The sequence below is a fragment of the Alteromonas sp. ABH2_165 genome (assembly GCF_056159945.1).
In genome coordinates this window covers 1-57,671 of record NZ_JBSWWF010000007.1, presented here as the reverse complement: position 1 = coordinate 57,671, position 57,671 = coordinate 1, and the positions used below count along the sequence as shown (strand labels likewise).

The window sequence follows — 57,671 nt, the reverse complement described above, 5'->3', positions numbered from 1 at the left end:
TACCCGATACCATGTTTCTGGAAGCGAGTTCAGATAAGCCCATCGTAAGTGCAAGACCAGGCACCAGTACGATTACCGATGAGAGCACGATGAGTGGAATATTAATGCCAGGGTCGATATAGCGCCCAATCGCGCTGGCCGCAATACCCGCCATAAAGCTGGTCATGGGCTCCAGCATCATGTTCACCCGTTTTGAACGCAGTGCCCACAAATACCAAACATAAGACAGTAACCCTAAAAGACCGGACCAGCCAATTTCCGGCCAGCTTGCACCCATTAGCATGGCAAAAGCGCCGGTAGACAGTGTAAAGGAACAGCCTGTTATCCACTTCCCGTAGGGCGAGGGCATGGCATCTATTTCAGACAATAGCCGATCAGCTTCTGTTAAAGAAACATCACCTGCCAACAGTTCACTGGCAAGCCCATCTACATGAGAGAGTGAATTCAGATCAAGCTCGCCAGGCTGTAGGCGTGCCGCGTGAGTATATTCATCCTCGTGGCCATCAGACCAGATTACAAAGGTGAGTGACGTAGGGGTGGCAATAATGGATGCGCGTACACCGAGATAGGAAGCGACCTCCAGAAGATAAGCTTCAAGACGAAATGAAGGGGTTCCGTACTTGTGCAACATTTTTCCAAGACGGACGATAAATCGACGTTTCTGGATGAACTCGGCAGTGTGCAAAAGAATATTCCATGCGTTAAAAATAAAGCCTACTAAATTGTAGGCTACAGCATAGAAATCATAACTGCGTATCAACGAGATTGATACGCCCTGATAAAAAATCAGCTATAAAAACAAAGATAAGCTGTTGTCACACTCACCTTCACATCAAAAGATTCGTTCGCTGCAACATTGAATTCGGTGCCGGTTTTGAAAGACTGAAATTCGTCTGAACCAGGAAGTTTAACTACCAGCTCACCTTCAACCACTTTCATCAGCTCGTCTTTTGACGTACTAAATACGTACTCACCTGGCAGCATTACGCCAGAGGTACACGGGCCGTTTGCTGATTCGAAAGCGATGGATTTAACGTTATCGTCGAAGTAGCTGTTTACACTTAATGACATGTGAGTTCCTTGTAGTTCTATAAATCGTTAAGGGTCACAGTGTGCCTGAGTGCATCCTCTACATCTACCCAATAGCGACTTAAGTCGCTATCGAATTCTGCTTAATCAGATTTAAACGATATAAGGCGAATGAAAACGCCGATTAATCATTCGCACCGGTAAGTTGTGGCGTCCATCCATTCAGGATGTTGAACATAGAATGCAATTCTGCCTTGTCTGACGTGAGTTGCGGGCGTTTGTCATTGGTGAATGCACCTTCACCGCTGCTGTTGAACTCGGCAAAGCGCGCTTCAGTGTACGGGCTGAATTCTTTTCTACCGCCCTCTTTAGTCGAGCCGCCCATGGTGGCCCAGCCGTCCTGGGTGATGTGTGCGTCCATCCAAGTGTCGATAAACACGGCTTTACCTTTAGCAAACGGGTTTGCATAGCGTCCATCGGCAAACGTGGTGGTTGGATGCCAGGGACGACCTAAAGGCACAGAATTATCTGGTACGCCTTCTTCACGCAGCAGTTTGCAGTTTACAAAGGTTAATCCGAAGGTGTCTGAAATTAACGTGCTGGGGGCGGTAACGAAGCCTGTGATGTCCATGTCTTTGCCGCGAGGACGGGAATAAATATCAACACTATCGAAATACGCATTCCCGTTCCCAAAAATGAAGTCTACATTGCCGCGAATCTCGCCACCTTTGATATAGCTGCGTCCACCCTGTACGTAAAGCGTATCCTGATACCCGAGCAACGCGACATCTTCTACCACGGTTTGATCAGTATATTCGCCAATTCGCAGTGCCACGGCTTGCATGCCGCTTACTCTGGCAGGATCGTCTTTGGCTTTCGCGTCTTGATCGAGAAAATCAAAACTATTTTCAATGGTGAGATGGGCGATGTGTACCCGTGGGCGGTTTATTTCCACCGTTGCGCTACGGAAGGTACCCCAGGTCTCTTCACTGTCGCGGGAAACGGCTTTACCGGCGTAACGGTCAAATACAATTTTCGTGTTGGCTTTACCCGCACCAATGAGGGTGATGTCAGGTTTGTCTATTACCACCCGTTCGTAATATTCACCCGGTGTAATGGCAATGGTCCAGCCACCTGTTTCCGGGGCGGCGTCTACCGCCGCCTGAATAGAAGAAAAATGTGTGTCGTCAATGGCAGTGTTAGCGACGATGGCATTAGCCTCGACATTTTCTGGGAGAAAATGGGTGGACTTCTGCTCACTGCATCCGGCTACAGCCAGTAATAGCACCATTAACAAACTACACATTTTAGACATCGGGTAACTCCACGGTCTTGCCGTTAACTCTAATATTCTGTTGAGAGATATTGTCTATATTCTCAATTACAGATTTTTTATCAACCTTCTGGAAGATAAGATTTTTAAGAGATACGCCCGTGATAGGCGTATGATCATAACCGCGCAGCACAAAAGCCCGTTGAGCATGTTGTACATACAAGTTCTCGATGGTGATATCTTCCAGTTTCGGCGTGAAATTACCCACGTCGCCTTCTTCATAGTAGAAGTTAATCACCACGGCATCTTTAACCTGCCCAACCCGGAACTGACGATAGTTCAGGTTCTTCAGGTGCCCACCACGAATAGAGTTGGTTTTGATGCGGATAGCACGGTCGAGATCCGGGCTGCTCATTTCACAATTTTGCGCATAAAGGTTGCGCACGCCACCGGAAATCTCACTGCCAATCACCACGCCGCCGTGACCGGCCTCCATGGTGCAGTTGTTGATTAGAACGTTCTCACAGGCTTTGCCCACGCGGCGACCATCGGCGTTACGGCCTGATTTAATCGCAATGCAGTCATCGCCAGTGTCGAAGGTACAGTTTTCGATCAATACATCGGTACAAGCTTCAGGGTCGCAACCGTCTGAGTTGGGGCCGTAGCTGTGGCAGTAGATGTCACGCACGGTCACATTGGTACATAGCACCGGATTCACCAACCAGAACGGAGAATTACGAATGGTCACACCAGAAATTAATACGTTTTCACAGCGATAAGGCTGAATGAAGGGCGGACGCAGATAGTTTTCTTCGAACGTGCGCTCGCTTACAGGTACTTCATCTTCTGCCATCTGACGCAGCACATCTCGGGTGTATTTCTGGTTTGCCACTGGATGGTCGCCCCAGGTGGCATCTTTCCATTTGCCTTTCCACGGCCACCAGTTATCTACACTGCCGCCGCCTTCCAGGGTGCCTTCACCGGTAATCGCCACGTTAGTTTCTTCAAAGGCGTAAATAAGCGGAGAGTAGCCCATAAGCTCCGTGCCTTCCCAACGGGTAAACACGTAAGGCTTGTAGCGCTGCGGTTCAGGAATGAAATGCAGCACTGCGTCTTTGGCTATATGAAAATTGATGTTGGATTTAAGGTGTACCGGGCCGGTATAAAATTCACCTGCGGGTACTTCTACCGTACCGCCGCCTTTAGACGCCACGTCTTTGATTGCGCTGGCAATGGCTTGGGTTGAATCGTTGTCGCTGCCTGCTTGCGCGCCATAATCGGTAATGCGCACATGAAGGGATGGGAACGTTGGTGCAACAATACGTTTGCGGATAGCGCGCGCGTCTTCATTCCAGTCGAAATCTCCGCCAACGATGGGCTGGCTGACGGTACTGGCACAACCGCCGAGTCCGAGTATGCCTGCGCCTGCTGCGCTGCTGCCTGCAAGTTTAAGTAAAGCGCGTCGTGATGGTTGAAATCCCATTAGTTTACTCCCGGGGAATGTGTTGCATTGGTGTTCGCTATGTTACGCAAAAAATGGTCCATACGGGTTACCGATTCGCTAAGGTAGGGCTCGAACAGCCAAAATGTATGAATGTTATTGTCGTACTGAAAATATTCGCTGGCGATACCTGCCGCTTTGAGCTTTTGCAGTACCTCGTCTTTACCGGCAGTAAAGCGCATCTGGCCGCTACTGATGATCAGCATGGGCGGCGACTCTGCATCGATATGTTTTGCCGTAGAAGCCTCTTCCCATTTGGCTTGCGTATCTTCATACGCGCCGCCAAACCACATACCGGCCGCGGATTTGTCCTTGCGCTTATTTTCGTTGGCAAGGGCTAAGGGGTGGGTGAAATCCAGTACGCCGTCAAGGTCGACGACAGCGTGTACGCGGGTGTCCGCGTCTGGAGTTTCACCCTTAAACAGTGTTGTATTGGCCGTGTTGCCAATCAGTCCGGCCATGTGGCCACCAGAGGAGCCGCCACCAATAGCAAGCTTGGTCGGATTGAAGCCAAAGGCGGCAGCATGTGTTTTTACATAGATAATCGCATCGTTAATATCGTTGAGGCCCGCGGGATATTGGGCTTCCATTGATAGCCGATACTCCGGGGTAAACACCACATAACCACGCTGAGCCAGCAAATTGGCCATGGCGTAAAAGTGACTCTTATTACCTGAACGCCAACCACCGCCATGAATCAACATTATGGCCTGTTGATTCGCTTTATTTTCAGCGGGTTGAAACACATCGAGATGCAGCTCCCGATCATCGGCCACTTTATAACGGCGGTCGAACAGCACTTTCTGGCCTTCGGTGAAGGTAAGTACAGGCTCAACGAGCTCTGGGTGCTTATCGCGGTAGGCGTAAAAACGCTGGGATACGCTGTAGCTGTCGTCTACCGGGTAGTTTTTTGCCTGCACGGCTGTTGTAAACAGCCCACTGGTGCTGAGTAAGGCCACAAGCTTAGCTGTTCGCATTATTGATTTATGGTTAAACATAACGGGGAGCATGAACCTGTTATCTCCGTCTTGGTATAAACTGAAAGTCATCTACCACTAGCGATGCCCGCTTGCTTTGGGCCTTCATTTGCACACCGGCAGACGCGTTGTTGTCGGCATCTGCAGACACACTGAACAAACCGGTTTTTGCACCGACCCACCGGCCTCGACGCGCTTTAAACTGCTCGCCAACCACGGTAAATCGTTGTTTTTCATTGGTTCGGTAGCTAAAAATGGCAGTGGCATCGTCGGTCATTATGTAACGTAATTCCAGTGACGATGCATTAACAGGGCCATAGTCGTGAACCGATTCATCACAGCCAGTGCGGGCGTTTTTACACTGTACATATACCAGGTGCGTTTCCGTTTCCTGTTTATCATTCGTCATCGGCTTCACGCCAATCCAGGCGTAATCTTCACCGAACAGCAATAAGCCACCTTCGGCCTGCAGTTCGGGGTCCTGTAGAATAAAGCTGCTTCGCACCTCATAGGTTTGTGCTGGCAGTTTCTGTAGCAATAACGACGGTGTCATCCAAAGGTTGTCGCCGGTGTCCCTGACTTTTGGTTGTGCGGTAAGGGTAAGGCGGCTGGTATAGGTATCGATGTGATACCAGTCACTTTGCGGATTCGCATTCCACTGCCACTGAATGCCGAGCTCGCCGGAGAAATCATCACTGGTGGGTTGCGGCTTCACGTCACCGGGCTGGTCGGTTGCCGGCTTGGTGTAGGTGTAAACCGGTTCGCCCACGCCATCGCCGTCTGAATCGGTACCGATAACTGGCCAACCATTCTGCCACTGCATGGGTTGGAGATGGACAATGCGTCCATACGCTTTGCGAGACTGAAAATGAATAAACCAGTCTTCATTTTTATTGGTGTGCACCCAGCTTCCCTGGTGGGGGCCGTTGATCAGCGTGTTGCCCTGATCCATCACTGTGCGCACAGAATAAGGGCCGGCGATGTTGTCAGAACGGAAAACCGACTGCCAGCCAGTTTCCACACCGCCGGCCGGGGCGAAAATGTAATAGTAGCCGTTACGCTTATAGAATTTAGGGCCTTCTAGGGTGCGGTAGCCTTCAATGGCGTTACCGTCTACCACGTGGGTATAGTCTTCGCCTACCCAAGAAGTGTCTGGCGCCATTTCACGCAGACTGAGTACGTTATTAAACCCGGCACGACTCTTAGCCCAACCGTGGAGCAAATACGCTTTGTCGTCGTCATCCCAAAGTGGCGTAGGGTCGATAAGGCCTTTACCTGCCAGAATGCGTTTGGGTTCGCTCCATTCACCGGCCGGATCGTCGGCGGTAACCACATAAATCCCAAAATCGGGGTCAGGGTAAAATATCCAGAATTTCCCATCATGAAAACGAATGTTCGGTGCCCATACACCATTCCCATGTTGAGGTTTAGCAAATACATCAAGTGGTATTTGTTTAGGCAGGGCGTAGTTGATGAGTGTCCAGTTGACTAAATCGGTAGAGTGCAGCACCGGTAAGCCCGGTGCGGCATTAAAGCTGGATGCGGTCATGTAGTAGTTTCCATCTACCGCCACCACGTCTGGATCAGAGTAGTCGATGTGCAAAATGGGGTTCTTATAGTTCCCGTTCTGCAAATCGCTGATCCACAGGGGCTCGTCGGCAGCCGAGTGGCTTTCACTGGCTACTGTTGCAGCCAGTGCTACGGAGGATGTGGCAACCCCCACGAAACTACAAAGCAATAGGGGACGCACTACATGACGTAACCGCATAGCCGCTCCTTACTTATTCAGTTCAAGTGCAGCGAGGATAAACGGGCCCACACCTTTTGCATCGTTGGCGCGAACGGGTTCACTCATGTAATACTCGAACGAACCATCTCGGTAAGGGTTGCCTCCTAAACCGGCAACGGCACAAATTTGTTCGAAGCTGATCACGTTGTTGGTTGGGTCAACTGAAATCATTTGGTCTTCAATACCTGCAAAACCCTTCTTCGCGTAGGTGATATAGTCTTTCGGCAACACATTCATGTTAACTCCTTTAGCTATAGCGTAGGTGAGCATGGCGGTACCGGAACCTTCCAAATAATTTCCTTCTTTGTCGCCTAAATCAGTGACTTGATACCAAGCCCCGGTTTCATCCTGATACTTTACAGCGTGATCTACAAAGTTCTTGAAGCGCGAAACCAGCCACTCTCGTTTTTCGCTCTGACTCGGTACCACTTCCAATACGTCAACAACGGCCATGGCGTACCAGCCTAAAGCCCGTGACCAGTGATTCGGCGACAGGCCTGTATCGTTATCGGCCCATTTTTGATCGCGAGATTCATCCCAGCCGTGACGGGGCAGGCCGGTATTCTTTGCGTACAGGTGCTTTTCAATTAACTCAAATTGCTTATAAACATCATCCAGTTCTTTCGGATCGCCATAGCGCATGATGTATTCAGCGTAAAAAGGGGCGCCCATGTACAGGCCATCCAACCACATTTGTGACGGGTAGCGTTTCTTGTGCCAGAAGCCGCCTTCGCTAGTACGCGGATGGTCGTTTAACTGGTCGCGCAGGGTGTCGGCGGCCAGCTTGTATTTTTTGTCACCGGTTTGGTCGTATAAGAAGAACAACACTTTGCCCGGGTTGACCATGTCGATGTTGAATTTGCTGCGTACGTAGGTGTTGATGGTGCCGTCTTCGTTTACAAAGCGGTCGTAGTAGGCCTTGATGTAGTCGAGGTATTTTTGCTCGCCAGATTGTTCGTAGAGTTTGGAAAATGCCAGCAGGTTTAGACCGTGCACGTAGTCCCATTGAGGTTTTTCATCCCAATCAATCATCCATGCTTCGGGGAAGCGCACCATTTCCGATTCGGCCATGCGCACAGACCAGGGTTGAGTATTGTCCAGATAGGCTGCGCTATCGGTAGCGAGGGCTGAAACTGGCGCGCTTAGGGTGGCCGCCGCGAGCAATACGGAACTAAAGAACTTACGCATTGGAACTCTCCAAAATTAACAAATTAAATACTTTATGTGCTACCGGTAGCATAATGCTTCAGGGGTTAGATGTTGTCAAGTTGTTATATTTACGCGGAACAATATAACAAAAAAGCCTCAAGGCCTTTAGAAACGTACGCTGTAGCGAATTTTTCAGTAATAGAGAATAGCACCACAGTTGAATAAAATTAATTAAAATCAACGGATTTATCAGGCTTTAGTATAAATTGTGACAGTGTTTACAATTTTTCAATAAAAACTATTGCCACCGGTAGCAATTGGATCTAGCATGTAAAGCAATTGTAAAGCAGGCCTCTGTATCTAACGCGGCTTTGCAGGAAAAATAAAAGCCACCGGTGGCGATGTAAATGTCAACCAAAGTGGCTGAGAGGATTCGGGCTACACATCAAGGTGTAGTGAGATAGTAACGAAGAATTATCCGTGAGGAACACTCATGAACTTTGCCAAAGGTTTCAAAAAAGCGCCACTTAGCTTAGCAGTTACAGCAGCTTGTATTACATCTATGGCCGTACAAGCACAGGAAACTACATCTAACACTGCTACCGACGATATCGAAGTCATTTCAGTTCGCGCCAGCAGCTATGCAGATAGCTTATCGAAAGCTCTGTCGTTGAAACAGTCTTCTGCCGGCTCGGTTGATACTATTCTTGCTGAAGACATCGCCGACTTTCCTGACCAAAACCTCGCAGAAGCCCTGCAGCGCATTCCGGGCGTAGCGGTTACCCGTGAAGCGGGCGAGGGCCGGGAAATTACCGTTCGTGGTTTGAACTCTACTTTTACCCGAGTACAGTTGAATGGTATGCAGGCGCAATCGCTGGCTGCCGGTACCGGCGGTGTGCGTACCAGCCGTGGTTTCGACTTCAACGTATTTGCTTCTGAACTTTTTAACCAGCTTAGTGTTTATAAAACCACCTCAGCAGAGCTTGATGAGGGGTCGTTAGGTGCCACCGTCGCATTGCGCACCGGTCGTCCCTTTGATTTTCAGGATAATGTAGTGGCCGTGAATGCTCAGGGCGCTTATAACGATCAGTCACAAGAGCTTACGCCGCGTATGTCTGCCCTTGGTTCCTGGACAAACGAAGATGATAACTTCGGCGTACTGTTCTCTGCATCGTTCTCAAACCGTAATGTAAACAATGCAGGCTCTGATACCGGACGCTGGGAAGACGACACCTTTGGTGCCTGTTCAGCCTGTACCAGTGATGCAGATGTTGCCGCGGTGAGCAGCGCATGGCACCCGCGCTTCCCGCGCTTTGCCGATAAAACCCACGATCAGGACCGCTTAGGTTTAACCGCCGCTGTTCAGTTCGCCCCCTCTGAAAACACGATTATTTCTGTTGATGCCTTGTACGCCAATATCGACGCCCATCGCGATGAGCCTTTCATGGAAGCTATCTCGCTGGCCCGTACCGGTGCAACAGGCGTACAGCAGTCTGACGTAACGGCTTATCAAATTGACGGCAACAACACCATGTATGCCGCCACCATTGCTGATGTGGATGTACGTTCAGAGTTCTTCCAGGCAGACTGGGAATCGGAATTCACTCAGTTCAGTGTGAGCATTGATCACCACTTTACAGATGCGTTAAAAATGTCACTGCTGGCTGGTTCGTCTAAATCTGTATTGGATAACCGTGAAACTACGGTGATTTACGAGCATTTCAGTGACAACGACGAACGTAAAACGCTTGAGTATGCTGAAGCAAGCTCTGCGGTCACGTACGACTTCTCCGATATGCTGAACCCCACCATCGGCTATAGCTTTGACACAACGGATCCGGCTAACTGGGAAGTGTCTGAATTCCGTGACCGTATCTATGACGCGGAAACGTCAACCGATACAGTGCGCGGCGATTTGGAATATATCCTGACCGACGAACTGACGGTAAGCGGCGGTGTAACATGGCGTGAATATGGCTACGAAATCGAAGGTGTGCGTGCTGACGCTTCATTTGCTTCAGTGGATGGTTCTGACGGCACTGTAGACAATTCTGCTTGTGGTATCAGTAACGTGGTAACCGATGCAGACGGTGGTGTGGTGTCTTTTGGTGGCCAGAGCTTCTTCATGGCGGATGGCGCCAGCATCAGCGACTTCGTTAACAGCGGCTGCTGGCCTTACAATGTGCGTCCGGGCGATACCCGTTCGGTAACGGAACAGTCGCTGGGTTATTACGTGCAGGCCGACTTTAACACTGAAGTGGGCGGCAAAATTCTGCGCGGTAATGCCGGTGTTCGTCATGTAAAAACCGATCTTGAATCAACCGGTATTGTGAATGGTACCGAAGAAGTTACCGTTGAGCATGATTACTCTGACACCCTGCCATCGGTTAACCTGGCGCTGGAAATGACAGATGAGTTAATTCTGCGCGCAAGCTGGGCAAAAGTGATGTCACGTCCGAATCTGGGTACCCTGAGCCCGGGCGGCAGCGTGTCGATTTTTGGTGATTACCGCGTGTCTTACGGCAACCCTTACATCGAGCCTTTCCGTGCGGATGCAACAGACCTGGCGGTTGAATGGTACTTCGATGAGGGCGCGCTGTTCTCGGTAGCGTATTTCCAGAAAGATATTGAATCACTGCCTACCACTGAAACTGTGCAAGTGAGTTGGGCGGAAACAGGTCTGCCAGATTCACTGCTGGGTGCAGAACTGGACAACGTGATTGATGAAACGTTTGAGGTGCGCCGCACCGTGAATGGTGAAGGGGGGGATCTGAATGGTTTCGAAATTCAGTACCAGCAGCCACTTACATTCCTACCAGGTCCTGAATGGATGCAGAAGTTTGGTGTGCTGGCTAACCTCACGCTGGTGGATTCAGAGGTCACTTACGGTGAAGGTCGTGTAGGCCCGCTAACCGGCCAGTCTGATGAATCTGCAAACTTCACCTTGTACTGGGAAGATGAAGTGTTCAGCGCCCGCGTGTCAGCAGCCTACCGTGGTGAGTTTTATACTAACCTGAGCAGCACCGACGAGCGTAAATGGCGTGTTATGGATGCCACCACTTATATCGATTTCTCAACCAGTTATAAATACTCAGAGAACCTGAAATTCACTCTGGAAGGAATTAACTTAACGGATGAAACCATTGATGAGTACATCGATGCTAATGCAATGCGCATCATCAACAGTCAGGCCACAGGTCGCCAGTTCTTCCTGGGTGTGAGCTACAGAATGTAACAGAGTGTAGTGTGTCTTAGGCCATCAGCGATGATGGCCTTTTTTTATAAAAAAGGATTCGCAATGAAAAAACTAATGCTTTCCCTGCTAATCGCCGCTACGTCATTAGCGGCCAGTGCACAAGATCCTACCCGTACCACCTTGCACCTGATCGGCGATTCCACCATGTCGATCAAGCCAAACCTGTATTACCCTGAACGGGGCTGGGGAATGGCCTTACCAGGCTATATGTCACAGGAGTTGGAAATTCTGAATCATGCGGCTAACGGCCGCAGCACCAAACGTTTCATCGATGAAGGCCGCTGGGGCAAGGCGTTGTCCGAGATGAAAGAGGGCGACTATGTGCTTATTCAGTTTGGTCACAACGATCAGAAAAAAGAAGATCCTGCTCGCTATGCCTCGGCAGAAAAAGACTACCCTGCGTATCTGCAACGCTACATCAAGGATGTGCGTGATAAAGGCGCTACACCGATGATTGCCAGCTCTATCTGCCGTCGCTATTTTGAAGAAAATGGCGATGTGCGCTACACCATGACCGATTATGTGAATGCGGCGCGAGAAGTGGCCAAAGAAGAAAACGTAACCTTCTTTGATATGAACAAGTTTACCTGTGATTATCTGCAGGAAGCAGGCGATGAAGCAACGGTGAAATTTTTCTTACGTATCCCACCTGGCATTTACACCCGCTATCCGGATGGTAAAAGTGACGACACCCATTTAAATACCCTGGGGGCTGCATGGGTAGCGCAATTTTTCATTAAGGATTTAAAAGCGAAAGCGCATCCGCTGGCTAAATATGTATATCGGGAAACGCTGTAATCCGGAAGACCCGGACGCGTTCCCCGACGGCAGTGATTTGAATAGCAAAGAGGGCGACGTTATTGTGCAATCATATCCTGGTTCACAATGAAGTCGGCTTCACCTTTCTCTACATCATTCAGGCTCATCCACGACTGTGTCACCGGATTAATGGTGACCTCATTACCCTCAACCTTGATATCTAAATCAAGAACAGCCTCGAATCTGAATCCTTTTGGTAGGCGCACAAATTGATTGTCGCCTACTTTATATAACGCTGATTTGTCCATGTTCCGCTCGGGTGGTGATGTGTATATAGGAAAAAGTAGTAGACAGTGTGGGGAAGTCAAGGAAGGCGGGTGAAAATAGAGATAAAGCCACCTTAGTTAAATTAGTGGGTCCAGTTCTCAACTTGCAAACCACTGACACGATTAAATTCGCTAACATTGTTCGTAACTATGGTGCAGTTTATGGCTAAGGCATTCCCGGCTATAGCTGCGTCGTTTGAACCAATCGGCGTACCAGCTTCTGCAAGCTCCTTTTTAATTCGTGTTGTTGCAGCAACAGCATCTTTATCCCACGGGACCACCGCGTCAATTCTTTCCATGAATTCTGAAATGACAGCAGGAAGTTTAGGGGAGGCTTTTTTACCAATGCTGCCGAACATTAATTCAGAATATGTAATAGCAGAAATAACGATTCTGTCTTTGTTTTGTACGTGGGCCTGAAGCACTTGTAATACTTGTTCAGGCCTCTTCCTTATGATGTAAGAGCAAATATTTGTATCAAGCATGTAGGTGCGTTTCATAGCACTACGCGACCTTCAGTAATTACATCCGGTCTTTCAGACATAAAGTCTTCATCGACGCTATCAATGGCGGAGAAGCTCGTCCAAGATTTTCTTAACGGACGAAGTATAACGCTGTCACCTTCCTTAATAATTTCGACCTCTGAAATGCCATCGAACTCAAAGTCTTTAGGCAGACGCACAGCCTGGCTTCTTCCATTTTTAAATAAAGATGCAGTTTTCATGGTATACCCCAAGTGACATATGACAGACATATGCCAGTATGGAGATTGTTTGAAAATAAATCAATGTACGGAAGTACGGGTTTTTGAAGTAGCTTTGGGGGAATTAAACGCCCCCCAATCAGGAGAGCGCTGCAATATGCTTGTAGAAAGCTTCTTTTTCGACAATGGCGCCGGGATAGCTAATTACCGTTGCAGCCACTTTGGCACCGAAGCTGGCAGAGTCAGTAACATCTTTACCAGATAAGCGCGCTGACAAATACCCGCCATTAAAGGCATCACCGGCTGCGGTGGTATCTACAACCTGCTCAACCCGTTCTACCGGAACGATACAATGGGTTGCACCTTGGTAAATATGCACGCCTACTGCACCGTTTTTCACGATGATCTCTGCCACACCTAATGCAGCTACGTGGGCATGAATGGCGTCTACATCGGTGTGACCATAAAGCGCGAGATGATCATCGCCGCCAGGAAAGGCAATGTCTGCATGACCGTAGGCTTTGTCGATCCAGGTCTGTGCTTCTTGTTGGTCTTTCCATAGGCGAGGGCGGTAATTGGGGTCAAAGACTACTTTGCCGCCGGCCGCGCGCACGCTATCAACCAGGTCGAACAGTTTTAAGCGCTGGGCGTCATCCAGAATCGCCAGTGAAATACCGCTGAAGTAGAATACGTCGGCATTATTCAGGCTGCCATTGAACAGATTCATGGTTTGGGTTGCGGCAGAGTTCGCGCGCCAATAGGCAAAAGTACGCTCGCCATGCTTGTCGGTGCGCACCATATACAGGCCCAGGTTGCGGTCGTTACTTCGATAAACCTGGTCTGTATTGATTTCTTCCTCACCCATCTTGAACAGTAACTCGTCACTGAGAAAGTCTGCGCCGATGGCAGTGAGATAGCTCACCGAAATGTCGTGAGCGCAGCGTTTCAGATAAACGGCGGTGTTGTAAGTGTCGCCGGCATAACCTTTGGACAGCGTATCTGCTCCCCGGTTAACCAGTTCTACCATGCACTCGCCAAAAATGACGATTTTGCTCATGGGCGATACTCTTCAAATGCGGCGATAGCCTGTTTACATTTTTGAGTAATGCTCTCCCAGTTTCCGCTTTTCACATCGCTGGATGGGATCATCCATGAACCGCCAACAGCAAACACATTGTTCAGTTTCAGGTAATCACCTACGTTATCGCCAGACACCCCACCGGTAGGGCAGAATTTTATCTCTTTAAAAATGCTACTGAGTGCTTTCAGCATGGGAGCGCCGCCGCTCAGGTGAGCGGGAAAGAACTTGAGCTCTTTCAAGCCGTACTCACTGGCCATAAGGATATCGGCCGGATCGCTAGTGCCGGGAATGAACGGTACGCCACAACTCATTAATCCGTCGAGTAAGCGAGGGCTTAATGTTGGCGTAACTAAAAACTGGCTACCCGCATCGACAGCTTCTTTCGCGTGCTCTGGCGTAAGTACTGTACCCATACCTACTACCATATCGGGTAAAGACTCACGGATAGCCGCAACGCAGTCGGCAGCGGCATCAGTACGACGTACAACTTCCAGGTTTTTCAAGCCGCTGGCTTGAACGGCACGGGCGATATCCAGTGCTTCATCTACGGTGTCGGCTTGTAAGATAGGAAGAATGGGTGTGCCTTTAACGACTGACAGAATCCCTTTCATTACAATTCTCCTAATTGTTGCGCCATGTTTTCAACGCGGATGTTTTCTAATTTGCTCACTTGATCATGCACCGCTTGGCGGAAATCCTGATTGTCGGTTAACTCGGCAAATACATCGTTCAGGTTTAGCACGGCATCAGTAAGTGCTTCAACGTCACCCTTGTTGGCTTCGGCCAGGGATAACAGTTGCTCAGCTTTGGGATCGGTAATGGTTTCGCCGGCCAGCTGGCGCTTAGCAATAAACAAAATCCAGGCTGCAATTGGCACGCTTAGCAGTTTGATGCTGCCGCCGGCCTTTATTTGGTCGCGCACGGTATTAAGAATACGGAAAGGCAGTTTCTGTGAACCATCCCACGCAATCTGCGACAGCATGTGGCGAATATGGCGGTTGTGATAGCGATTCAGAATGTCATCGGCGTAGGCCGGTAAATCCATTTTGTCGCCCACTTCAATGGTTGGCAGAATTTCTTCTGTCAGTAAACGGCGGATAAACGCTTCGATTTCCGGCTTGCTAATGGCTTCGAATACGGTGTCGATGTCGAGCAGTGAACCCACGTAAGCTAACGAAGAGTGAGTACCGTTCAGCACACGCAACTTGGCTTTTTCAAACATGTGAACGTCGTCAGTGAACGTTACGCCCACCTTTTCCCATGCTGGGCGAGGGCCGCTGAATTTGTCTTCCACAACCCATTGAGTAAAAGCTTCGCGTTGTATTGGCCATTCATCGGTAACGCCTAGAGCCGCAGACGTTTGGCTAACCAGTGCTTCGTCAGTCGCCGGGGTAATACTGTCTACCATGGTGTTCGGGAAACAGATATTTGCTTTAATCCACGCAGCCAGCTCGCTGTCTTGCAGTTTGGCAAACGCGACTACCGCGGCGCCAAGCTTGCTGCCATTGTCCGACAAATTATCGCAGCTGATCACGGTAACTTCATCGGCACCGGTCGCTTTGCGTTTCGCCAGTGCTGCTACAATCAGCCCGATGGCTGAAACAGGCTCTTCGGGGAAATCTTTGTCATGAACGATGTCAGGGTGAGACGCATCCAAATTGCCCTGATTATCCAGGCAGTAGCCTTTCTCGGTAATCGTAGTGGAAATGATGTGCGTGGTCGGGGCAGTCAGCGATGCCATAATCGCATCGCGGTCGTCGGCAAGCACAAACACATGATTCACGGAGCCGATGATTTGAGTGTAAGGCTCGTTGTCCAGTACGACCAGCGCGTACAGGTTATCCTGTTCAGCCAGCTTTTCTTTCAGCGTTTTGCTGCGCATAGACACACCGTCGATGCGCCAGTTGCCGCCGTGGGCCATGGCTAAATCGGTGTACACCGCTTGGTGGGCGCGGTGAAACGCGCCCGGGCCAATATGTACAATGCCGCTGGTGGTGGCGTTCACATCGTACTGTGGTTGCTTAACGTCTGCCGGTAAATCGGCCAGCGTGGCAAAATTAAGACGAGCCATTCCGTTACCCCAGGTTGTAGGCGTTTTTCGCCAGATTGTAAGACAGTTGCTGTGCCAGTTCGGCGGCTTCCCAGTCGGCTACGCGGTGCTCAACCACCAGTTGCGCGAGGAATCGGCAGTCAATGCGGCGTGCCACATCGTGACGGGCCGGAATAGACAGGAACGCGCGGGTGTCGTCGTTAAAGCCAACGGTGTTGTAGAAACCAGCGGTTTCAGTCACGTTATGGCGGAAGCGCAGCATGCCTTCCGGGCTGTCGTGGAACCACCACGCCGGACCCAGCTTCAGGCACGGATAGTGGCCAGCAAGTGGCGCCAGTTCGCGGGCGTATACGGTTTCATCCAGCGTAAACAGAATAATATTGAGGTTCTTCTCGTTACCGTATTTGTTCAGCAGCGGTTTCAACGCGTTCACGTAGTCGGTCTGCATTGGGATATCGTGACCTTTATCGCGGCCGAATTTCTTAAACAGGCTTTCGTTGTGGTTGCGGAAAGAGCCCGGATGAATTTGCATTACCATACCGTCTTCCACACTCATGCCCGCCAGTTCGGTGAGCATTTGTGCGCGGAACAGTTCCTGTTCGGCGGCAGAGGAGTCGCCTGACAGCACTTTGCTGAACAGGCTTTCGCATTCCGCGGCAGATAAATCTGCGGTGGCGGCAGTCGGGTGACCGTGATCAGTAGCCGTTGCACCATGTTCGCGGAAGAACTGACGACGCTGACGCAATGCCGCCAGATAGCCGTTCCAGCTGGTGGTGTCTTCACCGGTGATTTCACCGAGTTTCGCTACGTTAGTCACGAAGTCTTCGCGGGAGGCATCGACCACATCGTCAGGGCGGAAAGTGGTAATAACGCGCTTGTCCCAACCGGTACCTTTAATGTGTCCGTGGTGAGTCAGAGAATCCAGTGCGCCTTCGGTGGTGGCGATGAGTTCAATGTTGAAACGGTCCATCAACGCGCGGGGTTTGTACTCCGGCTTCGCCAGTTCGGCAGTGATGAACTCGTAGTAATCCATGGCATTATCGGAGCACAGCATATCGCTCAGGCCGAACACGTTTTTAAATACGGTGTCGAGCCACATACGAGACGGCGTGCCAGGGAATAAATAGTAGTGATCAGCAAACAACTGCCAGATTTTGCGCGGGTCAGCTTCTGATTCACCGCCGTCCCAGCGACGAATGCCTAACTGCTCAAGGGTAATGCCCTGAGAATACAGCATACGAAACACGTAATGGTCGGGAAGAATAAACAATTCGGTGGCATTACCGAAGTTTTCATCGTAGGCAAACCAGCGTGGGTCAGTGTGTCCATGTGGGCTGATAATAGGCAAATCGCGGACCGACTGATAAAGCTCGCGGGCAATTCCCCGGGTCTTTTCATCTACGGGGAACAGCCTGTCTTCATGTAGTAAAATCGGTTTCATAACATTCTCTTTTATTAAAGGGTTACGCCTCGTTTCCAAATGGCAATCTCGTGACTGCCATTTTTCTCATTACAGGTCAGCTGGCCTGACGCCGTACTGAGACAAAGTTGGTACAGCTGTGCAGCGCAGTCGTCGATACTGACGCCTTGCAGCACTTGTCCCGCGTTGAAGTCAATCCAGTGTGGTTTTTGTTCTGCTATTCTGGAATTTGACGATATTTTTAGTGTGGGTACAGGGAACCCGAGCGGTGTACCGCGCCCGGTAGTGAATAAAACAATGTGTGCGCCACTGGCGGCCAGGGCGGTACTACTAACGGCGTCGTTACCCGGCGCCTGTAACAATGACAAACCTTTTTGATTTACCGGCTCGCCGTACTTAAGTACGCCACAAACCGTTGCCTGACCACCTTTTTGCACCGCACCTAAGGATTTTTCTTCCAGGGTGGTTAAGCCGCCCGCTTTATTACCCGGTGACGGATTTTCATAAACCGGCTGGTTGTGGTCGAGGAAGTATTGCTTGAATTCGTTTACCAGTGACACGATGTCTTCGAACACCGGTTCGCTGATGGCGCGATCCATGAGCAGTTGTTCGGCACCGAACATCTCCGGTGTTTCTGTTTGCAGTACGGTACCGCCTACATTGGTGAGAATATCGGTCATGCGGCCAACCAGCGGGTTTGCGGTGATACCGCTAAATGCATCGCTGCCACCACATTTCACGCCTAGTACTAATTCTGACGCTGGAACAGGTTCGCGTTTATCTCTGCCCACGGTATTGAGCATTTCGTAAACCAATTTAATGCCTTCCTCAATTTCATCTCCCACTTGTTGGGAATTAAAATAGCGAAGACGGTCTTGTGGTTTATCAACCAACTCGAGCATGGCAGAGAGCTGGTTGTTTTCGCAGCCTAAGCCCACAATCAATACTGCGCCTGCATTAGGATGGGAAGCCAGCGCCGCAAGAATCGCACGGGTATCGGTAAGATCATCGCCTAATTGTGAACAACCGAAGGGATGCGTGAATGCGCGGAAACCATCGCATTCATTGGTAAATCGGCGCTCACACTCAGAGGCAATACGTTCAGCGGTGCGATTGACACAGCCGACAGTATTGATGATCCAAATCTCATTACGAATACCTACTTTGCCATTCTCGCGGCGGTAGCCCATAAAGGTGGCATCTGATGGCTTGCTCCCGGTGGCATTTTTTGCCGGTGTTTTCCAGGTGTAAGCTTCCTGTCCACTGAGGTTTGTTTTTAGATTGTGGCTATGAATGTGGGCGCCGGCAGCGACATCTTGCAGAAGGTGGCCAATGGGGAAGCCATACTTCATGATATTGTCACCGGCATGCATAGCCTTTAGCGCAACCTTATGACCCGCCGGAACCGCATCCGTCAGAGTCAGTCCCAGATTTTCGTTATGGGTGCCCGCGTCTAAATCCATTGTCGCTACAGCAACGTTGTCTTGCGGGTGAACCTGAATCAGCTGGGTTTGGTCTTGCATACTATAAACTCCTCAATGTGAACGGCATCGGCAATGAGAAACGGGTTGGGAACGTTTTCTTAACATTGCTGCCACCGGTGGCATTGTAGGTCAGAAAAGTAGCGGAATCAATCTTCATCAGATAAATTCCGCTACTTTTCTGCTTTTCTGGTGGATTCGCGAATGATGAGGTGTGGTTTCACCAAATAGTCTTCCATCTCATTGGTGGGCACATGCTCAATCATGGCGATAATTTTCTTCGCTGCCAGCGATGCCATGGCAGTCACCGGGCGCTTTACCGTTGTAAGCGAAGGAATGACTCTTGAGGCCAGTAAGTTGTCATCGAATCCGGCGATAGACAGCTCTTCGGGAATGCGAATGCCCATCTCATGGGCGACTTTCAGCACACCCGCTGCCATTTCATCGTTATTCGCAAATATGACTGCAGGGCGAGACGTCTGGATCAACAAGTTGCGGGCACATTCGATGCCACTCTCGTAGGTATTTTTACCTTCGATAATCCGATTGGGCTGCAGTTCGATGCCTAACTCTTTTAGCGTGTCGCGGAAACCTTCTAAACGTTCTAATGAAGAGTAATAGGCCTGCGGACCACTAATGATGGCAATATCGCGATGGCCGAGAGACACCAGATAACGGGCGAGATCGCTGATAGCGGCACGATCATCAGAAACCACGATGTTGGCGTGGTCGTCTAAATCAACGGAAGCCATGCGGACATAATTGATATTGTTTTCACGTAATGCGGCAGCCAGTTCTTTCGATTCTGAAACAGGAGGTAAAATGGCGACGCCGTCGATATTCGAGCGCTTGACGAACTTTACGCAGTTCTCCACAAACGTAGACGAATTGTAATTGCAGGGGTGAACAACCAGTTCATAACCCTTTTCAGAGCAGACACTCAGCACACCGCGCTGAACCTGGTCGATGAACAGGGCATCGGGGTTGTCATAAATCAAACCCAGAAGATATGAGCGACTTGCGGCGAGCCCGCGAGCCTGTTTGTCTGGAGAAAAGCCTATCTCATCAATGACTTTCTGAATTTTTTCACGCGTATTTGCACCCACATTCGTGGCGCCATTTATTACCCGCGAAACGGTTCGTTTTGATACCCCTGAAAGGCGGGCGACATCATTGATAGTCGGACGTTTATCCATGCTTTTCACTTATTATTTTTAGTTCAGGCTAACTCGTTTTTCGTTCGACTGCATTCTAGCCTTTATTAGTTGTTGTTTATAGTCTTAAAACAGCAAGCCCTACCAGTGGCAGGACTTCGAATTTCCTTAAAAACCAAGGGCTGCAGGCAGAGCCTCGGAGAACCAGGCAACGTAGGTTACCAGCATTAACACCACAAACATGGCAGCGTAAAGTGGTAACAGTGGCTTAATAATGTTTTCCAACTTGGTTTTTGCAATTGCACAAGTAATGAACAGTACCGCGCCTACCGGTGGTGAACATAAACCGATAGATAAGTTAAGTACGATCATAATGCCAAACTGCAGCGGTGACATACCCAATTGCATGGCCACTGGCAGGAATATCGGCGTAAAAATAAGTACTGCTGGTGTCATGTCGAGGAACGCACCCACAACAATCAACAATAAGTTGATCAGTAGCAGAATAACAATTGGATTGTCGCTAAGTTCCAATAACGCCTGGCTTAGCGTTTGCGGAATATTCTCGAAAGACAGTAACCACGACATAGCGGTAGAAGCGGCAATAAGCAGCATGACGATGGCAGTGGTTTCTGCAGATTTAAGCAGAATATTTGGCAGTTCTTTTACTTTTACTTCCTTGTAGATCCCTACGGAAAGTAACAATGAATAGACCACTGCAATAGCGCCGGCTTCAGTTGCGGTGAACACCCCACCTACAATACCCCCGATAACCAATACAATCAGGAACAAGCTTGGCACGGCGGCGAAGAGTTTCTCGACGACAATTTTGAGCGGCAGACGATCTGACAGTGGGTAGCCTTTTATTTTTGCCCAGATGTAGCACACCAACATCAATGCGAGTCCTACCATAATACCCGGCACGTAACCCGCCATGAACAGGGCGGCGATAGAAACACCGCCGCTGGCAATGGCATAGACAATTAAAATATTACTGGGCGGAATGAGCATGCCTGTGGTAGCAGCAGCGGCAGTCACAGCGGCAGAGAAATTAGGGTCATAGCCCTTCTTTTTCATTTCTGGCAGCATAAAACTACCAATAGCCGAGCATGCCGCCACGGCTGAGCCGGAAATAGCGCCGAACAGCATACACGACACCACGTTAACCAATGCCAGACCACCGGGCAGGGCACCGATAAGCGCCATGGCGCATTCGATGAGTCGCTTGGCAATTCCACCCTGACCCATGATCAGACCGGATAAGACAAAGAATGGAATGGCCAGCAGGGCGAAACTGTCGAGACCACCCGCCATACGCTGTGCGATGGTAGTCACCGCTGGTTCAAACTCGATGCTGAACAGCATGGCAACCAGAGTGGCCAGACCGATACTCATGGATACCGGCACGTTAATCAGCAGAAAGAAGAAAAAACCGACGATAAGAATGATTGCAGTTAATTCCATTACAGCGGCTCCTGCGATGCGTCTATCCAGAGGTTATAAATATTGATGAGGGCGTAGAACACCATAATGGCGCCTGAAATAGGCAGCACGGTGTATATCCAGCCCATACGTACGCCAAGAGCGGCAGAGATTTGGTCCAGCTCTAGGGTCAAGCTCACTAGCGCGTTACCGCCAATGATCAATACCATTACGCAGAATGCGACCACGAGCAGTTCAACAAATGTCATGATTAAGCGGCGCACGGTCTCAGACTGTTTGTTGACGATGAGGTTGAAGCCTAAATGTACTTTTTGGCGATAGGCATAAGCGGAACCAAGAATACCGATCCAGATAAGCAGAAACCGGGATAATTCTTCGGTAACAGAGGCCGGATCTTGCAGTAGGTAGCGGGAAATTACCTGCCATACCACAACTAGCAGAATGGCGGCCATGGCCAGAATGAGCGCTGCGGCCAGCGTTTTGTCGATTAACTTCACTAACTGTCGCATGACTTACATTGCCTTAATTTGTTCAAGCAAGTTACCCACATCGGTACCTTTAAAGCTGTCATGGAACGGCTTTACGGCGTCGACGAAAGGTTGTTTATCTGGATAAATCACTTCAACGCCATCGGCCTTCACTTTCTCCAGTGATTCCAGCGTAGATTCCTGCCAAAGCTTGCGTTGGTATACCACCGAATCGAGCATGGCTTGTTGCACCCATTGCTGTTGCTGGGCGGTAAAATTGTTAAATGTACGAAGCGACATCAGCATAACGTCAGGTACCGAAGTGTGTTCGTCTAGCGAGTAGTAGCGCGCAATTTCGTAATGACGGGACAGGTAATAGCTTGGCGGATTATTCTCTGCGCCATCTACCACACCTTGTTGCAGTGCGGTGTATAGCTCGCCCCAAGACACTGGCGTGGCTGCACCACCCAACGCGCGCACTGTTTTTACGGCTGTAGGGCTGTTAAGCACGCGAATTTTCATGCCTTGAAGATCGGCAGGTGAGTGAATAGGGCGATCGGTCGTGTAAAAGCTACGACTTCCTGCGTCGTAGTACCCGAGTCCTTTCAATTTAAAAGCTTCCACACCGGTAAGCAGGCCTTTTCCTACGTCGCTGTTCAGTACTTTCCAGAAGTGGTCGCTGTCGCGGAACACGTAGGGCAAACTGAAAATCTGCATTTCAGGCGCAAAGCCTTCCAGTGGGCTGGCAGACACTTTCGTCATGTCTAACGAACCGATTTGCAGCAGCTCGATCATTTCACGTTCGGTACCAAGTTGGCTGCCAGGATAAATCGCAACCTGCATAGTGCCGCCAGAATATTCACTCAGGCGTTCACCAAAATACACCATGGCTTTGTGTACGGAGTGCTGGGTGTCCAGCGTATGACCTAAACGTAAAATGGACACATCGCTGGTTTGTTTACTACCGCATCCAAAAAGCAGGGTTACCAGAGTGGCAACCAGGAACAGCGGTGTAACCTTAAGGCGCAACATACTCACCTCGACTTCTTATCTGAGCTCGTTAGGGGGAAATTTATCCATATCGTCATAGTCCAGGTTTTCACCGGCCATGCCCCAAATGAACGCGTAGTTTGCTGTGCCACAGCCACAATGAATCGACCAAGGTGGAGACAGCACCGCTTGTTCGTTGGCTACGAAGATATGACGGGTTTCTTTGGGCTCGCCCATGAAGTGACTCACCGCCCGACCTTCAGCAATATCGAAGTAGAAATAGACTTCGTTACGACGGTCGTGCTGGTGGGCAGGCATGGTGTTCCACACGCTACCTGGTTCCAAACGGGTGAGGCCCATTTGCAATTGACAGGTATCAACCACGGTATTGATCAAAAGCTGGTTTATTTTGCGTTCGTTGCAGGTTTCCGGGCTGCCCAGTTCAAGCACGTTGGCGTCGCCTTTACCCACTTTCTTACATGGGTAAGCGTGGTGTGCAGGTGCGGAATTCAGATAAAACTTGGCAGGTTGGCTGGCATCGTTTGATGCAAATTCAACATGCTCATTACCCATACCGATGTACAGGGCTTCTTCGCGCGCTAATTCGTAGACGGTATCACCCACAGTGATGGTGCCGGTGCCGCCTACGTTAATAACACCCACTTCGCGGCGGGCGGTGAAGAAGTGCATTTTCAACTGGTCGTCGAGGGTTTCCAGCTTCAGTGGCGTATTGGTGGGTACAGCGCTACCCACCATGAAGCGCTCATAGTGGCTGTATATCCAATAGATTTTGCCTTCCTGCATCAGCTTGTCTGCCAGGAATGCATCACGCAATTCTTGCGTGTCGTAGCCTTTAACTTCTCGCTGTCCTACAGCGTAACGAATTTCGTGTTCGGTGCTCATGGTGCCTGTCTCTTTTCAGTTATCGGGCTAAAAAGCCGCCATCAACGGCAAGTACATGGCCGTTCACATAGTTGCTGGCTTCGCTGGCAAGAAATACCAGTGCGCCTTTAAGGTCTTCGGTTTCTCCCCAGCGGCCTGCCGGGATACGGGCAATAATTTCTTTGCTGCGACCTTCGTCGTCTTGCAGGGCCTGGGTGTTGTCGGTACGAATGTAGCCAGGTGCAATGGCATTCACCTGAATGTTGGATTTACCCCATTCGTTCGCTAGTGCTTTGGTGAGTCCGGCGATAGCGTGTTTGCTGGCGGTGTAGGCAGGAACGGTGATGCCGCCGCTATAGCTGAGCATCGATGCGGTGTTGATAATTTTTCCGCTACCTTGCTCAATCATTTGTTTGCCGATTTTCTGACTGAGCAGGAATGCTGAATCGGTGTTTACCCGCAAAACGTGCTGCCATTGCTCCAATGGAAAGTCTACCGCTGGGCTGCGGAAAATCGTGCCACCGTTGTTCACCAGAATGTCGATACCCCGCCACACGCTCAGTGCATCGTCTGCCAGTTTCTCTACCGCAGCGAGATCGGATAAATCCGCGTGGAGTTCGGCTACCATAACGTCAGTTTTCGTTTTGATGATGTTGATGGTTTTTTCACAACCACCTTCACGGGAACTGGCGCAGATCACATCTGCACCGGCTTCTGCCAGAGCGACCGCCATCGCTTGACCAATTCCTCGGCTTGCGCCGGTAACCAGTGCGCGTTTTCCCTTCAGACTGAAGTTGGGCATGACTTTTCCTTTCTAATTAAGCGTCGAATTTGGCCGGTGTTGTAAACGGCTGACGAGCACTTATGTCCGCTCAAACCATTATTAGCACACCGGGTTTACAATGTTAACAATATTTAAAATAATTGCCACCGGTGGCAATTGTCAATATATTAGTGCAAAGTATTTGCTGACTTACTGACCCCTACACGGAGCGCAAGATGAACAAAAAGACACTATCGCTGAGTATTTTACTGGCCCTTTCTGCTGCCGCCTGCAGCCCGGATAAAAGTGCGGAAACTGCTTCACAGAGCCCGCAAGTAAAGACTTCTGAGCAATCTGAGGTTGCATCTTTATCGGTATCGAATCCACAAGGGGGTGCTGCATTGCCACAGTTGCTTTCTTTTCCGGCTAGCGATTTTTCTGACGCCGACGCGGTGACAAAAAAAGTCGCTGATTTTCCTTCTGAGTGGGTAAAAAATGCACAGGGGGAGGATGTTCTTAACGTTTTAGTCACACTGGAACCCGGTCAGAAAGCCCCTATTGCACTGGTGGACAATGCACCCGAGGCACCGGATGTCGCTTATGCAGAACTATCTGTACGTAACGGTGGTGAATGGAACGGCAGTAAATATGAAGCGGAAGGATTTAGTTTCGAGAATGTGGAGTCTTTTACTGCGCCGCAGCAGCTCACCGACCATTCGTACTATTTACGTTACGAAGGACCGGGCTGGGAGAATGACCTAGTTGGCTACCGTTTGTATCTGGATTGGCGCAACGGTACCGATATCTTTGTGAAAACCGGTAATGAACCCGTATTACACCAGGTGGGTCAGGACGGTTACGACAATTACCATGAGCTGAGCGAGTGGGGCGCTGACGTTCTGAAAGTGGGTAAAGCGCTTGGGTTAGGTTCGTTCGGTCGTATGGACGGCGACAACGTTATGCACATGCAAAACGTGGCTGAAATGTCGTGGAAACTGGATAACGATGACAAGCTGTCTGCCGGTTTCACCGTAAATTACGATGGTTGGAAAGTCGCGGGTAAAACTGTTGATGCCACGGCACATTACGCGATTAACGCGGGCGATCCCTCAACGTTATTGACGGTGAACTTATCTGAGCCAGTAGATAACCTGGTGACGGGAGTCGTGAAGCACGCTGGCGTTAACTATGTAGAGCTTGAAATGAACGGCTACGGCGTGATTGCCACTTACGGTAAACAAAGCCTGCTAGGCGAGGACGACGAATTGGGCATGGCGCTGTTTTACAAAGTTGATGACATTAGCCGCAAGTTTGAAGCTGAGCACGATTATCTTATCGAGTTTAAACCTGCTACCGAATTGTCTTACCAATTCATGGCAGTATGGCCTTCGCATCCTGACAGCCCGAAAGATGAAGCTGGGTTCGTTGCGTTACTGAAAACGAAGCTGAAAGCGTTGGCAAGTCCAGTGACAGCCGGCTAATTTCGTTACCGTACGTGCTTTTCAATAAAACGGGTGCGACACTTCGCACCCGCTTTATTTTATCTTCCGAATTGTTGCAGCCAGTCGGTCCAGACTGGCTCAATGCCCTGAGCTAAAAGGTTGGCAGCTACATCGTTAGCCGAGCGCGTGTCCTCAGTAGAAAATTGCTCCAGCGCATCACTTTTTTCGCTGTAGCCTCCGGGTTGGGTTTGCGACGCGGCAGATAGCTGGTTAATTGCCAGCGGCACCACACTATCGCGAAACGTTGCACTCTCTCTGGTTGATAAACTTAATTCCACTTCAGGAAAGCAAATCCGGTAAGCGCAGATAAGTTGAACAAGTTGCTTATCGGTGATGTCGCTTACGGGTGAAAACTGATCACCGGCGCAGGGTTTAATGCGGGGAAAAGCGATTGAAAACCGGGTTTTCCAGAACGCTTTTTGCAACAGATGAAGGTGCATTGCTGTAAATGCACTGTCCGTTCGCCAGTCGGATAAACCCAGCAATGCGCCTAGCCCAATTTTATTTATTCCAGCTTCGCCGAGGCGGTCGGGCGTTTCAAGCCGCCAGTCAAAATCCTGCTTCTGACCGCGCAAATGGTACTGCCCGTATTGGAGCCGATGATAGGTTTCCTGATATACCAGCACGCTGTCTACGCCGAGCTTTATCAGCTTGCGATAATCATCGGTACTGAGGGGTTGTACTTCCATAGCAAGGTGAGAGAAATGTGGCCTGATTAGCGGGATCACTTCATTGAAATAGGCCATCCCCGCTTTGGTTTCATGTTCGCCGGTAACCAGTAGCAACGAGTCGAACCCCATAGTTTTTATGGCCCGGACCTCGTCATTAATCTGCTTTGGACTTAGCTTCACCCGGCGAATTTTATTACTCATGGTGAAACCACAGTAAGTACATTCATTTGCGCACAAATTAGAAAGGTAAAGGGGCACAAACATCGACACGGTATTACCAAACCGCTGGCGAGTGAGTGCATTGGCTTTTTCTGCCATGCTCGGCAAGCTGGCTTCGGCTGCAGGTGAAATGAGTGCTAGGAACTCTTGCCATCCAGGAGCCGGATGGCGCAGAGCAGAGTGCACATCGCGTTGCGTCTTAGCATAGAGTGTTAGCGAAACATCATCCCATTCATATTGCCTTAGTGCATCTGCCGACCTCATGACAAGGTCTCCAAAAACTGGGTGAACGGACTCGTTGCCGATGCGTTTCGTTGCGCTAAAGGGGCGCCGGCCAGAAAACTCTCTCTGCCTGCCTCTACGGCTTTAGCGAAAGCCGATGCAGTAGCGACAGGATCGTTGGATGTTGCGATTGCCGTGTTCACCAACACCGCATCTGCGCCCATTTCCATCGCCTCGCAAGCCTGACTGGGACGGCCAATACCGGCGTCAACAATAACCGGCACGTTTGATTGTTCAATGATGATTTGCAGGAAATCCCGTGTTTGCAAACCCTGATTGGTGCCAATAGGTGCTCCCAGCGGCATCACGGCGGCGCAGCCCACTTCTTCAAGGCGTTTGCACAGTACCGGATCGGCATGACAATACGGCAGCACGTGAAAGCCGGCTTCACACAGCTGTTCTGCGGCACGCAGCGTTTCTACCGGGTCGGGAAGCAAAAAGCGCTGGTCGGGGTGAATTTCCAGTTTTACCCAAGGTGTGCCAAGCAGCTCTCTAGCGAGTTTCGCGGCATAAACGGCTTCGTCTGCTGTAGCGGCGCCAGAAGTATTTGGCAGCAGGGTAACGGGAAGCGTTCTTAACACCTGCAATGTGCTGTCTTGCTGGTGATGTTGGTTCAATCTTTTCAAGGCCAGAGTAACCATACAGGTTCGGCTAGCAACTAGCGCCGCTTTGAGAATATCCGGGTGACCAAATTTACCGGTACCAGTAAGTAATCGTGATGAGAATGACTGTTCTGCAATGTTAAGCATGCTTTAACCCCCAGCAACTAATGTAAATATATCAACCACGTCACCTTCCTCTAATGTCTGCAGCTGCCAGCGAGATGTGGGAATAATCGTTTGGTTCACGGCCACAGCCAACGCGCCTTCCTGCTCGTTGAATCGTTGGATGATACTGACCAGTGAGCAATCCTCAGGTACCTCAAGCTGTTCATCGTTACAGTGAATGCGCATGGTCTTCACTCCTGTGGATTTTGGAACACGTTGGGCAATCCGGATTCTTCTGAATGTTGAACTGCCGCATTATCAAGTTCTGACCATTAAAGTGATGAAGCGAACCCCATTCGGGGACGCGAATACCGCTTAGGTAAGACAATGCCATCATGGCCTGAAGTTGACCGGCAATGGCCACTACCGGACTGAATATGCCCTGCTCGAAGCATGTAAGTGACTGCTCACTGTTATATTCTGGGCATGCATAGCAGGGGCCTGTAATCCTAGGGTTAAAAGCGGTTGCAGTGGCGATAAAGCCACTCGCTGCTGCGCTTATCAACGGTACGCTGTGGGTGACGGCGAGCGCATTGATTGCTAATCGGCTGGTAAACGAGTCGGTGCAGTCGATTAGCAATTGCGATGTTGTCAGGTGCGCATCGCGGGTGGCGACATCGTTGAAGTTGGTGATGCAATGTAAAGTGCAGGCAGATTGCATTGCCAACAGGCGGGTGCGGGCAACTTCTGCCTTTTTCTGCCCGATGTCTTTTTCCGTAAATAACCACTGCCGGGGCAGGTTGCTCAGCTCGATGGTATCGTCATCTATCAGTGCCATCTCCCCCACACCGGCAGCCGACAGTGCCGATGCTACCTGGCATCCCAGTCCGCCCACACCAAACAGGGTAACTTTGGCGTTGCTCAAACGACGCTGAGCGTGTTCATCGAAGTCATCAAGCAACAAATGACGACTGTATCGGGAGTATTCCGATGCGTTAAGCATGTGCAATTCTCCCTTTCAGTGCTTCTACCGCCCGGGGTACGTCAGCACTCTCGGTGATGGCGGTAACCACGGCAACGGAAGAAACGCCGGTAGCAATAACACTGTCGATATTGTGCAGCGCAATGCCACCAATGGCCACGGTTGGAATTTCTCCACAAAGTCTTTGATAGTCAGCCAGGCGTTGTGTGCCTTGGGGTTGTGAAGGCATAGCTTTGGTTCGGGTTGGAAAGATGTGTCCAAGTGCAATGTAAGAGGGTTTTAACGGTAACACCCGGCATAGCTCTGCATAGCCATGCGTGGAGATACCAAGTCGCAATCCTGCCTGAGAGATAGCGGCTAAGTCTGCCGCTTCGAGATCGTCCTGCCCTAAATGTACGCCATAGGCATTGTGCTTAATGGCAAGTTGCCAATGATCATTAATAAAAAGCTGGGTACTAAAGGTTTCCGCCAGTCGAACGGCCTCGCGAATTTGTTCACTTAGGCTATCAGACACGCGTTTAATGCGTAATTGAATAATATCAAAGCCCAAAGGCAGTAGTTGTCTCAACCATTCCACGCTGTCTACTACAGGATAGAGCCCAGGGTTTGCCATGTGCAGTGACGGAAATTTTAGTGCAAAGGGTTTGTGCCCCAGACCTTTAATCACTTGCGGAAAATGCAGTGACTGAGGAGGCGGAGGGCTTTTCATTAAGTGGCTAATTTCATCGTTCGCCGGCGTCGCGACGCTGAAACCGCTGGCTACCACAGCTTCGGCGTAGCAAATGGCATCTTCTGCATCATAGTGTAACGCCAACGCACTGGCGATAGCGGACGCAAGTAAGCAGCCTGAACCGCGCAAGGTACGGGCGGCTTTACTGTGAGGAAGAAACTGCCAGATGTTTTCCGGGTTGTAGAGTGTATCGCATAAGGGCGAAGGCTGGCTGCGATGGCCTCCGGTTACCAGAACATGGTTGCAGCCCAAGGTCAGTAATTGATGGGCAGCTTCAAGCTCATTACTGTTGGTTCGCAGCGCAAATCCGGTAAGGTATTCCAGTTCAGGCAGGTTAGGTGTGAGTACTGTCACGCGACTTATCAAGGTGGCAATCCCGTCGAATGAGAGTTGGCTCAGACTCCCGCCTGTGGAGGTTGTCAGCACCGGGTCCCACACCACAGGAATATCGGGGTGTTGGTTTAGTAAAGTGACTAGCTGATAGACCTGCGCATCGTTCGCCAGTGCACCCAATTTAATCGCATCGGGTGGTTCGGGGCAGAATGCCGCATCAAGTTGCGCGAGGAACATATCGTCAGATACCGCTTCGCAATGCAGTAGCTTGTTTTGGGTTTGCGCAGAAACAAGAGACACCACACTGCGGTGAACCACGTTGAAACATTGCACGCTGCGCATATCCTGATGTAGTCCGGCGCCACCACTGCTATCGGTGCCGCCAATAGTAAGCACTACAGGGTTCATATTTAGCGCTCCAGAGTGCTTGCGTTTACATAGAGTTCGCCGCCGGTGGAAGAAAACTGTTTTGCCATGGCGGCCATACCATGCTTTTTCTCTTCTGAAGACAGTTTTTCCTGCTGTGACTGGGCGTGATCGCGCACTTCCTGAGAAATCTTCATCGAGCAGAATTTGGGGCCGCACATAGAGCAAAAATGGGCGACCTTGCCCGATGCCTGTGGCAGCGTTTCATCGTGATAGCTTCTTGCGGTGAACGGGTCTAACGCCAGATTAAACTGATCTTCCCAGCGAAATTCGAAGCGGGCTTTCGACATCGCATTGTCGCGGATTTGCGCGCCGGGATGACCTTTTGCCAAATCGGCTGCATGAGCCGCAATTTTGTAGGTGATTAAGCCTTGCTTAACATCTTCTTTGTCAGGTAGTCCGAGGTGTTCTTTCGGTGTGACATAGCACAGCATGGCACAACCAAACCAGCCGATTAGCGCAGCGCCAATGCCCGAGGTAAAGTGGTCGTAGCCCGGAGCAATATCGGTAGTGAGTGGGCCAAGTGTGTAGAATGGCGCGCCGTGGCAGTGATTAAGTTGCTCATCCATATTTTCTTTGATCATGTGCATCGGCACGTGGCCAGGGCCTTCAATCATCACCTGCACATCATATTCCCAGGCGATTTTGGTTAATTCTCCCAAGGTACGCAGCTCAGCAAACTGGGCTTCGTCATTGGCATCGGCAACCGAACCGGGGCGCAGGCCATCACCTAGCGACAAGCTCACGTCATAGGCCGCGCAGATCTCACAAATCTCGCGGAAATGCGCATACAGGAAACTTTCCTGGTGATGATAAAGACACCATTTGGCCATAATGGCACCGCCACGGGAAACAATGCCGGTCACCCGTTCAGCGGTCATGGGTACAAACGCCAACAGAACGCCAGCATGAATAGTGAAGTAATCTACGCCTTGCTCAGCCTGTTCAATCAACGTATCGCGAAAGACTTCCCAGTTAAGCTGTTCCGCAACGCCATTGACCTTCTCCAGTGCCTGATAAATGGGCACCGTGCCTATCGGTACTGGGCTGTTGCGCAATAGCCATTCACGGGTTTCATGAATATTTCGTCCTGTTGATAAGTCCATTACCGTATCTGCGCCCCAACGGGTGGCCCACACCAGCTTTTCGACTTCTTCTTCAATAGACGATGTCACCGCAGAATTACCAATATTAGCGTTCACCTTCACCAGGAAATTACGCCCAATGATCATCGGCTCCGCTTCTGGATGATTAATATTGGCCGGAATGATGGCGCGACCTGCCGCTACTTCCTGGCGCACAAACTCGCCGGTGATTTGAGCAGGAATGGTAGCGCCAAACGGCTCGCCTTTATGCTGACGCAAGAGTTGCTCGTCATGAATGGTAGACCGAGCCATGTTTTCCCTGATTGCAATAAACTCCATCTCCGGCGTAACAATGCCGCGGCGGGCATAGTGTAATTGCGTCACGATTTTCTCAGGCAGTGCTTTGCGAATAACCGGGCGCGCTTTAAAGCGAATAGACTCTGTGGTGATGTCTTTGTCTCTGGCTTGGGTGTAATCGGATTCAGACTTGTCGACAACGCCAGTATCATTACGCTCGGTAATCCAGGGGCCGCGAGTATCCGCAATACCTGCTGTTACATCCACTTCGCATTCCGGGTCGCCGAAGGGACCTGACGCGTCATATACGGGAATGGGGGGATTAAGCTCTTCTGAATCGGCGTCGATGCGTGTAGGCGATTGCGCAATCATTCGCACCGGAACACGCATAGTGTGCGCTTCATCGGTGAGATAGTGACGATAAGAGTTAGGAAAATTCTCACCCTGAAGTGAGTGGATAAACGATTGTGCCTGTTGGCGGTTTAAGCGTCGTGTTGACATAGCATTTGTTCCTTGGTCGGTATTAAATGCTTGTCAGGAGTGAAGTCACAAAGCACAAAATCATAAAACCAGACGAACGCCGGGCTTGGTTTTGCCAACAGACGAATCTGTAGACAAACTACGTGATTTTGCATGCTTGTTCCCTTCGCAGGTATTAGCCTGATCAGGTTCAACGGATCCCGCAATGCGGTCTCAGCTTGTTTTCATCAGAAAACGAAGCACTCCGACAAGTTCTATTTTACTATAATCACGGATTGAAAAAGAACACAAGCTTTGTCTCAACGTTAGAGATGTGAACTTCGACGATATGATGAGTAATGTCTCTGGTTCATTTATCCACTTTCTTGTACCCTTCCTGAAATTTTTAAAATCCGATTTGTTGGATTTTGTGAACTTGTTTTTAAACAGGTAATCACTAATAACTACAGAGACATCCTATGACATTGTGGGAACTTAATACCAAACAGCAGGCGCTCATTATCTCAGTGAAATCTGAATTGGCTGAGAACGTAAAAGAGCGACTTTCTGAGATGGGCATTCAAGTTGGCAGAGACATACAGTGCGTCAGAAAAGGCCCATTGGGCGGCCCTATTGTCATGCAATTGGGTGGCAGCGTGTTTGCAATCGAAGAAAATCTCGCCGCTCAAATTGAAATCGAAGCACGTAACTAACGCTCGTTTTTCCGCTGTCACAAGTAACAGGGTACGTATTCCATGCAACGCATTCTTATGGTCGGAAAGCCAAATTCCGGCAAGAGTCTTTTATTCAATCAATTAACCGGCCTGCGACAAAAAGTAGCGAATTATCCTGGTGTTACGGTAGAAGTAAAACGGGGTCAGTGTGCAGGTTTTGAAGTGGTTGACCTTCCCGGTACCTACACTATGCGCGGCCTCAGCCGCGATGAAGAAATTGCGATCAGGGAAATTACTCAGTCCATTGAGCGGGATGACACCTCGCTGGTGGTGTGCGTGCTTGATGCTACCCGTCTAGAGCGCAGTTTGGTGCTTGGACTGCAGGTTCAGCAGTTGGCGCGTGAAAACAACAAGTCTGTAGTATTTGCCCTCAATTTTATCGACGAAGTACGCCGGATTGGCGAAGATATCGACACAAAAGCGTTAAGCAAAGACCTCGGTAGTCCGGTGATGGCGCTGTCTGCCCGTACCCTTGATGGCCTGCACGAATTTAAAACCAGCATGCTGGAAATTGCTGCCGAGTCGGAAGAGCACAAGCCGTTTAATTCTATTGGCAAAGGTGAATCTGCAGTTCACAGAAGTCAGGAGTTAGCCGGAAAATACGGCCTGAAACTGGACGTTGTATTACGTAACCAAAACAGTGTCGACCGCTTTTTGCTGAATAGCTGGACAGGTTCAGTGGTGTTCCTGGCTGTGATGTTTGTATTGTTCCAAAGTATCTTCACGCTGGCAGCACCTTTGATGGACGGGATGGAATCGCTCATTGGTAGTGTCGCTGAGGGCGTAAGCGCAGTCACCCCCGAGGGCATTGTCACTGATTTCTTTAACGATGCGATTTTTGGCGGGTTAGGTTCGTTTTTGGTATTCGTGCCACAAATTATGGTACTTACCTTGATTATCGGTCTGCTGGAAGACAGTGGTTATCTGGCCCGTGCAGCATTAATGTGTCATCGGCCACTCAGTGCGGTTGGCTTGTCTGGCCGTAGCTTTATTCCCTATCTTTCCGGGCACGCATGTGCCATTCCCGCCATTATGGCAGCCCGTACTATTGAATCACCGCATAAACGCATGATTACCATGCTAACTATTCCGCTGATGTCATGTTCGGCCCGCTTGCCGGTATATGCACTGCTGGTGGCGGTACTGGTGCCTGAAGACGGCACTTTCCTGGGCATTTTCGGAATGCAGGGCGCAGCGTTTTTTGGTCTTTATTTCTTCGGTATCGTGGTAGCGCTGATCGTGAGCCAGTTTCTTAATCGCTTCTTGCCCCGGGATCTTGAAGAATCGGATATGCCGTTTATTCTCGAACTGCCAACCTATCGCTTACCGCACTGGAAGCCACTGACATTTCGTGTCATCGACAGTGGTTTACAATTTGTCCGCCGGGCTGCACCGATTATCTTCATGGTATCAGTGGGGATCTGGATCCTGGGTTATTTTCCAATGGAGTCGAAACTACAAGACAGTTGGCTGGGGCAGATTGGCCACTTTATCGAGCCGGTGTTCGCGCCCATGGGGCTAGACTGGCGCTACGGTGTAGCCATTCTGATGTCATTTCTTGCCCGTGAAGTCTTCGTAGGTGCACTCGGTACGCTGTTTGGTATGGATGGCGCTGAAGACAATGTCGGTGGTTTGGCTGAGCGTATCCAGGCTGACGGCTTGACAACCGGCGCTGGACTGGGCCTAGTCTTGTTTTATGTAGTCGCACTGCAATGTGTAGCAACCGTCGCTATGTTGAAAGGTGAAACCGGCAGCAATAAACTCGCGTGGGGTTTATATGTGGGTTACGGCGTGCTGGCTTATTTAATTGCCGTAGGTGTTAACTTTTTCTTATAGTAATTTATTAAACTAGCACTTTTTTATGAATTATCCGATTTCAGTGATGAGGTCGGATTTTTTTATATTCGTAAATAAATATTGGGAAGTGTCAGATTTATTTACATATTTTTATTGTAGAGAGTTTAAATAAATAGTTAATTGTTGAAATCACGTGCCTTTTTTCTAATGGATCAATTTTTGCTAAAAAACTGCGGATTTATTCGGATTTTAAATCCGAATTCATTGTTTAACATGGAAAAAAAGGAATTAGTTGTGAAATTTAATAAATTATTATTAGCAGGCGCGACCGCTGCTGCTTTATTGGCGAGTAACGCACACGCCGTTCTGTTATTTCAAGGTTCTACCACGCCAACTGCCGACGTACCAATGACGCCGTCTGAAGCACGTGCAGCATGGGAAGCTGAACTGGCAAGCTTCGATATTGATACTCTTGCCGGTGCAAGTGGCTCGGGAACCTTTACTTCTGCATTGGGTAACACTTACTCAGAAACGGGTAATGGGAGTATGATCTCTTCGTCAGGTTACAATGTGAGTGGTAATCGTAACGGTGCAGCTCTGATCGAATTTAATGTTGAGTTCCCTACATGGGTGAATGCAGTCGGTTTCGATGTGTTTGACAACGACGGCGGTGGTATGACATTAACACTTACCGATGCAAATACCGGTGTTGAAACAGTATTTGATTTCGACTCCACGCCAGGTAGTGGTCGTACCGAATTCTTTGGTGTTGTATTCGACCCTAATACCTATATTTCTGCTCTGCGCGTAGGCGGAACTGATCCAGGTGGCATTACTTCGTGGGATGATTTCACCACAGGTGTAGGTATTAACGCGGTAACGCCACCACCACCAATCTCTAATGTTAATGCGCCTGCTACTTTCGGTTTGCTGGCGCTTAGCATGGCGGCTTTCGGCGCACGTTCACGCCGTAACAAAAAGTAATCGCATTTTCGGCAACATACCGAATTTGCAAAAAGAAGCCCGCATTTGCGGGCTTCTTTGTATTTGAAAGCGAGAGTAGTTCGTGGGTAGTTTAGTTACTCAACTTCCATACTGCGCTTGTACATGGCGAGTGCGCCAGAATCGTCATGGCGGTGTTCACTGATGGTAGCGAGTGCTTCAAAATCTCGCGGATTCTCACGCAATTTCACAGCTTTCAGTAACACCTTCTCGGCCAGGATATCGTCACCGGCATTCATTGCAAGGTGACCAAGTACCGAAAACAGCTGTGGATTGGTGCCGTCTTTCTTAATCCAGTCTTCCAGTAAGCGAATTGCAGCAGCCGGATTTGGAATGCTGAGTTCTGCCATATAAGGCAATAGAATCGGATTTGGTCCTTTCTTCTGCCATTCCACAAGACAGGCTTCGGCATCGTGATGCATGCCTTGCTCGAGCAATTGCTGCACATAAGCAGCCCGGTACGCATCGTCGTGGCGGAGTTTACGTGGCATGTTGTCCCAGTGCTGACGCAGCGCGTTCGCGCCTTGCTTACTGGCGATTTCGGCAAACTTGCCTTTGGCGACTTTTTGCGCCCATACAACATAATCGTCTTTTAATTGCTTACGCCATTCAGGTAACGCACTTTCGAGTTCTTGCCAGTGGCCTAACTCTGCCATGGCCCGGGCACGAAGACGAATAACTTGCGGATGCTGGCGCTTCTTCTCGTCTAATTCATTAAGTTTATCCAGCGCTGCCTGCGGCTTGCCTTGTTCTATTTCCAAACGAGCGGATGCCAGGTGGGCTGCGGTTTTCGCATTATCGTATTCGGCAGCTTGCTCTAGCAGATAGCGAACCCGCTCGGGCTCGTTCAGCGCCTGAGCTACCTGTGCCGCAGCCAGGTAATTCACGCCATCGAAGTCGCCATCGGTGGTGTCTTGCAGGTACTTTTTCGCAGCCGCGAAGTCACCTTCCACCATGGCTTGAATACCTTGATACAGGCGACGTTGGCGTTTACGACGTGATAAGCCACCAAACCATTGCTTTGACCCTTTAAATAACCCCAATGTTGCACCAACGAATCGCCATAGCACCCATAAGATAATTAAAGCAACGAAGACGGTAATGCACAGGCTAACTACCGACATTTCGATATGCCATTGACCCATGGAGATTAAAACATAACCTTTGTCGCCGATAACCTGCGGCGCAATCAGCATGGCGGCGAGTACGGCCACCACGAGTAAAATGCCGTAAATCAATCGTTTCATAGCGACGCCTCGCTGTTGCCATAAGCACTGTTTACACGAGATTCGAGCAAGCGTTGCAGTGGTGCCATTGACGCTAGGTCTTCCGGCATGTTTTCTTTCACATCCATTGATGCGAGTTCTGAAAGTGTTTGCTGTGCACCGACGACTTCTGCTGTGGCGGTATCGAATTTTTCGCTGAGTAATGTCTGTGCATTCGCCAGTGATTGGGTATAAAGATCATTGTCACCCGACATAGCGGCAGACTGCGCTTGCATCACCTGCAGTTTCAGCTGCTCTTTATACAACCAGATTTCTTCGGTGGTCATCAGTGGCGTGACGGGGGCTTCGGTGCGGCGTACCGAAATAAAGTCATCTACAATGGCGTGCCAGACTTTGGCTAAGTTATCTTTCCAGTCGCTGACTGACTCTGACAGCGCTTCATCGTTGGTGTTGTCTTCTGGTCGAGTAAAAGTTTTAACTGGCAGGCTATCGGCTTGCGCCAGGAAGCCTGAAAGTGACAAGGCCAGTTTAACTCGATCTACACCATTCACCTGGCGCAGGGTTTGAATATCCTGGGAAATGAGCCCACGAACCGGAATCACAGAAGGGTCAGATAACTCTTTCAAGCGTTGATCGGCATTCTCCAATAACATAATGGCCGTGTCGGTATCTTTCTCAAGCCACACTTTACGACCCGCCATACGTACTAAGTAATCTGCTTCGGCGAGTAGCCAGTCAGCAGGGCGACGACCTTCCATATCGTTTAACTGAGAGAGTAACTGTTCGGTTTGCAACTGCATCGCATCGGTTTGCTCAGACAGTTTACTTACCGTGCTAGCCAGTGCCTGCTTGCTCTTCTCCAGTTCGATAAGTTGGCGCTGAAGTTGTTCGTTTTCATTGTTCAGAGCGCCCAGAGTCTGTTTCTGTGATTTTTGCTCGCTGATAAGTTCGGCATTGCCGGTATCTTTCTGCCAGATAAACCAATAACCCGCTGCGCCCACACCTATCGCTACGCAAAGGGTAAACAAAATGGCAATCCACAAACCAGCATGGGAGGGATGCTTAGGTGGCTTGTTGTCTGCCGTCGTCGCTGCCTTTTTGTCTGATGCATGAGCAGACGCTTTCGGCGGCGACTTTTCCTTAGATTTCTCCGGCGGCACTACAAGTACTGAGTCAGTTTTCTGTTTATCGTTATCAGCCATGGTTTACTCCCAATTATCCTTTATCCAAGCAATCAGCGTGTTATCACTGGCATCATTGCACACTCCAACGTTACTCACGCCCAGGCTTTTTAAGTGTGTTGCAATCCGCTCGCTGACGGTGAGCCAGCGTTGTGCTTGTAAAGTCTTTCCATCATAAAAGCGAAACAACTGTTCCGCCATTTCTGCACTGGTAGCCACTATGCCTGTGATCTGCTGCCACTGCCAATTATCTGTTAGTACGGGGTTATCTAACTTTTCCCGATGATACACGTCGAATACTTCTACGTGATTGCCCTGTGCAAGGAGCGTATTACTTAAAGTGGTTCGACCACCTTGTCCTTTAATAATAATGATTTGCCGCGACTTTGCATCCCGAAGTTGCGAAAGTGCCAGTAATCCTTCTGAATTTTGCTGTTCTGGCACCCCGGCATTAAAGCCCGCTTCCCGCAAAGCTACCGCCGTGGCATTGCCTACGGCAAACCATAAAATGTTGGAACGGATTTTTGAAGCAGGGGGAAGGGCGGCTACAGCAAATGCACTGGTAACGATGACATAGTCTGGCGGGGTGTTTATCAAGGTGTGCTGGCAGGCAGTAACTGCTTGATCGCAAGGCCCAATGGTTACCGGTGCACAGCCGGTTGTGGCAATACCCGCCCGACGAAAACACGCGACACTTTTCGTCAGTTTCTGCGCGGGGCGGGTGATCAGTATCATTGCGTAACGATTCAGCCTTAGTCGTGAAGCGCTTTTAAAATTTCACCAGCACCTTGAGCCAGTAGAGATTCGGCAACTTCAACGCCGAGTACCGCGGCTTTCTCACGTGAGCCGGTGGCAGATGCATAAAGTAATGTTTTACCGTCTACGCTGCCCACCATACCTGTTAGCGTGAGGGTGTCGCTTGCGAGCGTGGCAAAACTGCCGATAGGCACCTGACAACCCCCTTCCAAACGCGCATTCATGGCACGCTCGGCAGTCACGCGGTCTTCAGTATCCGCATGGTTCAGCGCACCGAGCAGGGCGATGAGTTCGATGTCGTCGTTACGACATTCAATGCCTACTGCGCCTTGACCCACAGCAGGGAGTGATAATTCAGGCGACAGTTCATGGGCGATCCGGTCTTGCATGCCAAGGCGAATTAACCCAGCTGCAGCCAGAATAATCGCATCGTATTCGCCGTTATCTAACTTGGCCAAACGTGTGTTCACATTACCCCGGAGATCTTTGATAACTAAGTCTGGGCGATGTTTGCGGATCTGACACTGACGACGCAGGCTTGATGTACCCACTACTGCACCGTGCGGTAAATTATCAATGGTCGCGACAGTGTTAGATACAAATGCATCAAATGGATTTTCGCGAGGGCAAATCGTATGTAGTCCGAAGCCCTCCGGGAATTCAACAGGCACATCTTTCATGCTGTGAACGGCAATATCTGCACGCCCTTCCAGCATGGCGACTTCCAGTTCTTTAATGAACAGACCCTTGCCCCCGATTTTTGCTAATGGCGTGTCCAGAATTCGGTCACCTTGCGTGCTCATTGGCACCAGCTCCACGTGCAGATGCGGATGGGCCATCAGCAATTGTTCTTTCACATAGTCTGCCTGCCACAACGCCAGTGCGCTTTTGCGGGTGGCGATACGGATGGTGTTACGGGCAATAGGTTGTTGACTCATACGACGTCCTGAAACTGTTCACTAATTACTTTAAAAGCACAGGGAGATTGTAACTGAAAGCGAAAATCCTGCACCGGTTGTCTCCCATAACCGTTATCAGGACTATTTATTCTGTGTGGTCTGCTTGGCAAAAAATCAGGCAAGTACCTTTTGTAACCATGCACTAATATCTTCGACTTCCTGCAAACACACACTGTGCTGCATGGTGTAGGTTTGCCACGTAGCCGAGAAACCGTTCTGCTCCAGTGCATCAAATGCCATTTTTCCTAATGCCACAGGGACTACAGGGTCCTGAACGCCATGCGCCATCATAACTGGCGTGGCTTTATTTTCCTGCGCGGCTTCGTCAGCCAATAACTCCGGTTTACACATATAGGTCGATAGCGCCATGATACCGGCAATTTTATGCTTGATGCGGGTACCCAGATGCAACGCAATTACGCCGCCTTGTGAGAATCCGGCCAGCACGATTTTGTCATAGGCAAATCCTGCCTCGTGTTGTGCTTCTACCAATGCATTAACCTGCTCCATGGATTCCAGCACGCCGGTTAAATCTGCGCGGTTATCCAAATCGAAGCTTTTAATGTCGTACCAGGCACGCATTACCATGCCATTATTAATGGTAACCGCCCGCTCTGGCGCATGGGGAAACAGGAACCGCACCGGCATCGACTCTGGGAGATGTAGTTCTGGCACAATGGGCGAAAAGCCATTGCCCGAGTCGCCCAGACCGTGTAACCAGATCACGCAGGCCTGTGGATTTTCGCCAGTATTTACTTCAACGTACGGTAATAATTCTGCAGTCATAAATGTGCTTCAGTGTCGCTCTTGATAGCGTGAATGATTTCACGATTACTCAAATGATAGGGCTATGCTACCATTGCCGTCTGAAATCACCACATCATGATGACAAAAAGCACAGACTATGGCTTCTTTACTCGGTAATTTATTTATTCTGGCTGCCCCCTCTGGCGCAGGAAAATCCAGTTTAATAAAAGCATTGCTTGAAAAGCATGACGGAAATCAACGTTTTCCCATGCAGGTTTCGGTTTCTCACACCACACGGGCACCGCGTCCGGGTGAGGTTGATGGCGTGCATTACCACTTTGTGTCACATGAACAGTTCGAGCAACTCATCGAGCAGGGTGTATTTTTCGAATACGCCGAAGTGTTTGGTAATTACTACGGCACCTCTCGGGTTACCATTGAGCAAACCTTGCATCGCGGCATTGACGTGTTTCTGGATATCGACTGGCAGGGTGCCCGTCAGGTAAAAGCGCTGATGCCAGATACCTGCGGCATCTTTATTCTGCCGCCGTCCACCGAAGTACTGCGCCAGCGATTGAATAATCGGGGTCAGGATTCAGAAAGCGTGATTGATGGCCGTATGGAAGAAGCAGTGTCTGAAATGTCGCACTATAATGAATTTGACTATGTACTGGTGAACGACGATTTCTCCACCGCGCTGTCTGAATTGGAAGCCATTGTGTGCTCGCAGCGCATGCGTACCGTAAAGCAGCAGATCCGTCATGTGGATCTGATTGCTGATCTCATTGGTGAGAAAAGCTAGCTCAGGATTATAGGGATCTGACTAGGCGCGCGGAACGGTCAGCGTGGGAAGCCGAATCTTTAAAGATAGGAGGCGGAACGAAGCTGTACTGAGCGGGAAGTATGATTCGTAGTGAACCTTATGCAGCATGGATGCTGCATTAGAGCCCCCAAGGACGGGTTCACGGTGTGTTCGCTACGGATTATACTTCCGCTTTACAGCTTTGTGCCGCCACCCCAGATCGCAAAAGTACTATTACATCGTGGTTGTGTGTTGTATACTACGCGGCCATTTTTTAAGTTTTACGCCTAATTTCATTTTCGGAGAATTACATGGCCCGCGTAACAGTAGAAGACGCCGTAGATAAAGTTGGTAACCGCTTTGACCTCGTACTGGTTGCAGCACGTCGTGCGCGCCAGTTGGCTACCGAAGGTAAAGATGCACTGGTAGATGTGCAGAACGATAAACCTACGGTTACCGCATTGCGTGAAATCGAAGAAGGTTTGGTAAATGTTGATACGCTAGATCAAGATGATCTACGCGATCAGGAAAGACAGGAAAGTGCGGATTTCGCTTCTGTAGCGAATATCCTGTCTGAACAGTAATCGGCAATACCGACTGCATTACAGACTACTAACGCCAGTGAACTAAAATAAAAGTTCGCTGGCGTTTTTGTTAGTGGCATTCCCCACCATACTCCATTATTCTGTTTCTATTAGCTTTATTTGCAGGAAAGTGATCTACACGTGTATTTATTCGAGGGTTTAAAACAAAAAATTTCTGAGTATCTGCCTGCTGATCGCGTTCAGCTGGTGCAGGATAGCTTTGTTTTAGCTCATGAAGCCCATGACGGGCAGATGCGATCTAGTGGTGATCCCTACATCACCCATCCGGTTGCAGTGGCTGGCATTCTTGCCGACATGCACCTGGATCACGAAACATTAATGGCAGCGTTGCTGCACGATGTTATCGAAGATACGCATTACAGTCAGGAAGACCTCGCTGAAGCATTTGGCGATACTGTCGCCGAGCTGGTGGAAGGCGTAAGTAAGCTTGATAAAATCGCCTTCAGCAGCAAGCAGGAAGCCCAGGCAGAGAACTTCCGTAAAATGATGATGGCCATGGTGCAGGACATCCGGGTTATTCTCATCAAACTGGCTGACCGCACTCACAATATGCGTACGCTGGGCTCGTTACGCCCAGATAAACGCCGTCGTATTGCCCGGGAAACCCTGGAAATCTACGCGCCCATTGCCCACCGTTTGGGTATTCACGATGTGAAGAACGAGCTTGAGGATTTGGGCTTTCAGGCCATGTATCCCATGCGTCATCGTGCATTGAAATCCGCAGTAAAGCAGGCCCGTGGTAATCGAAAGGAAATCATCGATAATATTCGTCAGGAACTGACAACCCGTCTCAGTGAACACAAGATTGACGGTAAGGTTGTCGGCCGCGAAAAGCATCTTTATTCCATCTACCGCAAAATGAAAAATAAAGAGCTGATGTTCAATGAAGTGATGGACATCTATGCGTTCCGGATTGTGGTTGAAAGCGTGGACAACTGTTATCGCTCACTTGGCGCGATGCACAGTTTGTACAAGCCCATTGAAACCCGCTTTAAAGATTACATTGCCATTCCGCGCACTAACGGTTATCAGTCATTGCATACCTCGTTGGTGGGCCCTCATGGTATTCCTGTGGAAGTGCAGATTCGTACTCAGGCAATGGACCAAATGGCAGATAAAGGGGTGGCTGCGCACTGGCTTTATAAAGAGCCCGGCGATAGCGACACCACCGCCCAATTACGCGCGCGTAAGTGGATGCAGTCGCTGCTGGAACTGCAACAGAGCGCAAGCTCGAGCTTCGAGTTCATCGAATCCGTTAAAACGGATCTTTTCCCCGAAGAAATCTACGTATTTGCACCGGATGGTCGCATCATTGAGTTACCTATGGGCGCGACGGCTGTAGACTTCGCTTATGCGGTGCACTCTGATATCGGTAACACCTGTGTGGGTGTGCGGGTAGAACGCAGAAACTACAGCTTGAGCAAGCCGCTGGAAAATGGTCAGACTGTCGAAATCATCACCTCGCCAAAGGCGAAGCCGAATGCTAATTGGCTAAACTTTGTAGTGAGCGCACGCGCACGTACCAGAATTCGTCAATATCTGCGTAGGCAACATTCTCAGGAAGCGGTGAACATGGGTAACCGTTTGTTGCGTCATGCATTGGGGATGGTGAAATTAGATGACATCGCCCAGGAAGACATTGAACGTGTGGTGGCGGAAACAAAGCATCAAACCTTCGACGACCTGCTTACCGATATTGGATTGGGCAATGAGCTGAGTGCCATCGTTGCTCGCCGCCTACTTGGTGAATCGGCAGAAATTCCGGACAAAAAAGGGAATGTCGCTATTCGTGGTACCGAAGGCTTGTTAGTGCATTATGCCCGTTGCTGTCATCCTATTCCTGATGATGAGATTGTGGCCGTACTCAGCCCGGGTCGCGGTATGACCATTCACCAAACAGGGTGTAAGAACATTCGCAAGTTGGCAAAAGAAGAACCGCAGCGCGTACTGCCTATGCAGTGGGACGATACACCACAAGGTGAATTTAAAGCTTCTTTGCGTATTGAACTGTACAACCACCAAGGTACACTGGCTAATCTGACGAATATGATATCGGGTTGCGACTCCAATATTATCGGGCTCCAGACAGAAGAAAAAGAAAGTAATATCTACTTTATTGATATTGAATTGACGACATACAACCGCGTACATCTTGCGCGTGTGATGAAGAAGATCAGAACGATGTCAGAAGTACAAAAGGTCTCGCGTCACAGTCAGTCCCGACACTAATTTTTTGAACAGGATTCATCATGGCTAAATCAATTATTCATACCGACAATGCGCCTCAGGCAATCGGTACTTACAGTCAGGCAGTTAAAGCGGGTACCACTGTGTACCTTTCTGGTCAGATCCCTCTAGTACCTGAAACCATGGAAATCATTTCTGATGATTTCGCTGAGCAGGCCACACAGGTTTTTGAAAACGTAAAAGCGGTTTGTGAAGCGGCTGGCGGAACAATTAACGATATGGTTAAGGTAAACATCTTCCTGCCTGACCTGTCTCATTTTGCTACTGTTAACGAGATCATGGCGAAGTACTTTAACAAGCCTTATCCTGCTCGCGCAGCCATTGGCGTTAAAGAACTGCCTAAAGGTTCTCAAATCGAAATCGACGGCATTATGGAATTGCCGGAGTGATTTAAATTGCGTTGAGCCTGCGCATCACGCATTTTTAAGCCGCGTTTAACGCGGCTTTGTCTTTTAGCTTCCTCGATAAACGCAAGCTTTTTGATTATTTACTGATAAATTGAAATAAAAAAAGGCCCGAGAGGGTCTTTTTAACTTCAACTAATCAGGAGATTATCATGCGCTCTGTTTCTTTTATTGTACTACTGCTCTGTAGTAGTGTTTTTCACGTTTTTGCGGCGCCCGCGCCAAGCGCGTCGGAGGTACGACCGCTGCTTGAAGGGATGTCTGTGCCCGATGTAAAGGTGACCGATACCGACGGTTCGCCGTTCAGTTTAAAAGCACTATTGATGCAAAAGCCCTCCGTGGTGGTGTTTTATCGCGGCGGTTGGTGTCCCTACTGCAGCGCGCAATTGGCAGGTCTGAAAGACATTGAAAAGCCTTTGACCAAAGCGGGCTATCAAATTCTGGCGGTATCGCCTCAGTCGCTAGCGCAACTGAACGAGCAAAAGCTCGAGGAAACGTTTGCAGCACGGTTATTGTCTGACGCTTCGCTGTCGGCACTGAATGGATTTGGGATTAGCTATTACGTCGATGCCGAAACAGCTAAGAAGTACGATAGCTACAACATCGCGCTTACCAACGACAGTTCAGGTAAACCAGTACTTCCTGCGCCCGCAGTATTTATCGTCGATAAGCAGGGAGTCGTGCAGTTCAGCTATGTAAACCCCGACTACAAGGTGCGTCCTTCACCAAAGCTTATTCTGGCAGCCGCTGAAGCGCTGGTAGAGTAACTCGTCTCGTAGAATTTACTGGCCCTGAATACAGGTTTGACACTGTTGCAGGGCCAGCCTCTCGCAAACCGACTGTGAATGCCTTACACTGGGCCTATATACAGTTAATTTCTTTAAACATCATGCAGTCACTCGCTCATACACCGGTCACTGATCTGAAAAAGGTTGGCGCCAAGGTGGCTGAGAAATTGTCAAAAATTGGTCTCAATACGGTGCAAGACGTGCTGTTTCATTTGCCGTCCCGCTACGAAGATCGCACTCAGGTTTACGAAATCGAAGACTGTAAACCGTTCACGCATGTCAGCATTCAGGGTGAAGTGAAATCTGCCGACATCCAGTACGGCAAGAAACGTATGTTTGTGGTGAAAGTTTCAGACGGAACGGGCACAATCACTTTACGTTTTTTCCATTTCGGTGCTGTTCAGCGCACCATGATGACACCGGGGAATGAAGTTCGTTGCTTCGGTGAAATCCGCACGGGTAAGTGGGGGCTGGAAATGATGCACCCCGAATTCTCGTTAATTGGCGAAGACGACGATGACGTAGAAGAAACCCTGACGCCGGTGTATCCCACCACCGAAGGCGTTAAACAACTCACCTTAAGAAATCTTACCGAACAATCGTTGGCATTGCTGGAAAAGGGCGGCTTAACGGATTTGTTGCCAGACGGCATGTATGAAGGGCAGGTGACGCTGGCCGATGCCCTTCGTCTTGTGCATCGTCCACCACCGGATGTGTCATTGGAGATGATGGAAGAAGGTTTGCACCCGGCACAAAAGAGATTGATTCTAGAGGAGTTGTTGGCACACCACCTCAGCGTGTTGAAGGTTCGCCAGCAAGCCCAAGCCCAACCCGGCATACCTATCAACATAAATCATGACTTAATTGGGAAGTTGCTGGATAGTTTGCCATTTTCGCCCACAGGCGCGCAGCAACGGGTAGTGGCCGACATTCAAAAAGACATGAGTCAACCTTACCCAATGATGCGTTTGGTGCAGGGCGATGTGGGTTCAGGCAAAACATTGGTGGCGGCTTTGGCTGCGTTGTCAGCCATCGGTGCGGGTTACCAGGTTGCGCTAATGGCCCCTACTGAGCTCCTAGCAGAGCAGCACGCCAGTAATTTTCGTGGCTGGCTCGAACCGTTAGGTATCGAAGTCGGTTGGCTCGCAGGTAAACTTAAGGGCAAACCTCGTCAGGAAGTACTCACTCGCCTCGAAAGTGGCAATATTCAAATGCTGGTGGGCACCCATGCTATTTTTCAGGAGCAAGTGGAATACCAACAGCTCGCACTTGTCATTGTGGATGAACAACATCGGTTTGGTGTGCATCAGCGATTAGCGCTGCGTGAAAAAGGCGAGAAGCAGGGCCGTTTTCCTCATCAGTTAATTATGACTGCAACGCCGATTCCGCGAACACTGGCGATGACGGCTTACGCTGATTTGGATACCTCAGTCATTGATGAGCTGCCTCCCGGGCGTTCACCGGTTACCACCGTGGTATTACCCGATACCCGTCGTGGCGATGTGATTGCCCGGGTATACGACGCGTGTCATAACCAGGGGCGCCAGGCTTATTGGGTATGTACATTAATTGATGAATCGGAAGTGTTGCAATGTCAGGCCGCAGAAGATGCAGCCGTAACGCTTCGCACCGCGCTACCGGACTTACGGGTTGGGCTGGTGCATGGTCGTTTAAAGCCGGCCGAAAAGCAGTCTGTGATGGACGAATTTAAGCGCGGCGAACTCGACTTGCTGGTGGCCACTACGGTTATTGAAGTGGGCGTAGACGTGCCAAATGCCAGTATTATGATCATTGAAAACCCAGAACGACTCGGGCTCGCACAGCTTCACCAGTTACGTGGACGGGTGGGGCGAGGCGCGGTGGAAAGTCAGTGTGTATTGATGTATTCGGCACCCTTGTCGAAAACCGCCACTCAGCGACTTGGCGTACTGCGCGAGTCTAGTGATGGATTTTATATTGCCCAAAAAGACCTGGAAATCCGTGGCCCCGGAGAGCTTATGGGCACTAAGCAAACCGGGATTGCTGAAATGCGCATTGCTGATTTGGTGCGTGACGGGCAATTAGTCCCGCAAGTACAGAATATCGCCGAACGGTTATGGCAGGATTACCCGAGTCATGCACAAGCTATCATTAATCGTTGGATTGGATTTAAGGAACAATACGGGAATGCATAACATTTCTGTCTTTATTGCCCCAGCGCAAAGCGAAGATGAAAAAAACAAGCTACAACAGGTAGCAGAGAAATGGTCTTTTCCGGTGATAAGCGAACCGCCAGAAGGTCTTGCAGTAATCGTCGAAGATGGAAAGCTGTCGGTGAAAGATTTTGCTGAACCCAAACAACTTGGGGTTTTTGTAGACTTTCTTTCTGGCAGTAGTTTGTATCGCCAACAGCATGGCGGTGGTAAGAAAGAACCCATTGCCAAAGCGATTGGCGTAAAAGGCGCTGACACACCGACGGTCCTGGATGCCACACCAGGATTAGGCCGCGATGCGTTTGTTCTGGCGTCGTTGGGTTGCCGGGTGGTGATGATGGAGCGTTCACCTGTGGTCGCCGCACTGCTCGACGATGGTTTGTTGCGCTTGGCAGAGCAAGACCGTGAATTTGCCAAGCGATTCCGGTTAATTCACGGTAACAGCATTGAACAAATGGAAGTGTTAAATGAAGAGATTGATGCAGTTTATCTCGATCCAATGTTTCCACATCGGAAAAAATCTGCTTTAGTAAAGAAAGAAATGCGTGTTTTTCAGCAGTTACTCGGCAGCGATGACGATGCGGACGGATTACTGTTACCTGCCAGAACACTGGCAAAACAACGGGTTGTGGTGAAACGTCCTGACTATGCCGAGCCGCTGGCAGGCGTGGCGCCCACCATGGCGATCAAAAGTAAAAAACACCGTTTTGATGTTTATCTATCACCCAAGTAGGAGAGAAGTATGATTAGCGTTGGTAGTACCTTGCCGGAAGTCACCTTTGGCTTGTTAAAGGACGGAAAAACCACCAATCCTCACACCAATGACATCTTTGGTGGTAAGAAAGTCGTCGTGTTTGCGGTACCAGGTGCGTTTACGCCAACCTGTTCTGCGGCCCATTTGCCTGGTTATGTGGCATTGGCGGACAAAATTAAGGCAAAGGGCGTTGACGATATTGTCTGTATATCGGTTAACGATGCGTTTGTTATGGACGCGTGGAAGCAGGCCAGCAACGCCGAAGAAATTACCATGTTGGCAGACGGTAATGCGTACTTCACCAAAACCATTGGTATGGACATGAACACCGGTGATTTCGGCGGCGCACGCAGCGTTCGTTATTCTATGGTGGTGGAAGACGGTGAAGTGACACAGCTATTTGTTGAAGATCCGGGCCGTTTTGAAGTATCTGATGCGGAATCTATGCTTAAAGTCCTGTAATTAATTAATGCCTATCTTATGTAAATCGGTTGTCGACTAATACTTTAGTCGGCAGCTGTTCGCTTTCTTATTCGTAATATACTGAAAATCAAACATTAATAATGCTTTTGAACAATGTTTGTAAGCACTATCTTCGTCATTATTTTTTCTTACTTATTGTGCACTAATCCATTCGTTCTGCTATGCTCGTACTAAGCGTAGTTTGCCTATATATGGTGGGGGTAAGGAAGTACTCCACGGTTTTTCAACCGTTATTCTGCAGCGTATGATCTCGCAGGATGATCAGAAACGCTCGAACGGTCCCAAGGAGGGAATACATGATGAATAAAGGCCAAAAATACGGCGTCTACCTGATATCAAAGTCGTTATCTTCTGATGAAGCCAGCGACGAACAGGTAATGCTGTTTAAACAATTACTACAAACCTGCGGCTACGAGGTTACCGAACTTACTGCAATCGAACAGCTCGAGCAGACATCTAATCAAGATCTGATTTTTTATGACGCCGCCTTGGCGGATGAAAAATTAGGGGCATTTTATCGCTATCAAGGTTATGCCCGTTGGATTCTTTTTAATCTTCAACCTGGTGACATTGACGAGTGCGAAGCAATTATCGCTGGCGTTGAAGGCACGTTCTATACGTCTGATACCCCAGAACTATTGCTTAAAGGGGTCCGTCGCCTGGCGAAAATGGATGTGTGGTTTAAGCGTAATTCAATTAACGAAGCTTTACGTCGTTTGCGTCAGCAAACCCGTAAAGCAAGCGCTGCAATAAATCGCCCTCAGGAATTGTCTAAATCGATGGTGCATCCGAAGCTGACCAAGCGTGAAGTGACCATTATTGAGCTGGTTGCACAGGGTTCGCAAAATCAGGAGATCGCCGACCAACTGCATATCAGCGTCAATACGGTAAAAACGCACATTTACAGTATCTTTCGAAAAACGCACTCAAGAAACCGAATCGAACTACTGTCGTGGTCGCAACAATTCGTAAGTGATTACAGTAGAGTTTAATATGAACAAATGCAAAATCCGGTAGAGAAATCGCCGGATTTTGTTTGTCATAATCTATATTGTGGTACACGTAATAACACGATAGCCTGTATTTATTCGAAACAAGCACAACTCCAATTCAAATCACCTCATTAGCTCATAAGTCACGTTGTAGACCTAGAACTCGATGCTATAACTGCTCGAAGGTATCTTTGCGGAACACGCACTAATACGTGTAACTCATCTGGTAACCATTAGACAAGTGTAGTCAAACAGAGCAAATAAAATCTGCTCTTTTTTAACGAATCAATAATTGTCGGAAAAGCTTTATAGAGAAGAATCCAGTGAAGTCGTTACCCCTGCTAAAAGGTTGACTGTGGAGACTTATTAGCTATTGAAGTGGACAACTGCGAAAATAATGAAAGGTAGAAGGAAAATAAGAGTCCATGTAGGCGTTTTCCTCATCCCAACTATTCCCTGTCAGGTCAAAACTAACCCATTAAATGTATCGCTCATCGTTTTGTGCTTCCATAATCATTTTGTTGTAATTTTAACTGCGTTTGAAAAACGAGCGAATGCGGCTTGCACGTATATGCGAAAAATATGTTTCATAAAAAAGTCGTAATTTGGAAATGTTGCTATGGATCTGTAAAAAACTTTGTGGCAACAATAACCTGCTGTTACCCCTGCTAATACTTGATATGTGGCGATCCTAAAGTGTGCTTACACACACCTAACTATAAAATACATATGGATCAACACTATGAAAAAGAAACTTTCTGCATTGACGTTAGCGATGCTGCCAGCACTTGGAATGGCGGCTCCTACTGAAACAGTAAGCTATGAAGACGATTCTATTATTGTTGTGTATAAAGCTTCAGCGACAGAAGCCGATCGCAATGCTGCAATGGCCCTAATCAATCCAGGTAAAGGAAAGCTTCAGGCCGGTGCTGCGCAAATCAAATCGCTTATGAAGGGCCGTGCTGCCAGCTTAAATATTGGCAACATGGGTGTTAAGAAAGCGATTGAAACTCTCAAAGGCCATCCTGCAATCCTGATTGCAGAGCCTAACTACCGCCTGAAAGCTGATTACGTTCCTAACGACGAAGACTTCGATTTGCTGTGGGGCCTGAACAACGATGGCTCCAACGGTGGCGTTGCTGGTGCAGATATCAGTGCTGTGGAAGCATGGGATATTACTACTGGTTCATCTGACGTTGTTATCGGTGTAATCGACACAGGTGTTGACTACATGCACGAAGATCTTGCAGCCAATGCATGGACCAACCCAGGAGAAATTCCAGGAAACGGTATTGATGATGATGGCAACGGTTACATCGACGACGTTTACGGTATCGACGCAGTAAATGACGATTCGGACCCAATGGACGATCACTACCACGGTACACATGTAGCGGGTACGATTGGTGCTGTTGGTGACAACTCTATCGGTGTTGTAGGTGTAAACCACACTGTTTCTATTGCGGCATGTAAATTCCTCGACGCGAGCGGCAGCGGATATACAGATGATGCTATTGAATGTATTGATTACTTTACTGCGCTGAAGGAAGCCGGTGTAAACATCAAGGCGACAAATAACAGCTGGGGTGGTGGTGCTTACAGTGAAGCCCTGGAAATGTCTATCGAAGCTGGTGTAGCCTCTGACATTCTGTTTGTTGCCGCAGCCGGTAACTCCGGTAGCAACAACGATACTAGTCCGCATTATCCTTCCAGTTATGAATCAGAAGGCGTATTTGCAATAGCAGCAACAGATCGTACTGACGGTGATTCGTTCTACTCGTATGGCCCTACTACCGTAGACTTAGCTGCACCAGGTGTTTCAGTCTACTCAACAATCCCACCTGCATATGGCTATGGCGAGTATGAAACATTGTCTGGTACTTCCATGGCAACGCCTCATGTATCTGGCGCACTGGCGCTGGTATTGGCGGCGAATCCTTCACTGACAACACTGGAAGTGAAAGAGATCCTGATGGAATCAGGTGATGATAACGCTGCCATGGCTGAGAAGATCCTCAGCGGTAAGCGCTTGAACGTTGCTCAGGCTCTGGCAGATGCCGATCCAACACCTCGCTTCGGCTTTGAACCTGTTGTTTCAGACATCGAACTGACAGCAGGTGAAATGGCAGAATTTACCTTCATGGTAACGGCTGTTTCAGACTGGGAAGGCACAGTTGATCTGTCAGTTGCAGATTCATTAGGTACGGCCTACCTGTCTACCACGACTGCGATGCCTGGCGACATGGTAACGCTGTATGTACCAACCACAGAAGAAACGCCTTGGGGCACTTATGCCTTTAGCGTAACAGGTACTTCGGGTGAACTTACTGACTCTGAAAGCTTTAGCTTGTCTGTACTGCCAGTTGGCCTTTACGATGAAACCTTCAGTAATACAACACCAGTAGATATCCCAGACTCAGATCCAGCGGGTATCACGTCGGTAATCACTGTTGATGATGCATCTGTAATCTTCGGTGCTGAAGTGTTCGTCGATATCACCCATACCTGGATTGGCGACCTTATCGTTACACTGACATCGCCTTCTGGTACTGAATACGTGCTGCACAACCGCGAAGGCGGCAGTGCTGACGACATCTACGAAACTTATGAAGTAGAAGGTTTCAACGGCGAAATGGCCATGGGTGACTGGACACTGTTCGTGAGCGACAACGTGGGTTACGACACAGGTACCCTGAACCAGTGGGCGGTTACGCTGACCATGCTTGGCGAAGGTGACACTGAGACTCCGCCTTCTGCAGGCTTTGACTACGCTGTTAGTGATCTGACGGTTTCTTTCACTGATACCTCTACTGACCCTGATGACGATATTACCACTTGGGAATGGAGCTTCGGCGACGGTAGCACTTCTATGGAGCAAAGTCCTGTTTATACTTATGCAGAGGCCGGTTCTTATGAAGTGACACTGATGGTGACTGATTCAGAAGGTCAAACAGACTCAATGATGCAGGTCGTGACTGTTGAAGCAGCACCGGGTGAAAGCGATATCGAAACAATGCTGCGTCGTACTGTAATTCGCGGAAACCGCTATGTTGTTGCTTTCGGCTACAAAGGTGCGGTAGACAGCGAAGTATCTATCTACAAAGACGGCGTGATGATTGGTACTAAACCTGCCTATCGTGGTCGTGGTAGTTATGAAGACCGTGGTCGTGTAGACGGTGCTGAAGGCGCAACCTACAAAGTTTGTGACTCTTCAGGCTGTTCTGCAGAGTTCTATGTTCCATACGAGTAAGCACAAACGTTGATCCCATTGACGTAAATTAAGGCCTCCCTTGTGGAGGCCTTCATCGTTTTAGCCGTTTAACTTCAATATCTGCCACCAGCCCTCTATAATTCGCCCTTTCAATCGGGCGGAATTTATCAGTGATCCAAAAAGACGTAATTATCATCGGCGCAGGGGCGGCGGGCTTATTCTGTGCCGCTGAAGCGGGCAAGCGCGGACGTTCCGTAGAAGTATTGGATCACGGGAAGAAAGTTGGGCGTAAAATTCTTATGTCAGGTGGTGGCCGCTGTAATTTCACCAACATGTATGCAGAGCCGGCTAACTTTTTGTCTGACAACCCGCATTTTTGTAAATCTGCACTTAGCCGCTATACCCAATGGGATTTTATCGCTTTGGTAAGCGAGTACGGTATTCCTTATCACGAGAAAACCTTAGGGCAGCTGTTCTGTGACAATAGCGCCTCCGACATCGTAGATATATTGGTAAGTGAATGTGAGAAAGCCGGTGCAAAGATTACCACACGCTGCGAAATCCTTAGCGTTGAAAAAAGCGATTCCGGATTTGCAGTAAAAACATCGCAGGGCGATTATGCATGCGAGTCGCTGATCATTGCCACTGGCGGGCTGAGTATGCCTAAAATTGGCGCGACGCCCTTCGGCTACAAAATTGCTGAACAGTTCGGCCTTAAAGTGCTACCAACCCGCGCCGGACTCGTGCCGTTCACGCTTCACGATAGTGATAAACAGGCACTGGAGGCATTGAGCGGTATTGCAGTTGATACTTCAGCAACCTGTAATGATAAATCCTTCCGTGAGGCGATGCTGTTTACTCACCGTGGTCTCAGCGGCCCTTCCATGCTGCAGGTGTCGTCGTACTGGCATCCAGGAGATACATTACATATCGATTTACAACCTACCGAAAGTGCGGCGGAGTATCTCACGCAGGCACAAAAAGACAATCCCGATGCCCAGCTTTCAACAGTGCTTGGCCGTTACTATCCTAAGCGTATGGTGCAGACCTTCATCGAGATGAATGACTGGCAAAATGAGCCGGTAAAACGCCTTACTCATAGCCAGATTGAGCAAATTGATTCCACACTTTCCGACTGGCAAGTGGCCCCTAATGGAACAGAAGGGTACCGCACAGCAGAGGTTACCTTGGGCGGCGTGGATACCGACGAGCTATCATCAAAAACCATGATGAGTAAGAAAGTCGACGGCTTATTCTTCATTGGGGAAGTGGTAGACGTAACCGGCTGGTTAGGGGGCTATAATTTTCAGTGGGCCTGGAGCAGTGCCTGGGCAGCAGGGCAGTTTGCTTAAATGAGAAGTCAAAAAAAGTCTGCATTTATTCGAAAGGGTTTGCATTCAACCAAAAAAGAATGAATAAAGATTGCATTTTATTGCTCAGAAAGTAATCTGACACTATGCAGCAAGTTGCGAAGGATCGCAAATGGGAAGAGCAAGAAGGCTTGAAAGTCATGCTGACTTTAGGCGAGCACTAAAGAATGGTCGAGGTATCGGCCAATCATCAAGTTACAAACCTTGGATTCGCACTCAAGATGTCCCTAACATTACTTTTAGTGACAAAATTCAGGGCTTAACAGTAGACCGTGTATTTCACTCTCTTTCTCCGATAGAAGAAGAACTGTTTTATCAGCTCGATTTTCAGAATTCTGTTATTGATATCAGAGAGCAGTTTCCGATCCTTCCAATAGATTTATCGCTCTTGGTATCTCATTTACTCGAGATTGATCACCCTATAATTCCTAAAGTCGTTGGTCGCCCAACAACTGTCATGACGACGGATTTTCTGGTTACGAGAAAAAGTAACAACAAACTTCGATTAGAAGCTTATTGCGTCAAGCCCCTAGATGCGCTCGAAAAAATTCGAACACTTGAAAAGGTGGAAGTTGAACGAGTAATTTGGCAATTGTTAGGCGTCCATTTTCACATTTAATGTTGGTTCGTTTAGCGATGTGATTTCCTACTTCTGAATTTGGTCTAAAGTTGGCAGCCTTACCAGAGGCAATTTGCCAACACAGCTAAACCACTACAAATTAGCCAGTCATTTAAAATAATCCATTAGAGAAGTATAAGCTGTACTAGCTCATCCATGAGCTTTCATCGGTTAACCATCTGTTGACCGCGATAACTCGCTATAAGACTTAATACTATGGCTAAGCGACTCTAATTGCTCTTTTACTAAAGACAGCGCATCGCTGCCCAACAATAGATGGGCTGGCGGCGAAGTCTCCTCCATCAGCTTGAGCATGACTTGTGCCGCTTTGATTGGATCCCCCAATTGTTGACCGCTTTTTTCCACCCGGGCTTTTCGAATCGGATCAAACACCTCATCATAGTCTGGAATGGCTCGAGGCGTGCGAACCATGGAGCGCCCAGCCCAATCGGTACGAAATGAACCTGGCGCAACAGACGTAACAAAAATATTAAACGGGCCGACTTCTTTACCCAAGGCTTCCGAGATTCCCACCAAGGCGAACTTACTGCCACAATAATCGGTAATACCGGCCATGGTGATATAGCCACCCATGGAAGTAATGTTAAGAATACGGCCTTGGCGACGCTGCCTCATATATGGTAAAACAGCTTTCATCATTGCCACAGCACCAAAGACATTCACATCGAATTGACGACGAATTACTGCCATGGTCGATTCTTCCATAATGCCTTCATGACCATAACCTGCGTTATTGACCAAGACATCAATCGCCCCCACTTGAGTTTCAATATCGGCAATAACCCCATCAATCTCATCATATTCAGTGACATCAAGAAGATATCCAATAGCGTTGTCCGAGTCTAAAGCTCGGAATGTTTCCAAATCGACTTGTTTACGCACCGTACCAACGACCCTGTGTCCTGCCAGCAAAGCCTGCTCAGCTAAAGCACGACCAAAACCACTACTCACTCCGGTAATCAAGATAGTTTTACATAATGACATAATATTCTCCTTTGAAAGTAAGGAGTACATATTATTCTCATTAATAACTATAAATTAGACATAAAAATATGGAATGATTGCCTATTCTTATGGAGTGGGATTTTACGACTACGAATGAATAACTCAGCAGGAAATATCATCAACTTAATGCTACAGCTGGCCCCTTTAGAGGGCTATAATCTGACGAACCTGCCTGATGTGCGATTATTAAGGTCAAACAGACCTCTTTCTCGAGCCCCTGTGCTCTATGACCCAGGCATAGTAATTGTCTGCCAAGGAAGCAAGCGCGGTTACTTTGGCGGACAATGTTATGTTTACGATGCAGAGCAATATCTGGCCGTCTCAGTTCCGGTTCCCTTTGCAATGGAAACAGATGCTTCTGCTGAACACCCTTTGCTTGCGATATACATTCATCTGAATTTTAAGCTTGCGGCAGAACTTATGCTGCAGCTTGAACAAAAAGGTTTTGAACCGCCAGATCACTCTCCTAAAAGTATGATTTCAAGTCGAATAGAACCCGCCTTGGTATCTTCAATCACGCGCTTTTTACAGGTATTAAGCAAACCACTCGAAGCTGACATTCTCGGGCCATCATTGTTAAGAGAATTATATTTTCATTTTCTGACTGGAAAACAAGGCAATGAAATACGTTCAGCCTTAGCCATGCAAGGTCAATTCGGTAAGATAAGTCAAGTCCTAAAACACATTCATCTTGAGTACGCGAAGCCAATCAATCTGGCGCAATTGGCAGGAAAAGTTCGTATGAGCATTCCGACTTTTCATACCCATTTTAAAAGCATTACGCAGATGCCTCCCATGCAATATGTAAAATCCGTGCGGCTACATCAAGCAAGAATGCTAATGGCTAGACAATCCATGACAGCCGCATCGGCAAGCTATGCGGTTGGGTATGAAAGCCCTTCTCAATTCAACAGAGAATTTAAACGCCTTTTTGGTTTGCCGCCTGCAGAGGAGGTCAAACGAATGAAAGAGCACTTTACGGTTCCACCGTCTCATATTGATGCTGTGTACGTGTCTTCTCATTAAAGGCGATAAGGTTTTCTTATAGCACCTTTAGAAATCATCTCTCCAGCAGACTTCATGAAGAAGTGCCGAAAGGTAGCAAGCGGCTAGCTGATACAACAGAATTCACTCAGGAAGATGTGGATGACAAGTAAACTGTCCTCCCATAGTGATCGGTAAAATACTGTTGAGTCGCTGCCTGTGTTTCCGTGAACAACAAACTGTGACCCTTGGCTTCGGTAACGCTGCAAATACCGTTCAACAGTACGTCTGGATTTATTGAGGAGCTTAGTGGCATTGGCTATCGTAATTTTACGCTCAGCCACTTTCGCGATGACATCAACTGTCAATTGAGCTTTGGAATTCAACACAATCATCCTTAGCGTTCCTCAAATGCACAAACAAAACATTCAAAGAACACGGTTAAAGACAACCGTCAATTTCCCTTGGTAATTAGCGACTACGACAGAATCGCGTGGTAATTAAAGTACGACAAAATCGCTTGGTGTTAACAAATCCACTTGAATTAGTCGCCACTTAATCTGACCCTGGCATAGGTAGAGCTAAATCAAATCTGACAGTCTCTTG

52 protein-coding genes, 1 pseudogene and 1 riboswitch (1 of these 54 running past the window's edge) are annotated in these 57,671 nt (G+C 49.0%); of the genes and pseudogenes, 19 read left to right on the top strand and 34 right to left on the bottom strand.

Annotated elements, in window-relative coordinates; all coding sequences use genetic code 11:
* The 7 genes from ACXAFQ_RS14355 to ACXAFQ_RS14325 all read right to left on the bottom strand — a co-directional run.
* A protein-coding gene (locus ACXAFQ_RS14355; RefSeq protein WP_474823781.1) for a threonine/serine exporter family protein crosses the window boundary here: on the bottom strand, positions 1–685 show its 5' portion. 542 nt of this gene lie to the left of the window's left edge; the window shows 685 of its 1,227 coding nt (coding positions 1–685); it begins with the start codon at positions 683–685; its stop codon lies beyond the left edge, outside the window.
* A 101-nt stretch (positions 686–786) separates the two neighbouring features.
* Complete coding sequence (gene ppnP, locus ACXAFQ_RS14350) at positions 787–1,071, bottom strand: pyrimidine/purine nucleoside phosphorylase (RefSeq protein WP_474823779.1); 285 nt, start codon at positions 1,069–1,071, stop codon at positions 787–789.
* 142 nt (positions 1,072–1,213) lie between these two features.
* A complete protein-coding gene (locus tag ACXAFQ_RS14345) occupies positions 1,214–2,344 on the bottom strand; it encodes a pectinesterase family protein (RefSeq protein ID WP_474823777.1) in 1,131 nt (376 codons plus the stop codon).
* On the bottom strand, positions 2,337–3,785 hold the full coding sequence (locus ACXAFQ_RS14340) for a glycoside hydrolase family 28 protein (RefSeq protein WP_474823775.1): 1,449 nt from the start codon (positions 3,783–3,785) through the stop codon (positions 2,337–2,339). Before ACXAFQ_RS14340 ends, ACXAFQ_RS14345 begins: the two co-directional genes overlap by 8 nt.
* Complete coding sequence (locus ACXAFQ_RS14335; protein WP_474823773.1) at positions 3,785–4,780, bottom strand: alpha/beta hydrolase fold domain-containing protein; 996 nt, start codon at positions 4,778–4,780, stop codon at positions 3,785–3,787. Before ACXAFQ_RS14335 ends, ACXAFQ_RS14340 begins: the two co-directional genes overlap by 1 nt.
* Before the next feature lie 40 nt (positions 4,781–4,820).
* Entirely contained in the window at positions 4,821–6,548 is a 1,728-nt protein-coding gene (locus ACXAFQ_RS14330) for a glycoside hydrolase family 43 protein (protein WP_474823770.1), read from the bottom strand.
* A gap of 9 nt (positions 6,549–6,557) precedes the next feature.
* Positions 6,558–7,757, bottom strand: a complete 1,200-nt coding sequence (locus ACXAFQ_RS14325) for a glycoside hydrolase family 88/105 protein (RefSeq protein ID WP_474823768.1) — start codon at positions 7,755–7,757, stop codon at positions 6,558–6,560.
* Between the two features lie 454 nt (positions 7,758–8,211).
* Here ACXAFQ_RS14325 and ACXAFQ_RS14320 point away from each other — a divergent pair, with 454 nt between their 5' ends.
* Positions 8,212–10,953, top strand: a complete 2,742-nt coding sequence (locus ACXAFQ_RS14320; protein WP_474823766.1) for a TonB-dependent receptor — start codon at positions 8,212–8,214, stop codon at positions 10,951–10,953.
* A gap of 63 nt (positions 10,954–11,016) precedes the next feature.
* Positions 11,017–11,772 carry a rhamnogalacturonan acetylesterase gene (locus ACXAFQ_RS14315; protein WP_474823764.1) on the top strand — a complete coding sequence of 252 codons (756 nt, stop codon included), beginning with the start codon at positions 11,017–11,019 and terminating at the stop codon, positions 11,770–11,772.
* Between the two features lie 59 nt (positions 11,773–11,831).
* Here the strand turns inward: ACXAFQ_RS14315 and ACXAFQ_RS14310 are convergent, their stop codons facing one another.
* From ACXAFQ_RS14310 to kduD, 14 genes are all read right to left on the bottom strand, one after another.
* Entirely contained in the window at positions 11,832–12,041 is a 210-nt protein-coding gene (locus tag ACXAFQ_RS14310) for an AbrB/MazE/SpoVT family DNA-binding domain-containing protein (RefSeq protein ID WP_474823761.1), read from the bottom strand.
* Positions 12,042–12,142: 101 nt separating this feature from the next.
* Positions 12,143–12,559 (bottom strand): type II toxin-antitoxin system VapC family toxin, encoded by a 417-nt coding sequence (locus ACXAFQ_RS14305; protein ID WP_474823759.1) that lies wholly within the window; start codon positions 12,557–12,559, stop codon positions 12,143–12,145.
* On the bottom strand, positions 12,556–12,783 hold the full coding sequence (gene vapB, locus ACXAFQ_RS14300) for a type II toxin-antitoxin system VapB family antitoxin (protein WP_474823757.1): 228 nt from the start codon (positions 12,781–12,783) through the stop codon (positions 12,556–12,558). Before vapB ends, ACXAFQ_RS14305 begins: the two co-directional genes overlap by 4 nt.
* A gap of 118 nt (positions 12,784–12,901) precedes the next feature.
* Positions 12,902–13,819 carry a sugar kinase gene (locus tag ACXAFQ_RS14295; RefSeq protein WP_474823754.1) on the bottom strand — a complete coding sequence of 306 codons (918 nt, stop codon included), beginning with the start codon at positions 13,817–13,819 and terminating at the stop codon, positions 12,902–12,904.
* Positions 13,816–14,454: a bifunctional 4-hydroxy-2-oxoglutarate aldolase/2-dehydro-3-deoxy-phosphogluconate aldolase gene (gene eda / locus ACXAFQ_RS14290; protein ID WP_474823752.1), complete on the bottom strand. Its 639-nt coding sequence runs from the start codon at positions 14,452–14,454 to the stop codon at positions 13,816–13,818. Before eda ends, ACXAFQ_RS14295 begins: the two co-directional genes overlap by 4 nt.
* The gene (locus ACXAFQ_RS14285; RefSeq protein ID WP_474823750.1) at positions 14,454–15,914 is read right to left on the bottom strand and encodes a mannitol dehydrogenase family protein; all 1,461 of its coding nucleotides are present in this window, start codon (positions 15,912–15,914) and stop codon (positions 14,454–14,456) included. The genes eda and ACXAFQ_RS14285 overlap by 1 nt, the downstream gene beginning before the upstream one ends.
* Positions 15,915–15,918: 4 nt before the next feature.
* Positions 15,919–17,334, bottom strand: a complete 1,416-nt coding sequence (gene uxaC, locus ACXAFQ_RS14280; protein WP_474823748.1) for a glucuronate isomerase — start codon at positions 17,332–17,334, stop codon at positions 15,919–15,921.
* A gap of 14 nt (positions 17,335–17,348) precedes the next feature.
* Positions 17,349–18,836: a UxaA family hydrolase gene (locus ACXAFQ_RS14275; protein WP_474823746.1), complete on the bottom strand. Its 1,488-nt coding sequence runs from the start codon at positions 18,834–18,836 to the stop codon at positions 17,349–17,351.
* 131 nt (positions 18,837–18,967) lie between these two features.
* A complete protein-coding gene (locus ACXAFQ_RS14270) occupies positions 18,968–19,990 on the bottom strand; it encodes a LacI family DNA-binding transcriptional regulator (protein ID WP_474823744.1) in 1,023 nt (340 codons plus the stop codon).
* A 126-nt stretch (positions 19,991–20,116) separates the two neighbouring features.
* Positions 20,117–21,412, bottom strand: coding sequence for a TRAP transporter large permease (locus tag ACXAFQ_RS14265; protein WP_474823742.1), 1,296 nt, complete (start codon positions 21,410–21,412; stop codon positions 20,117–20,119).
* Positions 21,412–21,900 carry a TRAP transporter small permease gene (locus ACXAFQ_RS14260; RefSeq protein ID WP_070125908.1) on the bottom strand — a complete coding sequence of 163 codons (489 nt, stop codon included), beginning with the start codon at positions 21,898–21,900 and terminating at the stop codon, positions 21,412–21,414. The genes ACXAFQ_RS14265 and ACXAFQ_RS14260 overlap by 1 nt, the downstream gene beginning before the upstream one ends.
* 3 nt (positions 21,901–21,903) lie before the next feature.
* Positions 21,904–22,890, bottom strand: coding sequence for a TRAP transporter substrate-binding protein (locus ACXAFQ_RS14255; protein ID WP_474823739.1), 987 nt, complete (start codon positions 22,888–22,890; stop codon positions 21,904–21,906).
* A 15-nt stretch (positions 22,891–22,905) separates the two neighbouring features.
* Positions 22,906–23,751, bottom strand: coding sequence for a 5-dehydro-4-deoxy-D-glucuronate isomerase (kduI, locus tag ACXAFQ_RS14250; RefSeq protein ID WP_474823737.1), 846 nt, complete (start codon positions 23,749–23,751; stop codon positions 22,906–22,908).
* 19 nt (positions 23,752–23,770) lie between these two features.
* Positions 23,771–24,532, bottom strand: a complete 762-nt coding sequence (gene kduD / locus ACXAFQ_RS14245; protein WP_474823735.1) for a 2-dehydro-3-deoxy-D-gluconate 5-dehydrogenase KduD — start codon at positions 24,530–24,532, stop codon at positions 23,771–23,773.
* A gap of 197 nt (positions 24,533–24,729) precedes the next feature.
* Here kduD and ACXAFQ_RS14240 point away from each other — a divergent pair, with 197 nt between their 5' ends.
* Complete coding sequence (locus ACXAFQ_RS14240; RefSeq protein ID WP_474823733.1) at positions 24,730–25,974, top strand: DUF4861 family protein; 1,245 nt, start codon at positions 24,730–24,732, stop codon at positions 25,972–25,974.
* Between the two features lie 59 nt (positions 25,975–26,033).
* Here ACXAFQ_RS14240 and thiH read toward each other — a convergent pair whose 3' ends face one another.
* From thiH to thiC, 6 genes are read right to left on the bottom strand one after another with little or no spacing between them, the layout of a single operon-like run.
* Entirely contained in the window at positions 26,034–27,149 is a 1,116-nt protein-coding gene (gene thiH, locus ACXAFQ_RS14235) for a 2-iminoacetate synthase ThiH (protein WP_474823731.1), read from the bottom strand.
* Positions 27,146–27,916 carry a thiazole synthase gene (locus ACXAFQ_RS14230; protein ID WP_474823729.1) on the bottom strand — a complete coding sequence of 257 codons (771 nt, stop codon included), beginning with the start codon at positions 27,914–27,916 and terminating at the stop codon, positions 27,146–27,148. Before ACXAFQ_RS14230 ends, thiH begins: the two co-directional genes overlap by 4 nt.
* A 3-nt stretch (positions 27,917–27,919) precedes the next feature.
* Positions 27,920–28,120, bottom strand: coding sequence for a sulfur carrier protein ThiS (thiS, locus tag ACXAFQ_RS14225; RefSeq protein WP_070125901.1), 201 nt, complete (start codon positions 28,118–28,120; stop codon positions 27,920–27,922).
* Positions 28,104–28,877 carry a HesA/MoeB/ThiF family protein gene (locus tag ACXAFQ_RS14220; RefSeq protein WP_474823726.1) on the bottom strand — a complete coding sequence of 258 codons (774 nt, stop codon included), beginning with the start codon at positions 28,875–28,877 and terminating at the stop codon, positions 28,104–28,106. The genes thiS and ACXAFQ_RS14220 overlap by 17 nt, the downstream gene beginning before the upstream one ends.
* Positions 28,870–30,327, bottom strand: coding sequence for a thiamine phosphate synthase (thiE, locus tag ACXAFQ_RS14215; RefSeq protein ID WP_474823724.1), 1,458 nt, complete (start codon positions 30,325–30,327; stop codon positions 28,870–28,872). Before thiE ends, ACXAFQ_RS14220 begins: the two co-directional genes overlap by 8 nt.
* Positions 30,328–30,329: 2 nt before the next feature.
* Positions 30,330–32,228 (bottom strand): phosphomethylpyrimidine synthase ThiC, encoded by a 1,899-nt coding sequence (gene thiC, locus ACXAFQ_RS14210; RefSeq protein ID WP_474823722.1) that lies wholly within the window; start codon positions 32,226–32,228, stop codon positions 30,330–30,332.
* 123 nt (positions 32,229–32,351) lie between these two features.
* Positions 32,352–32,464: riboswitch (TPP riboswitch) on the bottom strand.
* A gap of 201 nt (positions 32,465–32,665) precedes the next feature.
* Between thiC and ACXAFQ_RS14205 the strand changes: the two genes are divergently transcribed.
* The 3 genes from ACXAFQ_RS14205 to ACXAFQ_RS14195 all read left to right on the top strand — a co-directional run bounded on the left by ACXAFQ_RS14205 (position 32,666) and on the right by ACXAFQ_RS14195 (position 35,701).
* On the top strand, positions 32,666–32,899 hold the full coding sequence (locus ACXAFQ_RS14205) for a FeoA family protein (RefSeq protein ID WP_474823720.1): 234 nt from the start codon (positions 32,666–32,668) through the stop codon (positions 32,897–32,899).
* 42 nt (positions 32,900–32,941) lie between these two features.
* Complete coding sequence (gene feoB, locus ACXAFQ_RS14200; protein WP_474823718.1) at positions 32,942–34,756, top strand: ferrous iron transporter B; 1,815 nt, start codon at positions 32,942–32,944, stop codon at positions 34,754–34,756.
* 255 nt (positions 34,757–35,011) lie between these two features.
* Complete coding sequence (locus ACXAFQ_RS14195; RefSeq protein WP_474823716.1) at positions 35,012–35,701, top strand: hypothetical protein; 690 nt, start codon at positions 35,012–35,014, stop codon at positions 35,699–35,701.
* 95 nt (positions 35,702–35,796) lie between these two features.
* Here the strand turns inward: ACXAFQ_RS14195 and ACXAFQ_RS14190 are convergent, their stop codons facing one another.
* From ACXAFQ_RS14190 to ACXAFQ_RS14170, 5 genes are all read right to left on the bottom strand, one after another.
* Positions 35,797–36,966, bottom strand: coding sequence for a heme biosynthesis HemY N-terminal domain-containing protein (locus ACXAFQ_RS14190; protein ID WP_474823714.1), 1,170 nt, complete (start codon positions 36,964–36,966; stop codon positions 35,797–35,799).
* On the bottom strand, positions 36,963–38,147 hold the full coding sequence (locus ACXAFQ_RS14185; protein ID WP_474823712.1) for a uroporphyrinogen-III C-methyltransferase: 1,185 nt from the start codon (positions 38,145–38,147) through the stop codon (positions 36,963–36,965). The genes ACXAFQ_RS14190 and ACXAFQ_RS14185 overlap by 4 nt, the downstream gene beginning before the upstream one ends.
* Before the next feature lie 3 nt (positions 38,148–38,150).
* Positions 38,151–38,861 carry a uroporphyrinogen-III synthase gene (locus ACXAFQ_RS14180; RefSeq protein WP_474823710.1) on the bottom strand — a complete coding sequence of 237 codons (711 nt, stop codon included), beginning with the start codon at positions 38,859–38,861 and terminating at the stop codon, positions 38,151–38,153.
* Between the two features lie 17 nt (positions 38,862–38,878).
* Positions 38,879–39,820: a hydroxymethylbilane synthase gene (gene hemC / locus ACXAFQ_RS14175; protein WP_474823708.1), complete on the bottom strand. Its 942-nt coding sequence runs from the start codon at positions 39,818–39,820 to the stop codon at positions 38,879–38,881.
* 135 nt (positions 39,821–39,955) lie between these two features.
* Positions 39,956–40,627, bottom strand: a complete 672-nt coding sequence (locus ACXAFQ_RS14170; RefSeq protein WP_474823706.1) for an alpha/beta hydrolase — start codon at positions 40,625–40,627, stop codon at positions 39,956–39,958.
* 118 nt (positions 40,628–40,745) lie between these two features.
* On the opposite strand from ACXAFQ_RS14170, the gene gmk reads away from it, so the two are divergent.
* The 12 genes from gmk (at position 40,746) to ACXAFQ_RS14110 (ending at position 55,055) form a co-directional block, all read left to right on the top strand.
* A complete protein-coding gene (gene gmk / locus ACXAFQ_RS14165) occupies positions 40,746–41,390 on the top strand; it encodes a guanylate kinase (RefSeq protein ID WP_070125890.1) in 645 nt (214 codons plus the stop codon).
* 311 nt (positions 41,391–41,701) lie between these two features.
* The gene (rpoZ, locus tag ACXAFQ_RS14160) at positions 41,702–41,974 is read left to right on the top strand and encodes a DNA-directed RNA polymerase subunit omega (protein ID WP_474823703.1); all 273 of its coding nucleotides are present in this window, start codon (positions 41,702–41,704) and stop codon (positions 41,972–41,974) included.
* 141 nt (positions 41,975–42,115) lie between these two features.
* Positions 42,116–44,224 (top strand): bifunctional GTP diphosphokinase/guanosine-3',5'-bis pyrophosphate 3'-pyrophosphohydrolase, encoded by a 2,109-nt coding sequence (gene spoT, locus ACXAFQ_RS14155; protein ID WP_474823701.1) that lies wholly within the window; start codon positions 42,116–42,118, stop codon positions 44,222–44,224.
* Positions 44,225–44,244: 20 nt separating this feature from the next.
* On the top strand, positions 44,245–44,631 hold the full coding sequence (locus ACXAFQ_RS14150; RefSeq protein ID WP_070125887.1) for a RidA family protein: 387 nt from the start codon (positions 44,245–44,247) through the stop codon (positions 44,629–44,631).
* Between the two features lie 167 nt (positions 44,632–44,798).
* Entirely contained in the window at positions 44,799–45,413 is a 615-nt protein-coding gene (locus ACXAFQ_RS14145) for a peroxiredoxin-like family protein (RefSeq protein ID WP_474823698.1), read from the top strand.
* Between the two features lie 122 nt (positions 45,414–45,535).
* Complete coding sequence (recG, locus tag ACXAFQ_RS14140) at positions 45,536–47,608, top strand: ATP-dependent DNA helicase RecG (protein ID WP_474823696.1); 2,073 nt, start codon at positions 45,536–45,538, stop codon at positions 47,606–47,608.
* Complete coding sequence (locus tag ACXAFQ_RS14135) at positions 47,601–48,359, top strand: class I SAM-dependent methyltransferase (RefSeq protein WP_474823692.1); 759 nt, start codon at positions 47,601–47,603, stop codon at positions 48,357–48,359. The genes recG and ACXAFQ_RS14135 overlap by 8 nt, the downstream gene beginning before the upstream one ends.
* A 9-nt stretch (positions 48,360–48,368) precedes the next feature.
* Positions 48,369–48,842, top strand: coding sequence for a redoxin family protein (locus tag ACXAFQ_RS14130; protein WP_474823690.1), 474 nt, complete (start codon positions 48,369–48,371; stop codon positions 48,840–48,842).
* Between the two features lie 317 nt (positions 48,843–49,159).
* Entirely contained in the window at positions 49,160–49,855 is a 696-nt protein-coding gene (locus ACXAFQ_RS14125) for a helix-turn-helix transcriptional regulator (RefSeq protein ID WP_474823686.1), read from the top strand.
* Positions 49,856–50,597: 742 nt separating this feature from the next.
* Entirely contained in the window at positions 50,598–53,105 is a 2,508-nt protein-coding gene (locus tag ACXAFQ_RS14120) for a S8 family serine peptidase (protein WP_474823683.1), read from the top strand.
* Between the two features lie 131 nt (positions 53,106–53,236).
* On the top strand, positions 53,237–54,418 hold the full coding sequence (locus ACXAFQ_RS14115; protein ID WP_474823679.1) for a BaiN/RdsA family NAD(P)/FAD-dependent oxidoreductase: 1,182 nt from the start codon (positions 53,237–53,239) through the stop codon (positions 54,416–54,418).
* Positions 54,419–54,548: 130 nt separating this feature from the next.
* Positions 54,549–55,055: a TnsA endonuclease N-terminal domain-containing protein gene (locus ACXAFQ_RS14110; protein ID WP_474823675.1), complete on the top strand. Its 507-nt coding sequence runs from the start codon at positions 54,549–54,551 to the stop codon at positions 55,053–55,055.
* 171 nt (positions 55,056–55,226) lie between these two features.
* Here the strand turns inward: ACXAFQ_RS14110 and ACXAFQ_RS14105 are convergent, their stop codons facing one another.
* Positions 55,227–56,060, bottom strand: a complete 834-nt coding sequence (locus ACXAFQ_RS14105; RefSeq protein ID WP_474823670.1) for an oxidoreductase — start codon at positions 56,058–56,060, stop codon at positions 55,227–55,229.
* A 114-nt stretch (positions 56,061–56,174) separates the two neighbouring features.
* On the opposite strand from ACXAFQ_RS14105, the gene ACXAFQ_RS14100 reads away from it, so the two are divergent.
* On the top strand, positions 56,175–57,107 hold the full coding sequence (locus ACXAFQ_RS14100; RefSeq protein ID WP_474823667.1) for an AraC family transcriptional regulator: 933 nt from the start codon (positions 56,175–56,177) through the stop codon (positions 57,105–57,107).
* 173 nt (positions 57,108–57,280) lie between these two features.
* Here the strand turns inward: ACXAFQ_RS14100 and ACXAFQ_RS14095 are convergent.
* Positions 57,281–57,460: pseudogene (locus ACXAFQ_RS14095) on the bottom strand (helix-turn-helix domain-containing protein); the annotation flags it as partial.
* Positions 57,461–57,671 lie beyond the last annotated feature (211 nt).

Excerpts from the sequence above, each read along its gene's own strand:
- ppnP (WP_474823779.1), bottom strand. The coding sequence starts at position 1,071 with ATGTCATTAAGTGTAAACAGCTACTTCGACGATAACGTTAAATCCATC.
- ACXAFQ_RS14345 (WP_474823777.1), bottom strand. The coding sequence starts at position 2,344 with ATGTCTAAAATGTGTAGTTTGTTAATGGTGCTATTACTGGCTGTAGCC.
- ACXAFQ_RS14340 (WP_474823775.1), bottom strand. The coding sequence starts at position 3,785 with ATGGGATTTCAACCATCACGACGCGCTTTACTTAAACTTGCAGGCAGC.
- ACXAFQ_RS14335 (WP_474823773.1), bottom strand. The coding sequence starts at position 4,780 with ATGCGAACAGCTAAGCTTGTGGCCTTACTCAGCACCAGTGGGCTGTTT.
- ACXAFQ_RS14330 (WP_474823770.1), bottom strand. The coding sequence starts at position 6,548 with ATGCGGTTACGTCATGTAGTGCGTCCCCTATTGCTTTGTAGTTTCGTG.
- ACXAFQ_RS14325 (WP_474823768.1), bottom strand. The coding sequence starts at position 7,757 with ATGCGTAAGTTCTTTAGTTCCGTATTGCTCGCGGCGGCCACCCTAAGC.
- ACXAFQ_RS14320 (WP_474823766.1), top strand. The coding sequence starts at position 8,212 with ATGAACTTTGCCAAAGGTTTCAAAAAAGCGCCACTTAGCTTAGCAGTT.
- ACXAFQ_RS14315 (WP_474823764.1), top strand. The coding sequence starts at position 11,017 with ATGAAAAAACTAATGCTTTCCCTGCTAATCGCCGCTACGTCATTAGCG.
- ACXAFQ_RS14310 (WP_474823761.1), bottom strand. The coding sequence starts at position 12,041 with ATGGACAAATCAGCGTTATATAAAGTAGGCGACAATCAATTTGTGCGC.
- ACXAFQ_RS14305 (WP_474823759.1), bottom strand. The coding sequence starts at position 12,559 with ATGAAACGCACCTACATGCTTGATACAAATATTTGCTCTTACATCATA.
- vapB (WP_474823757.1), bottom strand. The coding sequence starts at position 12,783 with ATGAAAACTGCATCTTTATTTAAAAATGGAAGAAGCCAGGCTGTGCGT.
- ACXAFQ_RS14295 (WP_474823754.1), bottom strand. The coding sequence starts at position 13,819 with ATGAGCAAAATCGTCATTTTTGGCGAGTGCATGGTAGAACTGGTTAAC.
- eda (WP_474823752.1), bottom strand. The coding sequence starts at position 14,454 with ATGAAAGGGATTCTGTCAGTCGTTAAAGGCACACCCATTCTTCCTATC.
- ACXAFQ_RS14285 (WP_474823750.1), bottom strand. The coding sequence starts at position 15,914 with ATGGCTCGTCTTAATTTTGCCACGCTGGCCGATTTACCGGCAGACGTT.
- uxaC (WP_474823748.1), bottom strand. The coding sequence starts at position 17,334 with ATGAAACCGATTTTACTACATGAAGACAGGCTGTTCCCCGTAGATGAA.
- ACXAFQ_RS14275 (WP_474823746.1), bottom strand. The coding sequence starts at position 18,836 with ATGCAAGACCAAACCCAGCTGATTCAGGTTCACCCGCAAGACAACGTT.
- ACXAFQ_RS14270 (WP_474823744.1), bottom strand. The coding sequence starts at position 19,990 with ATGGATAAACGTCCGACTATCAATGATGTCGCCCGCCTTTCAGGGGTA.
- ACXAFQ_RS14265 (WP_474823742.1), bottom strand. The coding sequence starts at position 21,412 with ATGGAATTAACTGCAATCATTCTTATCGTCGGTTTTTTCTTCTTTCTG.
- ACXAFQ_RS14260 (WP_070125908.1), bottom strand. The coding sequence starts at position 21,900 with ATGCGACAGTTAGTGAAGTTAATCGACAAAACGCTGGCCGCAGCGCTC.
- ACXAFQ_RS14255 (WP_474823739.1), bottom strand. The coding sequence starts at position 22,890 with ATGTTGCGCCTTAAGGTTACACCGCTGTTCCTGGTTGCCACTCTGGTA.
- kduI (WP_474823737.1), bottom strand. The coding sequence starts at position 23,751 with ATGAGCACCGAACACGAAATTCGTTACGCTGTAGGACAGCGAGAAGTT.
- kduD (WP_474823735.1), bottom strand. The coding sequence starts at position 24,532 with ATGCCCAACTTCAGTCTGAAGGGAAAACGCGCACTGGTTACCGGCGCA.
- ACXAFQ_RS14240 (WP_474823733.1), top strand. The coding sequence starts at position 24,730 with ATGAACAAAAAGACACTATCGCTGAGTATTTTACTGGCCCTTTCTGCT.
- thiH (WP_474823731.1), bottom strand. The coding sequence starts at position 27,149 with ATGAGGTCGGCAGATGCACTAAGGCAATATGAATGGGATGATGTTTCG.
- ACXAFQ_RS14230 (WP_474823729.1), bottom strand. The coding sequence starts at position 27,916 with ATGCTTAACATTGCAGAACAGTCATTCTCATCACGATTACTTACTGGT.
- thiS (WP_070125901.1), bottom strand. The coding sequence starts at position 28,120 with ATGCGCATTCACTGTAACGATGAACAGCTTGAGGTACCTGAGGATTGC.
- ACXAFQ_RS14220 (WP_474823726.1), bottom strand. The coding sequence starts at position 28,877 with ATGCTTAACGCATCGGAATACTCCCGATACAGTCGTCATTTGTTGCTT.
- thiE (WP_474823724.1), bottom strand. The coding sequence starts at position 30,327 with ATGAACCCTGTAGTGCTTACTATTGGCGGCACCGATAGCAGTGGTGGC.
- thiC (WP_474823722.1), bottom strand. The coding sequence starts at position 32,228 with ATGTCAACACGACGCTTAAACCGCCAACAGGCACAATCGTTTATCCAC.
- ACXAFQ_RS14205 (WP_474823720.1), top strand. The coding sequence starts at position 32,666 with ATGACATTGTGGGAACTTAATACCAAACAGCAGGCGCTCATTATCTCA.
- feoB (WP_474823718.1), top strand. The coding sequence starts at position 32,942 with ATGCAACGCATTCTTATGGTCGGAAAGCCAAATTCCGGCAAGAGTCTT.
- ACXAFQ_RS14190 (WP_474823714.1), bottom strand. The coding sequence starts at position 36,966 with ATGAAACGATTGATTTACGGCATTTTACTCGTGGTGGCCGTACTCGCC.
- ACXAFQ_RS14185 (WP_474823712.1), bottom strand. The coding sequence starts at position 38,147 with ATGGCTGATAACGATAAACAGAAAACTGACTCAGTACTTGTAGTGCCG.
- ACXAFQ_RS14180 (WP_474823710.1), bottom strand. The coding sequence starts at position 38,861 with ATGATACTGATCACCCGCCCCGCGCAGAAACTGACGAAAAGTGTCGCG.
- hemC (WP_474823708.1), bottom strand. The coding sequence starts at position 39,820 with ATGAGTCAACAACCTATTGCCCGTAACACCATCCGTATCGCCACCCGC.
- ACXAFQ_RS14170 (WP_474823706.1), bottom strand. The coding sequence starts at position 40,627 with ATGACTGCAGAATTATTACCGTACGTTGAAGTAAATACTGGCGAAAAT.
- gmk (WP_070125890.1), top strand. The coding sequence starts at position 40,746 with ATGGCTTCTTTACTCGGTAATTTATTTATTCTGGCTGCCCCCTCTGGC.
- rpoZ (WP_474823703.1), top strand. The coding sequence starts at position 41,702 with ATGGCCCGCGTAACAGTAGAAGACGCCGTAGATAAAGTTGGTAACCGC.
- ACXAFQ_RS14150 (WP_070125887.1), top strand. The coding sequence starts at position 44,245 with ATGGCTAAATCAATTATTCATACCGACAATGCGCCTCAGGCAATCGGT.
- ACXAFQ_RS14145 (WP_474823698.1), top strand. The coding sequence starts at position 44,799 with ATGCGCTCTGTTTCTTTTATTGTACTACTGCTCTGTAGTAGTGTTTTT.
- recG (WP_474823696.1), top strand. The coding sequence starts at position 45,536 with ATGCAGTCACTCGCTCATACACCGGTCACTGATCTGAAAAAGGTTGGC.
- ACXAFQ_RS14135 (WP_474823692.1), top strand. The coding sequence starts at position 47,601 with ATGCATAACATTTCTGTCTTTATTGCCCCAGCGCAAAGCGAAGATGAA.
- ACXAFQ_RS14130 (WP_474823690.1), top strand. The coding sequence starts at position 48,369 with ATGATTAGCGTTGGTAGTACCTTGCCGGAAGTCACCTTTGGCTTGTTA.
- ACXAFQ_RS14125 (WP_474823686.1), top strand. The coding sequence starts at position 49,160 with ATGATGAATAAAGGCCAAAAATACGGCGTCTACCTGATATCAAAGTCG.
- ACXAFQ_RS14120 (WP_474823683.1), top strand. The coding sequence starts at position 50,598 with ATGAAAAAGAAACTTTCTGCATTGACGTTAGCGATGCTGCCAGCACTT.
- ACXAFQ_RS14110 (WP_474823675.1), top strand. The coding sequence starts at position 54,549 with ATGGGAAGAGCAAGAAGGCTTGAAAGTCATGCTGACTTTAGGCGAGCA.
- ACXAFQ_RS14105 (WP_474823670.1), bottom strand. The coding sequence starts at position 56,060 with ATGTCATTATGTAAAACTATCTTGATTACCGGAGTGAGTAGTGGTTTT.
- ACXAFQ_RS14100 (WP_474823667.1), top strand. The coding sequence starts at position 56,175 with ATGAATAACTCAGCAGGAAATATCATCAACTTAATGCTACAGCTGGCC.